At 63.9% G+C, this 55920-nt stretch carries 55 protein-coding genes and 1 pseudogene (1 of these 56 only partly in view); 22 read left to right on the top strand and 34 right to left on the bottom strand.

Annotation, left to right across the window (positions count from 1 at the left end):
- The 3 genes from plsB to N430_RS24505 all read left to right on the top strand — a co-directional run.
- Positions 1-1296, top strand: partial view of a glycerol-3-phosphate 1-O-acyltransferase PlsB gene (gene plsB / locus N430_RS24515; protein WP_110639369.1) — the 3' portion only. 1191 nt of this gene lie to the left of the window's left edge; the window shows 1296 of its 2487 coding nt (coding positions 1192-2487); its start codon lies beyond the left edge, outside the window; the stop codon is at positions 1294-1296.
- Positions 1297-1374: 78 nt separating this feature from the next.
- Positions 1375-1773: a YbaY family lipoprotein gene (locus N430_RS24510; protein WP_099815354.1), complete on the top strand. Its 399-nt coding sequence runs from the start codon at positions 1375-1377 to the stop codon at positions 1771-1773.
- Between the two features lie 32 nt (positions 1774-1805).
- Positions 1806-2492, top strand: a complete 687-nt coding sequence (locus N430_RS24505) for a DUF4197 domain-containing protein (RefSeq protein ID WP_110639370.1) — start codon at positions 1806-1808, stop codon at positions 2490-2492.
- 120 nt (positions 2493-2612) lie between these two features.
- Here the strand turns inward: N430_RS24505 and N430_RS24500 are convergent, their stop codons facing one another.
- On the bottom strand, positions 2613-5678 hold the full coding sequence (locus N430_RS24500) for an efflux RND transporter permease subunit (RefSeq protein WP_110639371.1): 3066 nt from the start codon (positions 5676-5678) through the stop codon (positions 2613-2615).
- 6 nt (positions 5679-5684) lie between these two features.
- Positions 5685-6785, bottom strand: coding sequence for an efflux RND transporter periplasmic adaptor subunit (locus tag N430_RS24495; RefSeq protein ID WP_110639372.1), 1101 nt, complete (start codon positions 6783-6785; stop codon positions 5685-5687).
- A 168-nt stretch (positions 6786-6953) separates the two neighbouring features.
- On the opposite strand from N430_RS24495, the gene N430_RS24490 reads away from it, so the two are divergent.
- Complete coding sequence (locus N430_RS24490) at positions 6954-7595, top strand: TetR/AcrR family transcriptional regulator (protein WP_110639373.1); 642 nt, start codon at positions 6954-6956, stop codon at positions 7593-7595.
- Between the two features lie 176 nt (positions 7596-7771).
- Here the strand turns inward: N430_RS24490 and N430_RS24485 are convergent, their stop codons facing one another.
- On the bottom strand, positions 7772-8548 hold the full coding sequence (locus N430_RS24485; protein WP_110639415.1) for a class I SAM-dependent methyltransferase: 777 nt from the start codon (positions 8546-8548) through the stop codon (positions 7772-7774).
- A gap of 103 nt (positions 8549-8651) precedes the next feature.
- Between N430_RS24485 and N430_RS24480 the strand changes: the two genes are divergently transcribed.
- Positions 8652-9272 carry an energy transducer TonB gene (locus N430_RS24480; RefSeq protein WP_110639374.1) on the top strand — a complete coding sequence of 207 codons (621 nt, stop codon included), beginning with the start codon at positions 8652-8654 and terminating at the stop codon, positions 9270-9272.
- Positions 9273-9274: 2 nt separating this feature from the next.
- On the opposite strand, the pseudogene N430_RS29790 reads toward N430_RS24480, so the two are convergent.
- The 7 genes and pseudogenes from N430_RS29790 to ppc all read right to left on the bottom strand — a co-directional run.
- A pseudogene (locus tag N430_RS29790) lies at positions 9275-9376 on the bottom strand (extensin family protein); the annotation flags it as partial.
- Between the two features lie 28 nt (positions 9377-9404).
- The gene (locus tag N430_RS24470; protein WP_110639376.1) at positions 9405-10235 is read right to left on the bottom strand and encodes an oxaloacetate decarboxylase; all 831 of its coding nucleotides are present in this window, start codon (positions 10233-10235) and stop codon (positions 9405-9407) included.
- A gap of 28 nt (positions 10236-10263) precedes the next feature.
- Positions 10264-11133 (bottom strand): DUF72 domain-containing protein, encoded by an 870-nt coding sequence (locus tag N430_RS24465; RefSeq protein WP_110639377.1) that lies wholly within the window; start codon positions 11131-11133, stop codon positions 10264-10266.
- Between the two features lie 3 nt (positions 11134-11136).
- Positions 11137-11424 (bottom strand): hypothetical protein, encoded by a 288-nt coding sequence (locus N430_RS24460; protein ID WP_103445424.1) that lies wholly within the window; start codon positions 11422-11424, stop codon positions 11137-11139.
- A gap of 131 nt (positions 11425-11555) precedes the next feature.
- Complete coding sequence (gene tsaB / locus N430_RS24455; protein WP_110639378.1) at positions 11556-12230, bottom strand: tRNA (adenosine(37)-N6)-threonylcarbamoyltransferase complex dimerization subunit type 1 TsaB; 675 nt, start codon at positions 12228-12230, stop codon at positions 11556-11558.
- Between the two features lie 217 nt (positions 12231-12447).
- Entirely contained in the window at positions 12448-13098 is a 651-nt protein-coding gene (gene adk / locus N430_RS24450; RefSeq protein WP_028691565.1) for an adenylate kinase, read from the bottom strand.
- 257 nt (positions 13099-13355) lie between these two features.
- On the bottom strand, positions 13356-15983 hold the full coding sequence (gene ppc, locus N430_RS24445) for a phosphoenolpyruvate carboxylase (protein ID WP_110639379.1): 2628 nt from the start codon (positions 15981-15983) through the stop codon (positions 13356-13358).
- A 169-nt stretch (positions 15984-16152) separates the two neighbouring features.
- On the opposite strand from ppc, the gene N430_RS24440 reads away from it, so the two are divergent.
- From N430_RS24440 to N430_RS24420, 5 genes are all read left to right on the top strand, one after another.
- Entirely contained in the window at positions 16153-16497 is a 345-nt protein-coding gene (locus N430_RS24440) for a pilin assembly protein (protein ID WP_110639380.1), read from the top strand.
- 268 nt (positions 16498-16765) lie between these two features.
- On the top strand, positions 16766-17179 hold the full coding sequence (locus N430_RS24435) for a DUF4398 domain-containing protein (RefSeq protein WP_110639381.1): 414 nt from the start codon (positions 16766-16768) through the stop codon (positions 17177-17179).
- A gap of 50 nt (positions 17180-17229) precedes the next feature.
- Positions 17230-18021 carry an OmpA family protein gene (locus tag N430_RS24430; protein WP_110639382.1) on the top strand — a complete coding sequence of 264 codons (792 nt, stop codon included), beginning with the start codon at positions 17230-17232 and terminating at the stop codon, positions 18019-18021.
- Between the two features lie 138 nt (positions 18022-18159).
- Entirely contained in the window at positions 18160-18444 is a 285-nt protein-coding gene (locus N430_RS24425) for a type II toxin-antitoxin system Phd/YefM family antitoxin (RefSeq protein ID WP_110639383.1), read from the top strand.
- Complete coding sequence (locus N430_RS24420; RefSeq protein WP_110639384.1) at positions 18398-18715, top strand: type II toxin-antitoxin system RelE/ParE family toxin; 318 nt, start codon at positions 18398-18400, stop codon at positions 18713-18715. The genes N430_RS24425 and N430_RS24420 overlap by 47 nt, the downstream gene beginning before the upstream one ends.
- A gap of 3 nt (positions 18716-18718) precedes the next feature.
- Here the strand turns inward: N430_RS24420 and N430_RS24415 are convergent, their stop codons facing one another.
- From N430_RS24415 to N430_RS24350, 14 genes are all read right to left on the bottom strand, one after another.
- Positions 18719-19045, bottom strand: coding sequence for a hypothetical protein (locus N430_RS24415; RefSeq protein ID WP_110639385.1), 327 nt, complete (start codon positions 19043-19045; stop codon positions 18719-18721).
- The gene (locus tag N430_RS24410) at positions 19042-19965 is read right to left on the bottom strand and encodes an alpha/beta hydrolase (protein ID WP_110639386.1); all 924 of its coding nucleotides are present in this window, start codon (positions 19963-19965) and stop codon (positions 19042-19044) included. The genes N430_RS24415 and N430_RS24410 overlap by 4 nt, the downstream gene beginning before the upstream one ends.
- Positions 19937-21214: a flavohemoglobin expression-modulating QEGLA motif protein gene (locus N430_RS24405; RefSeq protein WP_110639387.1), complete on the bottom strand. Its 1278-nt coding sequence runs from the start codon at positions 21212-21214 to the stop codon at positions 19937-19939. Before N430_RS24405 ends, N430_RS24410 begins: the two co-directional genes overlap by 29 nt.
- 135 nt (positions 21215-21349) lie before the next feature.
- A complete protein-coding gene (locus N430_RS24400) occupies positions 21350-21898 on the bottom strand; it encodes a hypothetical protein (protein WP_110639388.1) in 549 nt (182 codons plus the stop codon).
- A 29-nt stretch (positions 21899-21927) separates the two neighbouring features.
- Entirely contained in the window at positions 21928-22632 is a 705-nt protein-coding gene (locus tag N430_RS24395; RefSeq protein WP_110639389.1) for a TetR/AcrR family transcriptional regulator, read from the bottom strand.
- A 191-nt stretch (positions 22633-22823) separates the two neighbouring features.
- Positions 22824-24326, bottom strand: coding sequence for a lysine--tRNA ligase (lysS, locus tag N430_RS24390; protein ID WP_110639390.1), 1503 nt, complete (start codon positions 24324-24326; stop codon positions 22824-22826).
- Positions 24327-24419: 93 nt separating this feature from the next.
- Positions 24420-25515 (bottom strand): peptide chain release factor 2 gene (gene prfB / locus N430_RS24385; protein ID WP_103445435.1). Its coding sequence is split into 2 segments (ribosomal slippage): positions 24420-25442 and positions 25444-25515, totalling 1095 coding nucleotides; the frame shifts between segments, so codons are not numbered across the junction.
- 92 nt (positions 25516-25607) lie between these two features.
- A complete protein-coding gene (wspR, locus tag N430_RS24380) occupies positions 25608-26612 on the bottom strand; it encodes a Wsp signal transduction system regulator diguanylate cyclase WspR (RefSeq protein ID WP_110639391.1) in 1005 nt (334 codons plus the stop codon).
- A gap of 51 nt (positions 26613-26663) precedes the next feature.
- Positions 26664-27677: a chemotaxis response regulator protein-glutamate methylesterase gene (locus N430_RS24375; protein ID WP_110639392.1), complete on the bottom strand. Its 1014-nt coding sequence runs from the start codon at positions 27675-27677 to the stop codon at positions 26664-26666.
- On the bottom strand, positions 27674-29956 hold the full coding sequence (locus N430_RS24370) for a hybrid sensor histidine kinase/response regulator (RefSeq protein ID WP_110639393.1): 2283 nt from the start codon (positions 29954-29956) through the stop codon (positions 27674-27676). Before N430_RS24370 ends, N430_RS24375 begins: the two co-directional genes overlap by 4 nt.
- Positions 29953-30618 (bottom strand): chemotaxis protein CheW, encoded by a 666-nt coding sequence (locus tag N430_RS24365; protein WP_110639394.1) that lies wholly within the window; start codon positions 30616-30618, stop codon positions 29953-29955. The genes N430_RS24370 and N430_RS24365 overlap by 4 nt, the downstream gene beginning before the upstream one ends.
- Positions 30615-31862, bottom strand: a complete 1248-nt coding sequence (locus N430_RS24360; protein ID WP_110639395.1) for a protein-glutamate O-methyltransferase CheR — start codon at positions 31860-31862, stop codon at positions 30615-30617. Before N430_RS24360 ends, N430_RS24365 begins: the two co-directional genes overlap by 4 nt.
- Entirely contained in the window at positions 31859-32365 is a 507-nt protein-coding gene (locus tag N430_RS24355; RefSeq protein ID WP_110639396.1) for a chemotaxis protein CheW, read from the bottom strand. The genes N430_RS24360 and N430_RS24355 overlap by 4 nt, the downstream gene beginning before the upstream one ends.
- A 5-nt stretch (positions 32366-32370) precedes the next feature.
- Entirely contained in the window at positions 32371-33993 is a 1623-nt protein-coding gene (locus tag N430_RS24350) for a methyl-accepting chemotaxis protein (protein ID WP_110639397.1), read from the bottom strand.
- A 303-nt stretch (positions 33994-34296) separates the two neighbouring features.
- On the opposite strand from N430_RS24350, the gene ydcS reads away from it, so the two are divergent.
- From ydcS to N430_RS24325, 5 genes are all read left to right on the top strand, one after another.
- Positions 34297-35448, top strand: coding sequence for a putative ABC transporter substrate-binding protein YdcS (ydcS, locus tag N430_RS24345; RefSeq protein ID WP_110639398.1), 1152 nt, complete (start codon positions 34297-34299; stop codon positions 35446-35448).
- Positions 35449-35604: 156 nt separating this feature from the next.
- The gene (locus N430_RS24340) at positions 35605-36645 is read left to right on the top strand and encodes an ABC transporter ATP-binding protein (RefSeq protein ID WP_110639399.1); all 1041 of its coding nucleotides are present in this window, start codon (positions 35605-35607) and stop codon (positions 36643-36645) included.
- A 1-nt stretch (position 36646) separates the two neighbouring features.
- Positions 36647-37549, top strand: coding sequence for an ABC transporter permease (locus N430_RS24335; protein WP_110639400.1), 903 nt, complete (start codon positions 36647-36649; stop codon positions 37547-37549).
- Complete coding sequence (locus N430_RS24330; protein WP_110639401.1) at positions 37539-38345, top strand: ABC transporter permease; 807 nt, start codon at positions 37539-37541, stop codon at positions 38343-38345. Before N430_RS24335 ends, N430_RS24330 begins: the two co-directional genes overlap by 11 nt.
- A gap of 16 nt (positions 38346-38361) precedes the next feature.
- Positions 38362-39786 (top strand): gamma-aminobutyraldehyde dehydrogenase, encoded by a 1425-nt coding sequence (locus N430_RS24325; RefSeq protein WP_110639402.1) that lies wholly within the window; start codon positions 38362-38364, stop codon positions 39784-39786.
- A gap of 109 nt (positions 39787-39895) precedes the next feature.
- Here the strand turns inward: N430_RS24325 and N430_RS24320 are convergent, their stop codons facing one another.
- Complete coding sequence (locus N430_RS24320) at positions 39896-41002, bottom strand: NADH:flavin oxidoreductase/NADH oxidase (protein WP_110639403.1); 1107 nt, start codon at positions 41000-41002, stop codon at positions 39896-39898.
- 454 nt (positions 41003-41456) lie between these two features.
- On the opposite strand from N430_RS24320, the gene N430_RS24315 reads away from it, so the two are divergent.
- The 3 genes from N430_RS24315 to N430_RS29345 all read left to right on the top strand — a co-directional run bounded on the left by N430_RS24315 (position 41457) and on the right by N430_RS29345 (position 42968).
- Entirely contained in the window at positions 41457-41738 is a 282-nt protein-coding gene (locus N430_RS24315; protein ID WP_110639404.1) for a hypothetical protein, read from the top strand.
- Positions 41739-41819: 81 nt separating this feature from the next.
- Complete coding sequence (locus tag N430_RS24310; RefSeq protein ID WP_110639405.1) at positions 41820-42083, top strand: DUF3077 domain-containing protein; 264 nt, start codon at positions 41820-41822, stop codon at positions 42081-42083.
- Between the two features lie 324 nt (positions 42084-42407).
- Positions 42408-42968 carry a hypothetical protein gene (locus N430_RS29345; RefSeq protein ID WP_133248873.1) on the top strand — a complete coding sequence of 187 codons (561 nt, stop codon included), beginning with the start codon at positions 42408-42410 and terminating at the stop codon, positions 42966-42968.
- A gap of 73 nt (positions 42969-43041) precedes the next feature.
- Here N430_RS29345 and recJ read toward each other — a convergent pair whose 3' ends face one another.
- Both recJ and N430_RS24300 read right to left on the bottom strand, forming a co-directional pair.
- On the bottom strand, positions 43042-44751 hold the full coding sequence (gene recJ / locus N430_RS24305) for a single-stranded-DNA-specific exonuclease RecJ (protein WP_110639406.1): 1710 nt from the start codon (positions 44749-44751) through the stop codon (positions 43042-43044).
- An 8-nt stretch (positions 44752-44759) separates the two neighbouring features.
- Positions 44760-45302, bottom strand: coding sequence for a YaeQ family protein (locus N430_RS24300; RefSeq protein WP_103445451.1), 543 nt, complete (start codon positions 45300-45302; stop codon positions 44760-44762).
- Positions 45303-45435: 133 nt separating this feature from the next.
- Here N430_RS24300 and N430_RS24295 point away from each other — a divergent pair, with 133 nt between their 5' ends.
- Positions 45436-46635: a CaiB/BaiF CoA-transferase family protein gene (locus N430_RS24295; protein WP_110639407.1), complete on the top strand. Its 1200-nt coding sequence runs from the start codon at positions 45436-45438 to the stop codon at positions 46633-46635.
- Positions 46636-46646: 11 nt separating this feature from the next.
- Complete coding sequence (locus N430_RS24290) at positions 46647-47504, top strand: TIGR02285 family protein (protein ID WP_110639408.1); 858 nt, start codon at positions 46647-46649, stop codon at positions 47502-47504.
- A 137-nt stretch (positions 47505-47641) separates the two neighbouring features.
- Here N430_RS24290 and N430_RS24285 read toward each other — a convergent pair whose 3' ends face one another.
- From N430_RS24285 to xerD, 6 genes are all read right to left on the bottom strand, one after another.
- A complete protein-coding gene (locus N430_RS24285; RefSeq protein WP_110639409.1) occupies positions 47642-47923 on the bottom strand; it encodes a DUF3509 domain-containing protein in 282 nt (93 codons plus the stop codon).
- Positions 47924-48001: 78 nt separating this feature from the next.
- Positions 48002-48391: a histidine kinase gene (locus N430_RS24280; RefSeq protein ID WP_110639410.1), complete on the bottom strand. Its 390-nt coding sequence runs from the start codon at positions 48389-48391 to the stop codon at positions 48002-48004.
- Positions 48392-48562: 171 nt separating this feature from the next.
- Positions 48563-49972: a threonine synthase gene (gene thrC / locus N430_RS24275; protein WP_027920098.1), complete on the bottom strand. Its 1410-nt coding sequence runs from the start codon at positions 49970-49972 to the stop codon at positions 48563-48565.
- A gap of 49 nt (positions 49973-50021) precedes the next feature.
- Positions 50022-51326, bottom strand: a complete 1305-nt coding sequence (locus N430_RS24270; protein ID WP_099815331.1) for a homoserine dehydrogenase — start codon at positions 51324-51326, stop codon at positions 50022-50024.
- 82 nt (positions 51327-51408) lie between these two features.
- Positions 51409-52167 carry a thioredoxin fold domain-containing protein gene (locus N430_RS24265; protein ID WP_110639411.1) on the bottom strand — a complete coding sequence of 253 codons (759 nt, stop codon included), beginning with the start codon at positions 52165-52167 and terminating at the stop codon, positions 51409-51411.
- A gap of 154 nt (positions 52168-52321) precedes the next feature.
- The gene (gene xerD, locus N430_RS24260; RefSeq protein ID WP_110639412.1) at positions 52322-53218 is read right to left on the bottom strand and encodes a site-specific tyrosine recombinase XerD; all 897 of its coding nucleotides are present in this window, start codon (positions 53216-53218) and stop codon (positions 52322-52324) included.
- A 68-nt stretch (positions 53219-53286) separates the two neighbouring features.
- On the opposite strand from xerD, the gene N430_RS24255 reads away from it, so the two are divergent.
- Positions 53287-55122, top strand: a complete 1836-nt coding sequence (locus tag N430_RS24255) for a sodium:proton antiporter (protein ID WP_110639413.1) — start codon at positions 53287-53289, stop codon at positions 55120-55122.
- Positions 55123-55125: 3 nt separating this feature from the next.
- Here the strand turns inward: N430_RS24255 and N430_RS24250 are convergent, their stop codons facing one another.
- Positions 55126-55533: an acyl-CoA thioesterase gene (locus N430_RS24250; RefSeq protein WP_110639414.1), complete on the bottom strand. Its 408-nt coding sequence runs from the start codon at positions 55531-55533 to the stop codon at positions 55126-55128.
- A 135-nt stretch (positions 55534-55668) separates the two neighbouring features.
- Here N430_RS24250 and N430_RS24245 point away from each other — a divergent pair.
- Positions 55669-55920, top strand: a 252-nt coding sequence (locus N430_RS24245; protein WP_178083406.1) for a transposase domain-containing protein, incomplete at its 3' end; no start/stop codon positions are given.

The following is a 55920-nucleotide window of genomic DNA, read 5'->3' as shown; positions in this document are numbered from 1 at the left end:
ATGCTGCAACCGCGCACCGGGATGCTGGCGATTACCCTGCGCAGCTTCCTGCGCTCGTCGCGCACACCGATCGTGTTCGTGCCGGTGTACATCGGCTACGAGCGCGTGCTGGAAGGCCGTACCTACCTCGGCGAACTGCGCGGGGCGAGCAAGAAGAAGGAGTCGATCTTCGACATCTTCAAGGTCTTCGGTGCACTGAAGCAGCGCTTCGGCCAGGTGTACGTCAACTTCGGCGAGCCGATCCGCCTGGCCGGCTTTCTCGATGAGCAGCAACCCGGCTGGCGCGAGCAGGAACTGGGCCCGCAATTCCGCCCGGCCTGGCTCAACGAGACCACCACCCGCCTGGGCGAAACCGTGGCCCGCCACCTGAACGAGGCGGCGGCGGTCAACCCGGTCAACCTGGTGGCCCTGGCACTGCTCTCTACCAGCCGCCTGGCGCTGGACGAGCGCGCCCTGACCCGCGTGCTGGACCTGTACCTGGCCCTGCTGCGCCAGGTGCCTTACTCCGCGCACACCACCCTGCCCGAAGGCGACGGCCAGGCGCTGATCGAGCATGTCCGCGGCATGGACCTGCTGGCCGAACAAAAGGACGCACTGGGTCGCATCCTTTATCTGGATGAAGCCAACGCGGTACTGATGACTTATTACCGCAACAACGTCCTGCACATCTTCGCCCTGCCTGCGCTGCTGGCAAGCTTCTTCCTCAGCAGCTCGCGGATGAGCCGCGAACTGCTCGGGCAGTATGTGCATGCGCTGTATCCGTACCTGCAGGCCGAACTGTTCCTGCGCTGGACGCCAGAGCAACTGGACGAAGTAATCGACCAGTGGCTGGCCGCACTGGTCGAGCAAGGCCTGCTGCGCCACGAGAACGATTTGTACATGCGCCCGGCGCCCAGCTCACGCCAGTTCGTGCTGCTGACCCTGCTCGCCCGCACCATCACCCAGACCTTGCAGCGCTTCTACATGGCCACGTCACTGCTGCTCAACAGCGGTCAGAACACCCTGAGCGCCGAAGCGCTGGAAGACCTGTGCGTGATGATGGCCCAGCGCCTGTCGATCCTGCATGGCCTCAACGCCCCGGAGTTTTTCGACAAGACCTTGTTCCGCCATTTCATCCAGACCCTGATCGAACAAGGCGTGCTGCGCCCGGATGGCAATGGCAAGCTGGGTTATCACGACAAACTCGGCGATTTGGCCGAGGGCGTGGCCAAGCGTGTACTGTCGGCCGAACTGCGCCTGTCGATCCGCCAGGTGGCATTGCACCGCGAGGACTCACTGGCCACTGCCGCCATTTGAGGTCACATCTGCCGGGAAAATCCGCTAAAGTCCCTGGGGTTGGCCACAAGCCAGCTCCAAGGACACACCGGAGATTCCATGAAAAAGCTCTTTATGCTGTGTTGCGCATCCCTGCTCGCAGCCTGTTCCAGCCACACACCGTCCACCCAGGCCAGCCTGGATGGCGAAGTCTTCTACCTGCAGCGCATCGCCCTGCCACCTGCCGCCACCTTGAGCGTCGAGTTGCAGGATGTCTCGCTGATGGACGCCCCCGCCGTGACCCTGGCCCGCCAGGCCGGCCCGGTCAAAGGCAACGTGCCGCTGCCGTTCCACCTCACCTATGACCCTGCCCAGGTCAAGCCCGGCCACCGCTATGCGGTCAGCGCGCGGATCGAGCTGGATGGCAAGCTGCTGTTCATCAACACCGAACACCACGGCGTCGCACTCGACGGTAGCGACCAGCAGCCGGTACGGGTCAAAGTCGACCCGGTGCGCTGAGCCCGCCCCCCTTCTTCGATAAGGAAATACCCATGATTCGCGCCTCCCTGCGCTTCTCTACCCTGTGCGCCGGTCTGCTGCTGTCGGCCAGCGCCCTGGCCCTGTCGCTTGGCGACCTGAGCCAGACCGACGCCACCGGCGGCCTGAAAGACGCCCTCACCCAAGGCGCGCAGGTTGCCGTCAAACAGTTGAGCACTCCGGGCGGCTTCAGCAACAACCCTGACGTGCGCATCGAGCTGCCGGGCAACCTCGGCAAGGCTGCCAAGGCCATGAAGATGTTCGGCAAGGGCGACCAGGTCGAAGCCCTGGAAACCAGCATGAACAAGGCCGCCGAAGCTGCCGTGCCGCAGGCCCAGGCGATTCTGGTGGATGCCGTGAAGAAGATGACCGTGACCGATGCCAAGGGCATCCTCAGCGGTGGTCAGGATTCTGCAACCCAGTACCTGAACAAGAGCAGCCGCGAGCAGATCCGCGCCAAGTTCCTGCCAATCGTCAAGCAGGCCACCGACAAGGTTGGCGTCGCCCAGCAGTACAACGCCTTTGCCGGTCAGGCCAAGGGCCTGGGGCTGATCAAGGATGACGCCAACATCGAGAACTACGTGACCGAGAAGGCGCTGGATGGCCTGTTCGAGATGATTGCCAAGCAGGAAGAGAGCATTCGCCAGAACCCGGCGCAGGCGGCTACCAGCCTGGCCAAGAAAGTCTTCGGCGCCCTCTGAAACCTCTGGGGCTGCTTTGCAGCCCTTTCGCGACACAAGGCCGCTCCTACAGGGAAACGCGATCGCCTGTAGGAGCGGCCTTGTGTCGCGAAAGGAGGGCGAAGCCCTCCCCTGCAATCTTCAGCCCTTCTTGACCCTGAACCACGCCGCATACAACGCCGGCAGGAACAACAAGGTCAACGCCGTGGCCACGATCAACCCGCCCATGATCGCCACCGCCATCGGCCCGTAGAACACGCTCCGCGACAACGGAATCATCGCCAGCACCGCCGCCAGCGCGGTCAGCACGATCGGCCGGAAGCGCCGCACCGTGGCCTCGATGATCGCCTGCCAGCGGTCCAGCCCGGAAGCGATGTCCTGCTCGATCTGGTCCACCAGAATCACCGAGTTGCGCATGATCATCCCCGCCAGGGCAATGGTGCCGAGCATGGCAACAAAGCCGAACGGCTGGCGGAACACCAGCAGGAACAAGGTCACGCCGATCAGCCCCAACGGCGCGGTGAGGAACACCATCACCGTGCGCGAGAAGCTGCGCAGCTGGATCATCAGCAGGCTCAGCACCACCACGATGAACAGCGGCATGCCGGCGTTCACCGACTTCTGTCCGCGCTCCGAGTCTTCCACCGTGCCGCCGACTTCCAGCAGGTAGCCATCCGGCAGCTTGGCCTTGATCTCCTGCAAGGTCGGCAGGATCTGCTTCACCAGGGTCGCCGGCTGCTCCTTGTCATAGATATCGGCACGTACGGTTACCGTCGGCAGGCGGTTGCGATGCCAGATGATGCCTTCCTCGAAGCCGTACTCCAGCGTGGCCACCTGCGACAGTGCCACACTCTGGCCGTTGTTGGTGGGCAGCGCCAGGCTGCCGAGGTTGCCCAGCTCGCCACGCTCCTGCTGGGTGCCGCGCAAGAGGATCTCGATCAGCTCGTTGTCTTCGCGGTACTGGCTGACCGTGGTGCCGGTCAGCGAGCTCTGCAGGAAGCTCGACAGCTGCGCAGTGCTCACGCCCAGGGCGCGGGCGCGGTCCTGGTCGATCTCCAGGAACACCGCCTTGCTCGGCTCTTCCCAGTCCAGGTGCACGTTGACCACATGCGGGTTCTCACGCACCTTGTCCGCCACTTCGCGGGCCAGGGCACGGGCCTTTTCGATATGTTCGCCGGTGACCCGGAACTGCACCGGGTAACCCACGGGCGGGCCGTTCTCCAGGCGCGTGACGCGGGCGCGAAGGTCGGGGAACTGCTGGTCGACAGTGCTGATCAACCAGCTGCGCAGGCGCTCGCGGTCTTCCATCGACTTGGCCAGCACCACGAACTGGGCAAAGCTGGCGGCCGGCAGCTGCTGGTCCAGCGGCAGGTAGAAGCGCGGCGATCCGGTACCGACGTAGGCTACGTAGTTGTCGATGCCGTCCTGCTGCTTGAGCAGTGCTTCCAGTTGCTTGACCCGCTCGGCGGTATTGGCCAGCGAGGCGCCTTCGGCAAGCTTGAGGTCGACCATCAGCTCCGGGCGCCCCGAGGCCGGGAAGAACTGCTGGGGCACGAAGCGGAACAGCAGGATGCTGCCGACAAAAGCGGCAATGGTCAGCAGGATCACCGTCTTGCGCCGCCGCACGCACCACTCCACCACACGCCGTACGCGCTGGTAGAACGGCGTGCCGTACGGATCGGGGGCATGCCCGTCCTTGCCATGGCGGGCGGCATGCAGCTTGGCCAGGTCCGGCAGCAGCCGTTCGCCCAGGTAAGGCACGAAGACCACCGCCGCGACCCACGAGGTCAGCAGCGCGATGGTCACCACCTGGAAGATCGAGCGGGTATATTCGCCGGTGCTCGACGCCGCCGTGGCGATCGGCAGGAAGCCCGCCGCCGTGATCAGGGTACCGGTGAGCATCGGGAACGCCGTGCTGGTCCAGGCGTAGCTGGCGGCCTTGAGGCGGTCGTAGCCCTGCTCCATCTTGATCGCCATCATCTCCACGGCAATGATCGCGTCGTCCACCAGCAGGCCCAGCGCCAGCACCAGCGCGCCGAGCGAGATCTTGTGCAGGCCGATGCCGAAGTAGTGCATGCTGGCGAAGGTCATCGCCAGCACCAGCGGGATGGCCAACGCCACCACCAGGCCGGTGCGCAGGCCGAGGGAGAAGAAGCTCACCAGCAACACGATCACCAGCGCCTCGACCAGCACCTGGACGAACTCGCCAACCCCGGCCTTGACCGCCGCCGGCTGGTCGGAGACCTTGCGCAGCTCCATGCCGGCAGGCAGGTTGCGCGCCAGGCGTTCGAACTCGCCTTCAAGGGCTTTGCCGAGTACCAGGATGTCGCCGCCATACTTCATCGATACCGCCAGGCCGATGGCGTCCTCACCCATGAAGCGCATGCGCGGCGCGGGCGGGTCGTTGAAGCCACGGTGCACGTCGGCCACATCGCCGATGCGGAAGGTGCGGTCGCCTACCCGGATGGGGAACTGGCGGATCTCATCCACGCTGTCGAAGCGCCCGCTCACCCGCAGTTGCAGGCGCTCGCTGGGGGTTTCGAAGAAGCCGGCGGTGCTGACCGCGTTCTGCTCACGCAACGCCTGCTGCACCGCCTCCAGCGGCACGCCGAGGGTGGCCAGCTTGAGGTTGGACAGCTCGATCCAGATCTTCTCGTCCTGCAGGCCGACCAGTTCGACCTTGCCCACGTCCTTGACCCGCTGCAACTGGATCTGGATACGGTCGGCGTAGTCCTTGAGCACCGCATAGTCGAAGCCGGCGCCGGTCAGTGCGTAGATATTGCCGAAGGTGGTGCCGAACTCGTCGTTGAAAAACGGCCCCTGAATCTCCGGCGGTAAGGTGTGGCGAATGTCCGCGACCTTCTTGCGGATCTGGTACCACAGCTCGGGAATGTCCTTGGAGTGCAGCGAGTCGCGAGCCATGAAGGTCACCTGCGACTCGCCCGGGCGCGAGAACGAGACGATCCTCTCGTACTCACCGGTCTCCATCAGCTTCTTTTCGATGCGCTCGGTCACCTGGCGCGACACTTCCTCAGCCGTGGCCCCTGGCCACAGGGTACGGATGACCATGGCCTTGAAGGTGAACGGTGGGTCTTCACTCTGCCCCAGCTTGGTGTAGGACATGGCGCCGATGGCAGCCAGCAGAATCATCAGGAACAGCACGATCTGGCGGTTACGCAGCGCCCATGCGGAAAGGTTGAAACCCATCGGGACTTACTCCTTGGCCGTCAGGTTCACCACGCGGTTGGTGCGATCTACCGGCCGCACCTCCTGCCCCTCGCGCAGCACATGGCCACCGGCGGCGACTACCCAATCGCCCGGCGCCAGGCCTTCGAGCACCGGCACGGTTTCGCTGCCATAAGGCCCCAGGCGCACCACGGCGCGCTCCAGGCGGCTGTCCTTGTTGACCCGCCAGACGTAGGCCTGGCCGTTTTCTGCGGTGACGGCCGACAACGGCACCGCCAGCGGAATCAGCCCATCATGGGCAATGAATACCCTTGCACTCTGGCCGAGCTCGGCAGGTGCCTTGGCCGAGGTGAAGGCAATACGAGCGGCGAACGTGCGTGAACGCGGGTCGGCAGCAGGTGACAGCTCGCGAATGCGCCCAGGGAAACGCTCGTTGGGGTACGACCACAATTCGACGCTGACATCCTGGCCCACGGCAAAGCGTGCGAACTGCTGTTCCGGCAGGCCGATGGCCACTTCACGCTCACCGTCGGCGGCCAGTGTGAAAACGGTTTGCCCGGCGGCGACCACCTGGCCGACTTCAACCTGACGCTTGGCGATGACGCCTGCCTGCGGCGCACGCAACACGGCGTATTCGGCCTGGTTGCCGGCCACGTCGAACTCGGCCTTGGCCTGTTTCAGCCGAGCGAGGCCTGCACGGTAGAGGTTTTCCGCGTTGTCATACTGCGAGTGGCTGACCATCTGCCGATCCAGCAGCTTCTGATAGCGGTCGCGCTCGGTGCGCACCAGCGACAGATTGGCCTCGGCCGCCGCCAGCTGGGCGCGGTTGGCCTCCAGCTGCAGGCGCACGTCTTGCGGGTCGAGCTCAGCCAGCGGCTGCTCGGCCTTGACCCGCTGCCCTTCCTCCACCAGGCGCTTGCTGACCTTGCCGCCGATGCGGAAGGCCAGCTCGGGTTCGAAGCGCGCACGCACTTCGCCGGGGTAACTGTCGGCAGCGGCTTCGGCCGGCTGTGGCTGCACCACCAAGGCCGGGCGTGGTGCGGCAGGGGCCGCGGCTTCCTGGCCGCAGGCGGCCAGCAATAGCACGGCAGCGGCAGGCAGAGCGAGGGACAAGGCATGGCGCAACATGATGAATCCTTTCGCGAAGAGCACATCGAATATTTATACTGGCGAGTATATTAAGTCAGGGAACCGAGGCCGGGAAGCCAGCGTCGGAAAGAAAATCAACATTAACGATGGTCGCGACCTGCAGCCGGAAGCGGTTCGAGCCGGTAAGATGGGCGCCCCTTCAACCAGATGCGGATTCCAATGTCCAACGACGCACCCATCGGCCCGGGCCGGCCCAAGGACCTGGCCAAGCGCGAGGCCATCCTCGAAGCCGCCAAGGCCCTGTTCCTCAGCCTTGGCTACGCCAACACCAGCATGGATGCGGTCGCTGCGGCGGCAGGTGTTTCAAAGCTCACGGTCTACAGCCACTTCACCGACAAGCAGACGCTGTTCGGCTCGGCGGTCATGGCGACCTGCCAGAACCAGTTGCCTGACCTGATGTTCGAGTATCCCGAAGGGGCGGCGGTGGAAGAGGTGCTGTTGAACATCGGCCGCAGCTTCCAGGCGCTGATCAGCAGCGACGAGGCGGTGAAGTTGAGCCGCCTGATCATGGCGCTGGGCAGCCAGGACCCGGGGTTTGGCGAGTTCTTCTATGAAGCCGGGCCCAAGCGAGTGCTGGCGGGGATGGAAGCGTTGCTGCGCGGGATCGACGAGCGGGGAATGCTGCGGATTGCAAATCCGTTGCAGGCGGCGGAGCATTTCTTCTGCCTGATCAAGGGTGCGCCGGATTACCGGCTGTTGCTGGGGTGTGCCGGGCCGCTGGAGGGGGATGAGGCCGAGGCCCATGTGCGCGAGGTGGTTGGCGTGTTCATCCGGGCATTCCAACGCTGAAGTTGGCCGGCGCACGCCCTGTAGGAGCGGCCTTGCCGGGGCGCCGGACCGGTCGGAAAGGGGCGCGAAGCGGCCCCACACTTTTCAGCTTCGCAGCGAAGATGGCCGGGGCCGCTATGCGGCCCTTTCGCGACACAAGGCCGCTCCTACAAAGGCCACACATACTTCACAGGCGATCAAGCCTTCAATGCTTTCTTCGGATAGATGTCATACCGGCTCGACTTGCCTTCCAGGCTGTGGCTCGGCTTCGGCCCATCGATGATCGGTGCCTTGCGCGGCCGCTTCACCACCACTCGGTGACTGGCCAGCGCCAGCGCAGCTTCGAGCAGCGCCGGGGCGTCCAGGTCATCACCGACCAAGGGCCGGAACACGCGCATTTCCTTCTTCACCAAGGCGCTCTTGTCACGGTGCGGGAACATTGGGTCGAGGTAGATCACCTGCGGCGGCTCGCCTTCCCAACTGCGCATACGCTCGATGGCGTTACCCGTCAGCAGGCGCATGCGCCCGACTATCGGCCCCACCTCTTCATCCAGGCGGGCCCGCGCCAAGCCATCTTCCAGCAATGCGGCAATCAGCGGCTGGCGTTCGATCAAGGTCATCTGGCAGCCCAGGCTGGCCAACACGAACGCATCCTTGCCAAGGCCTGCCGTGGCATCCAGCACCTGAGGCCGCACGCCCTGGGCGATACCGACCGCCTTGGCAATCATCTGCCCGTTGCCACCGCCAAACTGGCGCCGATGGGCAGCCTGGCCGTCGACAAAGTCCACCCGCACCGGCCCCGGTGCCTGCGGGCCCAACTGCTGGATCTGCAGGCCATCAACGCCCAGCTGCACGGCAAAACCGGCAGCATCGTCCTGCAGTGGCAGCGCCAGGCGCTCGGCCCATGCGGCAGCCTGCGCCTCGAATTCAGCCGACAGCGCCTCGACGCGGATACCTGTGCCCTGCTCTTCCATCATTCACACCTAGAAATTGAACCCTGCCCCTCATGTATCGGCCGCCACGGCCGATACAGGCAATATCCCGCTATTCTGCCAGAGCACAGCGCGCACGACTGCCATGACAGATACTCTTCCCATCGGTTTGACCTACTTGTCGCCTGTCGGCAACTACGGTCGGCAGAATACCCAGGCACTCGGGGGCGTCAGCCACCTGTGGCAGGATTTCTTCGCCCGCGCGATGGCCGAGCAGCAGGCAGAAGAGCCGGACAGCGTCAGCCAGGCGATGGTGCAGTACGATCAGGACAGCGGCGAGCCGATCGGCGGGGCCAAGGCCCTGGCCATGATCGAAACCCAGCGCGCCTGCCCGGTGCAAGACACCATCGTCGCACCGCCCGAGCCCCTGTTCCTGCCCAAGGCGGAGCTCGAGGCCAACCTGCTGGAGCCGGCGCCAGAGCCGTTCAGCGTCGCCGAGATGATCCAGCAGCAGCGCCAGCTCGACATCAGCAACAACTGGCTGCGCCCGGTGGTGATGAGCCAAGGCCACCCGCTCCCCGAGCCAGGCCCAGGCCCTTCGCCACGCCCGCTGCACCTGCCGATCGCCGAATTCGAGATGAACTTGCTCGATCCCGCGCCCGAGCCGTTTGACGAGGCGACCCTGGCCAAGCAGCAGAACGCCCTTGAGTTCGACATGCACTGGGCGCGCCCAGTGGTGCTGAACAACGTTCGCGTCCACGCCTGAGATCAGCGGCAGACCAGCCAACGCCCCACGCCCAGGTGAACGTGATTGTGGTCGGCAGTGTTGTAGTCCGGCCCCAGCACCGTGCTCAAACTGTCGCAGCCCGCATAGCAGCATCCCTGCGCGCATGGCGCATCAACGGCGGAACAGGTCGTTGAGTTGGGCGAACGGCAAAGCCTGTTCGCCATAACTGAATGTGCCCTGATCTCGAATCTCCAGAGCCGCTCGCTGGAACGCGCCCAGCGCTGCCCGGGCCAACGATGAACCGACACTGATCCGACGCACGCCCAGGTCCTGCAACTGGTTGACGCTCAATGGCACACCCGCCAGGCCCATCAGCACATTGACTGGCTTCGGCGCCACGGCCTGCACCACGGCTCGCACCTCATCGACACTGCGCAGCCCCGGTGCATAGAGCACGTCGGCACCGGCCTCGGCAAAGGCCTGCAGCCGCAGGATGGTGTCATCCAGATCCATGCGCCCGTGCAGCAGGTTTTCCGCGCGGGCACACAGGGTGAACGGGAATGGCAGGCTGCGGGCGGCCTGCACTGCGGCCCGCACCCGCGCCACGGCCAGTTCGAAGTCATAGATCGGCGCATCGGCACGGCCACTGGCATCCTCGATCGACCCGCCGACCAGCCCTACTTCAGCGGCACGCAGGATGGTCTGCGCACAGTCCTCGGGCAAGTCGCCAAAGCCGTTTTCAAGGTCGGCGGCTACCGGCAAAGCGGTGGCATCGACGATCACGCCGGCATTGTCCAGAGTATCGTCCAGGCTCAAGGCGCCTTCGGCATCCGGTCGCCCGAGGCTGAAGGCCAGGCCTGCGCTGGTGGTGGCCAATGCTTCGAAGCCGAGGCTGGCCAGCAGCTTGGCGGAGCCGGCATCCCAGGGGTTGGGAATGACGAAGGCGCCATCACGCTCATGCAGTGCCTTGAAGGCTTGGGCTCGCAGGGTCTGTACATCCATGGTCACAACCTCCGGGGTCTGGGAATGGTCAGAGTAGTCCCAGTTGTTCGACCTCGGGGGCGCGCGGCAATTCAGGCAAAGGTGCCAGGCCAGGCAGGCGGGCCATCAGCCGTTGGTGGAAACGCTGTGCCAGGGCCGCGGCCAGGCGGTTGTCGGACGTGTGCAGGAACACATAGGGGTTGCGCCCCTCCTCGATCCAGGCGGCGACCTTGTCCACCCAAGGGGTGAGGAAGGTCTCGTTGGCCTCAAGCTGCGGATGGCCGATAAAGCGCACCTGCGGGTGCTGGCTGAAAGCCGCGGGGCGCGGAGGCACCTTGGGCTTTTTCGACTGCGCGTGCAGCACGGCGGGGTCGCGTGAGGTGCAGCTGAACAGGGCACGGGGGTCGAGGCAGATGCGCTCCACGCCGCGCTCATGCAGCAGGCGGTTGAGCAGCCGCTCTTCCTCGCCCTTGGCGAAGAACGCCTGGTTGCGCACCTCCACGGCCACCGGCACGCCGATTTCGTCGAGAAAATGGCACAGCTCGCCCAGCCGTGCGGGGCTGAACTGGGCCGAGAGTTGCAGCCAGTACGGCGATACACGCTGGCCCAGCGGAGCCATCAGGCGGGTGAAGTCGAAGGCAGGCTCCAGCTGATCGCGCAGGTCGCCTTCGTGGCTGATATCCCTGGGAAATTTGGCAGTGAAGCGGAAGTGCGCGGGCATGACCTGCGCCCATCGGGCGACAGTGCCGGGTGCGGGGCGCGCATAGAACGTGGTGTTGCCCTCGACGGCGTTGAATACCTGGCTGTAGTAGCCAAGCATTTCATTGGTATTGGCGTCGGCGGGATACAGGTAGTCGCGCCAGGCGTTCTCGCTCCAGGACGGGCAACCTACAAAATAAGGCAGGGGTGATGGATTCATCCATCAAATGTACAGGTCGAGCCCCAGTACTTCCATGTCCCAGTCGGTAAAACCGGCCGTGCTGAGGTAGCTGGCCAGCGCAGTGGCAGTGCGCCGGTCACGGGCGCGGGGGAATACCATGTCCTGCTGGCGAGCCGGCAGGCCCGACGGGCGACGACGTGCAGAAGCCTCTTGGGTGACTTCGCTCTCTTCGATCAGCTCGGCATCGTCAACGTTCTCGTCGCGCACCGCACCTTTGCGCGGGGTGCGCTTGATCGGGTAGGACTGCGATGAGAAACCGTCGATACGCATGGTGTGAGCACTCAGGACCAATGATGGCAATTTAGCAGCATCAGAGTTCCGTCGCTAATGCTCGAGTGATAACTGGACCACAGTTTGCGCCGAAGGTTTTATCGTCAACCGCGATAACCGACGAACAGCACTCAGCGCGCCTTGGGTGTAGCTACATTATCGCGCAAGTAAACCGGTTGCGCCTGTTCGGCGACGATTGCCTCGCCACGGGCCCAGGCGAAATTGGCCAGGCTGAGGATGTCCAGCGCATTGGGCAGTGCCGCGGGGTTGCTGGCACTGGCCTGCACTGCCAGGCGCTCGGCATAGCCCCAGCCGGTACCGGCACCGTACCAGTCACCGCTGCTGCCTTCAGGCAAGGCTACGCGCTCTGGCGGCAGTACGGCTTCCAGGCCCTGCAGGTGCATTTCGCCGGCTTCGGCCTTGTAGCACCCCCAGTACACTTCATCCATGCGCGCATCGATGGCTGCGGCCACCTGCTGCACGCCGTGCTCGCGCAATGCGCCCTGGGCCAGCGCGGCCAGGTTGGACACCGGCAGTACCGGGCGCTCCAGCGCAAACGCCAGGCCCTGCACCACACCGATGGCGATGCGCACCCCGGTGAACGCGCCCGGGCCACGGCCGAAGGCGATGGCATCCAGTGCATTCAGTGCCACGCCGGAGTCCGCCAGCAGCTGCTTGATCATCGGCAGCAGCTTCTGCGCATGCATGCGCGGGATCACCTCGTAATGGCTGGTTACCTTGCCGTCATGCAACAGCGCAACGGAACAGGCTTCGGTGGCGGTATCCAGGGCCAGCAGGGTGGTCATCGAACGGGTATCCAGGTGCTAGGGGAAAAGAGCGGCATTATAGAGCAGCTGCGGCCCCTGTGGGAGCGGCCTTGTCGGAACGCCGCACCGGTCGGAAAGGGCTGCGAAGCAGCCCCAGGATGTCAGCGACACGGCAAAAATCGAGGGGCTGCTCTGCAGCCCTTTCGCGACGCAAGGCCGCTCCCACAAAAAAGCGGCCGTTGCGTCAGGCGTTGGATCAGCTCAGGGCTGCCAGCACCTTGGCGGTGATCGACTCGACCGAGCCGACGCCTTCGATGTGGCTGTACTTCGGCTTGCCGGCGTTGGCGGCCGACAGCTTCTGGTAGAAGTCCACCAGTGGCTTGGTCTGGCTGTGGTAGACCGACAGGCGGTGACGCACGGTTTCTTCCTTGTCGTCGTCGCGCTGGATCAGGTCTTCGCCGGTGACGTCGTCCTTGCCTTCCACTTTCGGCGGGTTGTACTGAATGTGGTAGGTGCGGCCCGAGGCCAGGTGCACACGGCGGCCAGCCATACGGCCGACGATTTCTTCGTCGTCGACGGCGATTTCGACCACGGCGTCGATGTCCACGCCGGCAGCAACCATGGCTTCAGCCTGTGGAATGGTGCGCGGGAAGCCGTCGAACAGGCAGCCATTGGCGCAATCCGGCTGGGCGATGCGCTCCTTGACCAGGCTGATGATCAGCTCGTCGGAAACCAGCTGGCCGGCATCCATGACTTTCTTCAGTTCCAGGCCCAGTGGGGTACCGGCCTTGACGGCGGCACGCAGCATGTCGCCGGTGGAGATCTGTGGAATACCGAACTTCTCGGTGATGAACTTTGCCTGAGTACCTTTACCGGCCCCGGGAGCTCCCAGCAGAATTACGCGCATCTCGTGCTCCTCAAATTTTTTTATGAAATTCAATGGATTCGGCAATCGAGGCCAAGTCCGGAAAATCGGGTATGACCATAAATCGGTCAGAAGGCTGCTCAAGATACACAGCGCCCGGCAGCCAGACAAGCGTCCCAAAGTTGCAGCATTGCGTCATTTGTATGCAAAACCGAAGGGGGTTGCGCCCGGCGCAACCACCCTCCTCGCCCCGTTTCGGCCGATTCCCTGTCAACAGGAAAGGGCCGCAACGGCAGGCCTCAACCGGTGTTGCGCAGGCCCGCGGCAATCCCTGCCACGGTCACCAGCAAGGCCTGCTCCAACGGGCTGTCCAGAGCGGCTTCGCGGCTGCGCGAACGGGCCAGCAGCTCGGCCTGCAGGCGGTGCAGCGGGTCCAGGTAGGTATTGCGCAGGCTGATGAATTCCAGGGTCTCGGGGCTGTGCGCCAGTAGCACCGGCTGCCCGGTCAGGCCCAGCACCACCTGGCACGACTGCGACAATAGGTCGCGCAGGTGCGCACCTAAAGGAAGCAAGCCCGGTTGCACCAGACGTTGGTCGTAGGCCTCGGCGATTTGTGCATCGGCCTTGGCCAGGACCATTTCCAGCATGTCGATGCGGGTGCGGAAGAATGGCCACTGCTCGCGCATCTGCGCCAACAGCTCGCCCTGGCCTCGCGCCAGGGCATTGCTCAGGGCGGTTTCCCAGCCCAGCCAGGCCGGCAGCATCAGGCGTGTCTGGGTCCAGCCGAAGATCCACGGAATTGCTCGCAGGCTTTCGATGCCTCCGGCACGACGCTTGGCCGGGCGGCTGCCCAGCGGCAGACGGCCCAGCTCCTGCTCGGGGGTGGACTGCCGGAAGTATTCGACGAAGTCAGGGTTCTCCCGCACCACGCCCCGATAGGCCTTGAGGCCATCGGCCGCCAGCTGGTCCATCAGTGCGCGCCAGGCGGGTTCTGGAGGTGGCGGCGGCAGCAAGGTGGCCTCAAGCACGGCGGCCAGGTAAAGGTTGAGGTTCTGCTCGGCAATGCCCGGCAAGCCGAACTTGAAGCGGATCATCTCGCCCTGTTCGGTGGTGCGGAAGCGCCCTGCCACCGACCCTGGTGGCTGCGACAGGATCGCCGCATGGGCCGGGCCGCCGCCACGGCCGACCGTACCACCGCGGCCATGGAACAGCAGCAGCTCGACCTGATGCTCGCGGCAGATGCGCACCAGGTTTTCCTGGGCGCGGTACTGGGCCCAGGCCGCGGCCGTGGTGCCCGCATCCTTGGCCGAGTCGGAATAGCCGATCATCACTTCCTGCGGCCCGCGCAAGCTGGCACGGTAGCCCGGCAGGCCAAGCAGGCGCTCCATCACCGGTCCGGCGTTGTCCAGGTCGGCCAGGGTTTCGAACAGTGGCACCACGCGCATTGGCCGGGTCAGGCCGGCTTCCTTGAGCAGCAGTTGCACGGCCAGCACATCGGAGGCTGCACCCGCCATCGAGATCACGTAGGAGCCCAGCGAGGCGCCCGGCGCCGCAGCGATCTCGCGGCAGGTGGCCAGCACTTCCGCGGTCTCTGCCTGGGGTTTGAAGTGCGCCGGCAGCAGCGGCCGACGGTTCTTCAGTTCAGCCTGGAGGAAGGCGATGCGCTGTTCTTCGTCCCAGTCGGCATAACTGCCCAGGCCCAGGTAATCGGTGATCTCCGCCAGCGCATCACGATGCCGGGCGGCGTCCTGGCGCACATCCAGGCGACCGAGGAACAGGCCGAAGGTGACCGCCCGGCGCAGGCTGTCGAGCAGCGGGCCATCGGCAATCACACCCATGCCGCACTCATGCAGCGACTGATAGCACAGTTCCAGCGGCGCGATCAGGTCGCGGTTGTCCACCAACACCTCGGCACTGGCCGGCTGGTTGCTGGTCAAGGCGAGCTGGGCCCAGGCGCGGGTCGCCCGCAGGCGGTCACGCAACTGCTTGAGCAACGCCCGGTACGGCTCCGCACTGTCGCCAACGCGTTCACGCAAGGCACTGCTGGCCTGCTGCATGGACAACTCGGCCGCCAGCGCATCGACATCGCGCAGGAACAGGTCGGCGGCCATCCAGCGGGCCAGCAGCAGCACCTCACGGGTCACGGCGGCAGTGACATTGGGGTTGCCGTCACGGTCGCCGCCCATCCACGAGGCGAAGCGAATGGGTGCGGCTTCCAGCGGCAGGCGCAGGCCGGTGGCGTCGAACAGCGCCTTGTCGACCTTGCGCAGGTGGTTGGGAATGGCATGCCACAGCGAATGTTCGATCACCGCGAAGCCCCATTTGGCCTCGTCCACCGGGGTTGGCCGGGTGCGGCGGATTTCTTCGGTGTGCCAGGCTTCGGCGATCAGCCGGCGCAGGCGCTCACGCACCTGCTCGCGCTCGGCGGACGTCAGATCGCGATGGTCCTGCACGGCCAGCTGGCCGGCGATGGCATCGTATTTCTGGATCAACGTACGCCGCGCCACTTCGGTCGGGTGCGCGGTCAGCACCAGCTGGATATCGAGCTTGGCCAACTGCCGGGCCAGGGCGTCATCCTTGTGCCCGGCCTGTTTCAGGCGCGCCAGCAGTTCGGGCAAGACCCGCGCCTCGAACGGCTCTGGCTGGCCGGCATCGCGACGGCGGATCAGCTGGTACTGCTCGGCCATGTTGGCCAGGTTGAGGAACTGGTTGAAGGCTCGCGCCACCGGCAGCAGGTCTTCTTCGGCAAGGTCGGCCAGGGTCGAGCTCAACTGCTCGCCAGCACTGCGGCGGTCGGCCTTGGCACTGTGGCGGATGTCCTCGATCTTCTGCAGGAACGCATCACCGTACTGCTGGCTAATGGTCTCGCCGAGCAACTCCCCCAACACATGGACATCTTCACGCAGGCGCACATCGATATCAGTCATTGGCCCTCTCTTCGGCGCGGCTCGCCGCACTCTGCTCAGGAAACAGCACTGGCCCAAGAGTGCCCACTGCCGGGGCGCGATGGCAAGCCGCGATCGCGCAAAGCAAACTAAAGTTAAGGCAGCGCAGTCCGATGCACTGCAGCCTTTACTGGCGATCACAGAGGTCATCATGAAAATCCGCGAACTCGCCCAGCACTGGGAACAGAATGCCGCTGGCACCCTGAGCCCCACCGGCCACGCCTTGCACCTGGACCTTGAGTCCGAGGCACGCCTGGCCGCCCTGATCGACATGTACCCCAAGCGCACCGCCGAGGAATTGCTCGGCGAACTGGTCGCCGCCGCGCTGGAAGAGATAGAAGCCAGCTTCCCTTACGTGCAGGGCCACAAGGTCATCGCCACTGACGAGGAAGGCGACCCGCTGTTCGAAGACGTCGGCCCCACCCCGCGCTTTCTGGCGCTGTCACGGCGCCATCTGCATGACCTCAGCAACACCGGCGACGACAGCGGTAACTGAACGCGCAACACGATATTCCGGGCCTGCAACAGGCCCGGAACCACTCCAGGCATCGAAAGTTCCGGGCAAAACTCGCTGACCGATCAGTCAGAAAAAAATAGCCGAAATGAGCATTTTTTCTGAACCATTCAAAAAACGCTCAAGTCCCAGCCAATAGCCATCACGCTAAAACCCTGCACTCCTGCCATGTGCATCGTTGAGCGCAAGCGCAATGTCAGGGATTGAGCGATGGACTGCTACGGACATCGTCGTAATCAGGAGTGATCCAATGGAACTGACCACCATCAACACCCGCACCGCAAAACCCACATCCAGCCACGTGCGCGGGTTGAAGCTGGCTGCGCTGGCCCTGGGCAGTAGCCTGGTCCTGGCCGGCTGTGCTGGCAACCCGCCTACCGAGCAGTACGCCGTTACCCAGTCCGCGGTGAATTCCGCCGTCAGTGCCGGTGGCACCGAGTTCGCTGCCGTGGAAATGAAAGCGGCCCAGGACAAGTTCAAGCAGGCGGAAATCGCCATGCACGACAAGAAGTATGACGAGGCCAAACGCCTGGCCGAGCAGGCCGAGTGGGACGCCCGCGTTGCCGAGCGCAAGGCCCAGGCAGCCAAGGCCCAGAAGGCCGTGCAGGATGCCCGCCAGGGCGTTCAGGACGTGCGTCAGGAAGGCCTGCGCAGCGCTCAGTGAGCGCCGCCACGCCAACCCTAGCCTTCGCAACTGATCAAAGGATGAACACTATGCGCAATTACGTCATGATTCCCGCCCTCCTGGCCCTGAGCGTCGGCCTCGCTGCCTGCTCCCACGACCCTAACCCCAACCTGGAGTCGGCCCGCACCAACTTCTCGGCGCTGCAGAGCGACCCGCAGTCGAGCAAGGTTGCCGCACTCGAGACCAAGGATGCCCAGGACTGGCTGAACAAGGCCGACAAGGCCTTCATGGACCGTGAAAACACCCAGAAGGTCGACCAGCTGGCCTACCTGACCAACCAGCGTGTCGAAGTGGCCAAGGAAACCATCGCCCTGCGTACCGCCGAAAACGAGCTGAAGAACGCCTCGGCCCAGCGCGCCCAGGCCAAGCTCGATGCCCGCGACGCGCAGATCGCCAAGCTGCAGGAAAGCCTCAACGCCAAGCAGACCGACCGCGGTACCTTGGTGACCTTCGGTGACGTGCTGTTCGACTTCAACAAGGCCACCCTCAAGAGCAACGCCTACCCGAACATCACCAAGCTGGCCCAGTTCCTTCAGGAGAACCCTGAGCGCAAGGTGATCGTCGAGGGTTACACCGACAGCGTCGGCTCGGCCAACTACAACCAGGGCCTGTCCGAACGCCGTGCCGCCAGCGTGCGTGCGGCGCTGGTACGTGCAGGCGTAGACCCGGCACGCGTCGTCGCCCAGGGCTATGGCAAGGAATACCCGGTGGCGGACAACGGCAGCAACTCGGGCCGTGCGCAGAACCGTCGGGTGGAGGTGACCATTTCCAATGACAACCAGCCGGTGGCACCGCGTTCGGTGAGCCAGATTCAGCAGTAAGGCTGCCGAAGAAACTGGAACCCCGCCTCAATGGCGGGGTTTTTCGTACATGTACGCTGACAAAAGCACCTTTAAAAGCACTCTTGCAAGCACTAGACTTGCAGCTGCCAATAACCGAATTAATGGGTTGATACAACTGTGACCTACCCCGTCCTCGCCGATCTGGCAGCATCGATCACCGACCTTAAGAAAGACCCCATGGGCACCATCCGCGAGGCTGCCGGTGAAACCGTGGTCATCCTCAATCGCAACGAACCAGCGTTCTATGCCGTACCACCCGAGCGCTACGAAGCGATGATGGAGCTGATCGACGACATGCATCTGGCTGAGCTTGTCCGCCAACGACGTGGAGGGCCCACCGTAAGAGTGGATATCGATGAGCTCATTGCCGAAGCCGAAGGCAGCAAAAAGCTACGACCTTGAATTCGATGTGAGGGCAAGGAAGGAGTTCGGAAAGCTGGATGGCTCGTTGCAGCTCCAGTTTGCAAGAAAACTGAAGGAGCGGCTTGCACAGCCGAGGGTGGAGAAAGACAAACTCTCCGGTATGGCTGATTGCTACAAGATCAAACTGAGGTCTGCCGGCTATCGACTGGTTTACCGTGTAGTCGATCACCGTGTGGTTGTGATTGTCATAGCCGTAGGCAAGCGAGAACGAAGCGCAGCCTATGATGCAGCCCGCTCCCGCCTGATTTGAACTTCACTGCACCTGCTGCGGCGTCTCCTGCCCCATGCAGCGCACCGCGCGCTTGCGGTTGTCCACCAGCACACCGGTCAGGCCTTTCTGCTCGGTATCGAACAACACCAGCACGCCATCCACACACTGCGCCACCTGCGGCGCCGGGTCGAGGGAGACCTTGTAGTCCTCGCCAGGAATCGTCTTGAGCATGGTGAAGTCCTGCAGCAGCAGCGCATCCTCGGGTTTGGCGAAATGCAGGTAGCCGTAGTACCAGAGGGCTCCCACCGTCACGATGATGCTGCCGACACCGGTCAGGATCAGCGGGATGGCGTTGCGTTCTTCACTCATTGCTTGTTCTTCTCGTCAGGGTAGTTGGGCACTTCGGCAAGCCGCCGCAGGCCGTTGAAATGGCTGGGGTCATCGAGGAAGCGCAGCATCACCTGGCGCCACACCGGGTCGGCGAAGGTCTGCACGTGCCCCCCACGGGTCAGCTGCAGCACCCGCGGTGGCGGTGCGTGCTGGTACAGGCGAATGCCGTTGTCCATCGGCACCAGCTGGTCGTCGATGCTGTGGAAGAACAGCTTCGGCGGGCTGCTCAGCTGTTCGATCGAATGGATTGCACTGTCGCCGTCCGGCACCAGCCAGGACAGCGGCACCTGCAGCGGCCAGGTCATCCACGAGGTACTCAGGGCGTAACGGCCGACCGCACGGTAACTCGCTGGCACACCGTCGAACACCAGGGCGCTGAAGCGCTGGCGCTGCTCGGGGTGCTGCGCCAGGTAGTGGATCGCCATCGCCCCGCCGAGGCTCTGGCCAAGCAGCACCAGGGGCTTGCCCTTGACCTCGGGGGCCTGGGCCAGCCACGCCATGGCTGCGTCGATGTCCTGATAGACCTCGGGCAAGCTTGGCGTGCCCTCGGACAGGCCATAGCCGCGGTAATCGATCATCAGCACCTGATAGCCCTGCTCCGGCAGCCAGTAGCTGCCGCCAAGATGCCCCGGCAGATTGCCGCCGTTGCCATGCAGGTGCAGCACCGTCCCCTTGACCTCGACACCCGCCTTGGCCGGCAACCACCATCCGTGCAGGCGCAGGCCATCTGCGGTGGTGAGGCTGATATCGCGGTATTCCAGCTTGGCCCTTGCGGGGGTGAACGGCTCGCCGGGTTCCGGGTAGAACAACAGGCTGCTGCAACCGCCCAACCCGAGCAGGAGCATGCCCAGGACCAGCAGGCGGCAGCGCTCAGAGAATGTTCGCGTAGTCGGCTTCAATGCGATCCAGGCTCAAGTGGTTGAGGAAGTTGGAGAAGCACATCCAGGCCGACAGCGCGTTGAGGTCGCGGAACTGCTCCGGCAGGTACTTGGGCGGCTCCACCAGCCCCTCCTCGACCAGCTGGCGCAGGGTGCGCATGTCTTCCAGGGTGGTCTTGCCGCAGAACAGCAGCGGAATCTGTTCGAGCTTGCCCTTCTTCACGGCCAACTGAATGTAGTTGTAAACCATGATGAAACCCTTGAGGTAGGACAAGTCCTTGGTGAATGGCAGGCCATTGGGCACCGAGCCACGGAACACCCGGCTGGCGTTGCTGTAGCTCTGCGCCATCTCGAAGCCCTGCTCGCGGAAGAAGTCGAACACCTGCAGGAAATCGGCACCCTCCTCGACCATGTGGATGGCGCGGGTGCGGTTGGTCAGCTTGCGCAGGCGGCTGGGGTAGGAGGCGAAGGCGATCACTTCCATGAGGATCGCCAGGCCTTCCTGGGTCACTGTCGACGAGGGCGGGCCCTTGGCCAGGAAGGTGCAGATCGGCTGGTTCAGGCCGTTTAGCGTGGTCCCCACGTGCACCAGGCCTTCATGCACCTCCAGCGCACGCACGTCGCGGTTGTTGAACATGGCATCGGCGCGCACCTTGATGTAGTCGGCACCGGCGGCGGCGTCGGCGACGATACCGTCCGACTCGAACACGCGGATGGTTTCCTCGGCCTCGCCGAACACCTTGTTCAGGCGGCGCTGGAGGATGTCCACGGCCTCCTTGGCGGTGAGGTTCTTCGGCTCGTCCTTGAGGTCGCCGCGCCCGTCGATGTTGTTCAGGTAGTCCGAGAGCATCAGCCCCAGGTCGGCCAGGGTCGGGTCACCGGCGTGGAAGGCATCGGAGGCCGCGCCGTACAGCTCCTGGGAGATCAGCCCGAAGTCTTCGGTACCGCGGGCTTCGAGCATGCGCACGACCATGCGGTACTCACGGCACATGCGCTTCATGATCTGCCCGACCGGGTTGAACTGGCCGAGCTGGCGAATGATGTCGCGCTCGATGGCCTGGAACTCGGCCTTCACCGCGCTGGAGTCGAACGCCAGGGGGCGGGCCAGGTAGTACTCGCGGTCAACGGCAGGCGGCTCCTTGCCCTTGGCCTTGAGAAAGCCCTGGCGAATGTTGTCGTCCCATTTCACCGCGTCCAGGACCCGGATCGGGGTCTGCGCCGCGACGATGCGATCGGACAGGGCGCGGATGGTTTGCTGGTATTCGTCCACCGGGGACTCCTTTCTAGAACAAGATACCTGTGCTGGCCTCTTCGCGGCTAAAGCCGCTCCCACAGGGATACCACAAGCTTCAGGCCTGGCGCTGTACCTGTGGGAGCGGCTTTAGCCGCGAAGAAGCCGACACGGTCATTTGCCAGAGCGCTGGAAGCGCGCCACTTCGACGAACAGGTCGGAGTTGGCCGGGTCATCCAGATAGGCGAGCACGCGCGGCGACGGGCTGTCGATCAGCACGCCCTGTTCGTTTTCTTGCGCAACCTCGGTACTGCGCCCGCTCAGTTCCTTCTTCTCGACCGCCTGCTGCACCTGCTCGACGTCGAGGTTGTAGACCACCAATTCCTTGCCATCGACGATGTCGAAGCCGCCAATCAGGAAGTTGCCGCCCAGGCGCTTGGGCACGCCGGCCGACAGGTACCAGCGGTTGCCATGACGCGAGACGGTGAAGGTGTATTCCTCCGGCGCCTTGCCTTTGGCCGTGGCTACCGCCTTGTAGGCATCACCGCCACTGCGGCTGATGGTCAGCTTCAGCGGTTCGCCCCACGCGTCCTTGCTGCTCCATTTGCCGAGCAATGCCTTGGGCGCCGCCTGGTTGCTCGGCAGCGGCTCATGAAAGGTCACCAGACAACCGCCCAGCAGGAGGAATGACAACGTCAACAACACCACACGCCAGGCTTTCATCAGGTTCTCCTTGAAAGTTCGGTCTCAGCTCAGGCCGATGCCAGCACCAAGTGCAGGTAACGGGTAAGCATAGCGAGCATCTGCCCATCGGCTTGCGCATCGGCATCCTTGAGCAGGCCCTGATATTCCATCTGCTCGATAATCGCCGTCAACATTTGGGCGTCCTGTTCCGGTTGCTGCGAGCCGACCACCTGCAGCAGCTGACGGGCACCATGCAGCAGAATCTGCTCATGCGCGCACACAAGCTCCGCCAGGCGCGGGCACAGCAGGGCCTCCTGGCGGAAGGCCTGCTCGGCCATCATGAAATCGCGGCGATTGAGCAACTGGCGCTGGACATAGTCGGCGGTCATACGGGCGATTTCGTCGGCCAGTCGCGCCCGCGACTGCACGCTGCCATCACCCTGGGCCAGCAGCTGGCGCAGGACCACCTCGGTGTTGGCCCAAAGCTTGGCCATGTAGGCAGCGCTGCGCTCGACATACTGGGCGAAGGTATCGGTGAGCAGGTCTTCGATGTCCTTGAAGTAGTAAGTGGTGGCCGACAGCGGCACACCCGCCTCGGCGGCCACCGCACGGTGGCGCACGCCACGCACGCCATCGCGCACGACGATGCGCATGGCGGCGTCGAGGATCAGCTGGCGGCGCTGTTCGCTGCCTTGACGGGCGGTCTTGCGACCCTGGTACTGCACGCTCTCGGCGACGGCGGTGGCAATGCCGGCGGCGCCTTGTTGGGCCATTGCGGGTGTCACAGTGGTTACCTCATGGTTCGAGTCATCTGTTGCCTGTACCGGCCCTATCGCGGCTGAAGCCGCTCCTACAGGACATCGGATGCCTGTAGGAGCGGCTTCAGCCGCGATAGGGCCGGTACAGACAACATAAAGCTTCAGGCAAGAAAAAGCCGCCCCGAAAGGCGGCTTGTTCAGTTCACTCAGGCCTGTGGGCGCATGTGCGGGAACAGGATCACGTCGCGAATGGACGGCGAGTTGGTCAGCAGCATCACCAGGCGGTCGATGCCGATGCCTTCACCGGCAGTCGGCGGCATGCCGTACTCCAGGGCGCGAACGAAGTCGGCGTCGTAGTGCATGGCTTCGTCGTCACCGGCGTCCTTCTCGGCCACCTGGGCCAGGAAGCGCTCGGCCTGGTCTTCGGCATCGTTGAGCTCGGAGTAGGCGTTGGCGATCTCGCGGCCACCGATGAACAGCTCGAAGCGGTCGGTCACGGCCGGGTTTTCGTCGTTACGACGGGCCAGCGGCGATACTTCGAACGGGTACTCGGTGATGAAGTGCGGCTGCTCCAGCTTGTGCTCGACCAGCTCTTCGAAAATCATAACCTGCAGCTTGCCCAGGCCTTCGTGGCCCAGCACCTTGGCGCCGGCCTTCTTGGCGATGTCGCGGGCACGGTCGACGTCCTGCAGGTCGGCAGCAGTCAGCTCCGGGTTGTACTTGAGGATCGAGTCGAATACCGACAGGCGCGCGAACGGCTCGCCGAAGTGGAACACCTTGTCGCCATACGGGACATCGGTGGTGCCCAGTACCAGCAGCGCCAGCTCGCGGAACAGTTCCTCGGTGAGGTCCATGTTGTCGCGGTAGTCGGCGTAGGCCTGGTAGAACTCGAGCATGGTGAATTCAGGGTTGTGACGAGTCGAAACGCCTTCGTTACGGAAGTTGCGGTTGATCTCGAACACTTTTTCAAAGCCACCGACCACCAGGCGCTTGAGGTACAGCTCCGGCGCGATACGCAGGAACATGGCCATGTCCAGGGCATTGTGGTGGGTTTCGAACGGCTTGGCCGCGGCGCCGCCAGGGATGGTCTGCAGCATCGGCGTCTCGACTTCGAGGAAGTCGCGCTCGATGAGGAACTTGCGGATGTGCGAGATCACCTGCGAACGCACACGGAAGGTGTGGCGGGTTTCTTCGTTGACCATCAGGTCGACGTAGCGCTGGCGGTAGCGCTGTTCGGTGTCGGTCAGGCCGTGGTGCTTGTCCGGCAGCGGGCGCAGCGACTTGGTCAGCAGGCGCACGTTGGTCATCTCGACGTACAGGTCACCCTTGCCGGAACGGGCCAGGGTGCCTTCGGCGCTGATGATGTCGCCCAGGTCCCAGGTCTTGACCGCGGCCAGGGTTTCTTCCGGCAGGGTCTTGCGGTTGACGTAGACCTGGATACGGCCGGTCATGTCCTGGATGACCATGAACGAGCCACGGTTGAGCATGATGCGGCCGGCAACCTTGACCGGGATCGCGGCTGCTTCCAGCTCTTCCTTGGTCTTGTCCGCGTACTGTTTCTGCAGGTCGTTGCAGTAGCTGTCGCGACGGAAGTCGTTGGGGAAGGCGTTGCCCTTGGCGCGTTCTGCGGCAAGTTTTTCCTTGCGCAGGGCGATCAGGGCGTTTTCTTCCTGTTGCAGGTCTTGCGATTCGGTCTTGAGGTCGCTCATGTCGTCATTCTTTCCATCAGGTATTCGTTGCCCTTTTCGGGCAGGGCACGCGCTACCGGCGGGTAGCCAGGCAGCGCGGCGGTGGTGTGCGGCTTACAGGCCCTGCTTGAGGCTCGCTTCCAGGTACTGGTCGATGTCGCCGTCCAGCACCTTGTTGCAGTCGCTGCGCTCGACGCCGGTCCGCAGGTCCTTGATGCGCGAGTCATCCAGCACGTAGGAACGGATCTGGTGGCCCCAGCCGATGTCCGACTTGCTGTCTTCCAGCGCCTGGGAGGCGGCGTTGCGCTTCTGCATTTCCAGCTCGTACAACTTGGCCCGCAGCATTTTCATGGCGGTGTCCTTGTTGGCGTGCTGGGAGCGTTCGTTCTGGCAAGCCACCACGGTGTTGGTCGGTACGTGGGTGATACGCACCGCCGAGTCGGTGGTGTTCACGTGCTGACCACCGGCACCGGAGGAGCGGTAGGTGTCGATGCGCAAGTCGGACGGGTTGATCTCGATCTCGACCTTGTCGTCGATCTCGGGGGACACGAACACCGCCGAGAACGAGGTGTGGCGACGCGCGCCGGAGTCGAACGGGCTCTTGCGCACCAGGCGGTGCACGCCGATCTCGGTGCGCAGCCAGCCGAAGGCGTACTCGCCCTTGATGTGCACGGTGGCGCCTTTGATACCGGCGACTTCACCTTCGGACAGTTCGATGATGGTGGCGTCGAAGCCACGCTTGTCGGCCCAGCGCAGGTACATGCGCAGCAGGATGTTGGCCCAGTCCTGCGCCTCGGTACCGCCGGAGCCGGCCTGGATGTCCAGATAGGCGTTGTTCATGTCCATCTCGCCGCTGAACATGCGACGGAACTCAAGCTGGGCCAGGGATTCTTCCAAGGCCTGCAGCTCGGTCTCGACATCGCTCACAGCGCCTTCGTCACCTTCCTCGACAGCCATGTCGAGCAGGTCCTTGCAGTCGGCAAGGCCGTTGGCCATCTTGTCCAGGGTCTCTACGACCTGCGCCAGCATGGCACGCTCGCGGCCCAGGGCCTGGGCGTACTCGGGCTTGTTCCAGACGGCAGCGTCTTCCAGCTCGCGGTTGACTTCGATCAGGCGGTCATGCTTGTGATCGTAGTCAAAGATACCCCCGAATGGACAGGGAACGCTCGGTGAGGTCCTTGATGGTGTTCAGGATTGGTTGGATTTCCATGGGCGGCTGGCTCTCGTGCGAATTCGGTGAAAAGCCCGCGAGTATAACCCATCCAAAGAACGGCGGCAGCCCGTTGGGCAGCCGCATCGGCCTCAGGCAATCCCGACCTGGTTGCGCCCGTTGTTCTTGGCCAGGTACAGCCCCTTGTCCGCCGCCGAAATCAGCTGCCGGCAATGGCTGCCGATGGCCGGCGTCAGGGTCGCCAGGCCGATGCTCACGGTCAGGTGCGAGTCGGCAGTTGGCGCGCTGTGCGCGATGTTCAGGCCGAGCACGGTCTGGCGCAGTTTTTCTGCGACCAGGCGTGCGCCGCCGGGCGAGGTGTTGGGCAGCACCAGGGCGAACTCCTCGCCACCGTAGCGGGCCGGCAGGTCGGTCGGCCGCGAGCAGGAACCGCGAATGGCTTCGGCCACCTGGCGCAACGCCTCGTCGCCGGCCAGGTGGCCGAAGCTGTCGTTGAACACCTTGAAGTAATCGACATCGATCATCAGCAACGACAATTGCTGCTGCTCACGCATGGCCCGGCGCCATTCCAGCTCCAGGTACTCGTCGAAGTGACGGCGGTTGGACAAGCCGGTGAGGCCATCGGAGTTCATCAGCCGCTGCAGCATCAGGTTGCTGTCGAGCAGCTGCTGCTGGCTCACGCGCAAGGCGCGGTAGGCTTCGTCGCGCTGCAGCAGGGTCAGGTAGGAGCGCGAGTGGTAGCGGATACGCGCCACCAGCTCGATGGAGTCCGGCAGCTTGACCAGGTAATCGTTGGCCCCGGCGGCGAAGGCCGCGCTCTTGACCAGCGGGTCTTCCTTGGTCGACAGGACGATGATCGGGATGTCCTGGGTGGCCGGGTTGTTGCGGTATTCGCGCACCAGGGTCAGGCCGTCGAGGCCGGGCATGATCAGGTCCTGGAGGATGACCGTGGGCTTGAGGCGCATGGCCTGGGCCACCGCCTGGTGCGGGTCGGCACAGAAGTGGAAATCGATGTTCTCTTCGTGGGCCAGGCCACGTCGCACCGCTTCGCCGATCATCGCCTGATCATCGACCAACAGGACCATTGCCGAATTCTCGTTGGGCGTCGCGAAGCCTTCGATCGGTAGATCAGTCATTCGAATTCACCTGATCACGGCCGTCCATGCGGCGCGATTCTATAAATGTCGTCATTTTGCAAAGATTTCCATCAAGCGCCCGGCAATTCGCTCAAGCGGGCGGATTTCAACCGCTGCATCGATTGCCGCAGCGGCCTTGGGCATGCCGTACACCGCACTGCTGGACTGGTCCTGGGCAATCGTCAGATAGCCCCGCTGGCGCATCAGCTTCAGGCCTTGGGCGCCATCGCGCCCCATGCCGGTGAGCAGCACGCCCACCGCGTCGCCGTTCCAGTAACGCGCCACGCTCTCGAAGAACACGTCGATCGAGGGCCGGTAGATTTCGTTGACGGGTTCGGCAGTGTAGGCCAACTGGCCACCTTGCAGCAGGCGGATGTGGTGATTGGTACCGGCCAGCAACACCTGCCCGGGTTGTGGCGGCTCGCCTTCGCGAGCCAGGCGCACCGGCAGGCCGCAGGCGCTGGCGAGCCACTCGGCCATGCCGGCGGCAAACACCTGGTCAACATGCTGGACCAGCACGATCGAGGCTGAAAAGCCGCGCGGCAGGCCTTTGAGCAGGACTTCGAGCGCGGCAGGGCCGCCAGCGGACGAGCCTATGGCTACCAGGCCACTGCGCTGCGAGGCCTCGCGCAGGGGCGCGGCGAGCGGCTTGCTCGCACCGGGCCGCTGCTGGCCGATCAACCAGCCGATGTTGAGGATCTTGCGCAGCAGCGGCGCCGCTGCCTCACGGGCGTCCCCAGCGCCCAGCGCGGGGGTGTCGACCACATCCAGGGCGCCATGCCCCATGGCCTCGAACACCCGGTGCACGTTCTGCTTGCGGTCGACCGTGACGATGACGATGGCACAAGGCGTTTCGGCCATGATCCGCCGGGTCGCCTCGACGCCATCCATCACCGGCATGATCAGGTCCATGAGAATCAGGTCGGGGGTGTCCTCGGCGCACATGCGCACGGCTTCGGCGCCATTGCTGGCCACCCAGATCACCTGGTGCGCGGGCTCGAAGGCCAGGGCCCGGCGCAACGCCTCTACCGCCATGGGCATATCGTTGACGATGGCGACCTTCATCCCTGAGCACCTCCGATCAATTCCACCACGGCATCCAGCAACGCATCATCGTGGAAGCTGGCCTTTGCCAAATAGTAGTCGGCTCCAGCGTCGAGGCCACGTCGGCGATCTTCTTCACGGTCCTTGTACGACACCACCATCACCGGCAGCGACTGCAACCGTTGGTCGCGGCGCACCAGGGTGACCAGTTCGATGCCATCCATGCGCGGCATGTCGATGTCGGTGATCAGCAGGTCGAACGCTTCGCTGCGCAGGGCGTTCCAGCCGTCCATGCCGTCCACCGCCACCGCCACGTCGTAGCCACGGTTGCTCAGCAGCTTGCGTTGCAGCTCGCGCACGGTGAGCGAATCGTCGACCACCAGGACGCGCTTGCGGCTGGCACCTCGCGCCCCTTGCACGCCGCGCTCGATGCGTTCCAGGCGGCCCGTGCTGAGCAGTTTTTCGACCGAGCGCAGCAAGTCTTCGACATCGATGATCAGCACCACCGAGCCATCGTCCAGCAACGCCCCGGCGGAAATGTCCTGGACCTTGCCCAGGCGCGGGTCGAGCGGCATCACCACCAGCACCCGCTCGCCGACCAGGCGCTCCACGGCCACCCCATAAAGTTGCTCACGCTCGCGGATCACCACCACCCGCAGGCTGTTGGCCTCACCCTGCCCTGCCGGGCGGTTGAGCAACTGGCTGGCAGCCACCAGGCCGATATGCCGACCTTCATGCCAGAAGTGCTGGCGGCCCTCGATCTGCACGATGTCATCGGCCATTACCTCGAGGGTGCGCTCGATATGCGCCAGCGGGAACGCATAAGCCTCACCGCCCACTTCCACCACCAGGCTGCGTACCACCGACAGGGTCAGCGGCACTTCCAGGTTGAAACGACAGCCCTGGCCGGGCAACTGGGTCAGCTCGATCGAACCGCGCAGGTCGCGGACCATGTGCTGCACCGCATCCAGGCCAACACCACGGCCAGACACCTCGGTGACCTTGTCGCGCAGGCTGAAGCCCGGCAGGAACAGGAAGGTCAGCAGCTCGGCCTCGCTCATCTGCGCCACGGTGTCGGCCGGTGACAGGCCGCGCTCGACGATGTTGCGCTTGAGGCGCTCAAGGTCGATGCCAGCGCCGTCATCGCTCAGTTCAAGCATCAGCAGCCCGGCCTGGTGCGAGGCGCGCAGGCGAATTGTGCCTTCCTCCGGCTTGCCTGCCAGCAAGCGCCGCTCGGGCAGTTCGATGCCATGGTCGACAGCATTGCGCAGCAAGTGGGTCAACGGCGCTTCGAGCTTTTCCAGCACGTCGCGATCGACCTGGGTCTTCTCGCCTTCGATCTGCAATTGCACCTGCTTGCCAAGCGAACGCCCGAGGTCACGAACCATGCGGCTCTGGCCGGTGAGCACGTCGGCAAACGGGCGCATGCGGCAGGCCAGTGCCGTGTCGTACAGCAACTGGGCTCGCTGGCTGGCCTGCCAGCCAAATTCGTCGAGATCGGCGGCCTGCTGCTGCAGGATCTGCTGGGTTTCCAGCAACAGGCGCTGGGTCTGGGCCAGGGCGTCGAGCACTTCGGGGCTCTGGCCACTGTCTTCGAGCTGCGTTTTCAGGCCGTCGAGGGCGCGCATGCCCTGGCCATGCATGCGCTTGAGGCGCTGCAGGGTGGCCAGGTAAGGCTTGAGGCGCTGGGTCTCGACCAATGACTTGCTCGACAGGTCGAGCAGGCTGTTCAGGCGGTCGGCGGTGACCCGCAAAACCCGCTCACCGCCCTCAACTGGGCGTTTGCCGGCCTTGCGCGGTGCAGCGGGCTCCACGTCAGCTTCAACAGCCGGCAACACCGGTTCAGGCTGGGGCGGTGGGGCCTCGGGCAACGGTGCTTCGACGGCAACCGATGCCGCCGCCGGCGCCGCAGTCGGGTCGAGCAAGCTGGCCATTTGCACCAGAAACGCCGGCACCAACGCCTCGCCATTCGGGTCGCCGGGGGTGGCGATGTGCATCAGCAAGTCAGTGCCGCGCAGCAGTGCATCAATGTGCTCGGCGCGCAACAGCAACCGCCCTTCCTGGGCCGCCACCAAGCAGTCTTCCATGACGTGGGCGACGCTGACCCCGGCATCGATGCCGACGATGCGCGCCGCACCTTTCAATGAATGTGCCGCACGCATGCAGGCTTCCAGCTGGTCAGCCTGGGTCGGATTGCGTTCCAGTGCCATCAGCCCGGTACTGAGCACCTGGGTCTGCGCCTCGGCCTCCAGGCTGAACAGTTCGAGCAGCGATGCGTCGCGCATTTGCTCTGGGGTCATGACAGGCTCCGCTGCACGGCAGACAGTAAGTGTTGATCGTCCAGCACCCGCACACTGCGCCCTCGCCATTGCAAGACCGCAGCGGTGAACGGTGCGGCATGCTCGCCAGCACCCTGCAATGGGGCATCGAGGCGGTGAATGCCATCGATCTCGTCCACCGCCATGACCACTGGCCCGCCCGACGCTGCCAGGATCAGCATGCGTGGCATGGCCCGACCGCTGCGCGCCTGCTCGGACAAGCGCTCCACGCCCAGCAGGTCGCCCAGTGACAGGCACGGCACCAGCGCGCCGCGCACATTGGCGACCCCTTGCAGTACCCGGGAGCGTTGATGCGGTAAAGAATGCACCGCTTGCAGGGGGGCGATCTCGGCCAGGCAGGCAGTGGCCAGGGCCAGCCACTCTTCGCCCAGGCGGAACAGCAGCAGCGAGCGCCCGGCCGAGGTTTCGACGGGGGCGGTTTCGTACGCCAGGTCCGTTTCGATCAGCGCGTAGCGGTCGAGCAGGCGCGTGGCCGCCGCCGCGTAGACTTCGCAGTTGCGACAATGGATATGCCGCTCCAGCAACGGGCAGTCCTTGCTGCCGTGTACACCCATACGGTTCCAGCAGTCGTCAATGCGCTCATCGTCATTGGCCAGCAGCTCGATCGCGTGTTCAGCTTTCATCGTTCAGACTCCCGACCAGCACGTGCCGCACGTTCCTGCATTCGACGGGCACCGGCTTCGTCACCCTGGGCAGCGAGCAACGTGGCCAGGTGCAACAATGCCTCAGGATGCTGCGGCTCCAGGTACAGTGCCTTGCGGTACAGGCTCAACGCCTGCTGTGCGTCACCTTCCGTATCGCTCAGCAGCCCCAGCCAGTAGTAGACCTGGGCCTTGGGTGCGAACTGGCGCAGGTAGCGCTGGCAACTGGCACGGGCCTGGGCGCTGTCGCCGGCATTGGCCTGGCGCGCGATGCTGGCCAGCAACTCGCTTTCGCTCTCGCGCGGTTCAGTTGCCGAAGGCACAGGCGCAACCGTGCGCAGCGGCCGCGAAGGCGGCACCGGCCTTGGACGGCTTGGGGCAACGTGCGGCGCCACGCGGCTGGGTGGCAGGACTGGCACTGCGGGTATATCCGCCGGTTGCCGCACATAGGCAAACGACTGGGCAATGCCCAATGGCCGCATCCCCAACCGTGCCAGCAGGCTGCCCTCGGCAGGGCCGATGAACAGCACGCCCTGCGGCTGCGCCAGGCGCTTGAGTACTTCGAACACCCGCTGCTGGGTCGGCACATCGAAATAGATCAGCAAGTTGCGGCAGAACACGAAGTCATACTGGCCATTGCGGCCGGCCAGCGTCGGGTCGAGCACATTGCCCACTTCCAGGTTCACCTGCCGGCGTACCCGTTCATCCAGCGTGTGGCCGTCATCGCACTCACGGAAATGCCGCTCGCGAAAGGCCAGGTCGCTGCCGCGGAACGAGTTGCGCCCATAGACGCCCTGTATGCCTTTGGCCACCGAACTAGGGCTGATATCGATAGCGTCGATGCGGAAATCGGCCGGGTTCATACCCGCATCGAGCAAGGCCATGGCCAGCGAATAAGGCTCCTCACCTGTGGAGCACGGCAGGCTGAGCAGGCGCAATGGCCGCTCGCCGGCCAACTCGGCCAGGCGTTTCTGGGCCAGACCGACCAGCGCGGTGAACGACTCCGGGTAGCGGAAGAACCAGGTTTCCGGGACGATCACCGCCTCGATCAGAGCCAATTGCTCGTCCGCCGATTGCTGCAGGCGGACCCAGTAATCGTCCAGGTCGGCGGCATTCAGCGCGACACAGCGCTGGCGCAGGGCCCGCTCCACCATCGGCACGCCAACCGACTCGACATCCAGGCCGATACGCTCCTGCAGGAAGCGGAAGAAACGTTGCTCGCTCATGGCGTCACCTGCCCTGGCGCGTGCGGGAACAACAGCTCGCGCACGCTATCTGGCAGCAGGTCATCCACCTCGATGCGCTGCAGCAGGCCTTGGGCGTCCTGGCGGACCGGGCCCAGGTAAGGCGCTTCGCCGTTGTCCAGGCCATAGGGCTGGAACTCGTCCGGCATACAGCGCAGGGTTTCGGTGGCCTGCTCGAGGATCAGCCCCAGCACCTGTTCGCGACGGTAACGCACCAGCACCAGGCGCGTGCTGGTGCGCTCGGCGGCCGGCTGGGCAAAGCTCAGCGCGCTGAGGTCGACCACCGGCACCAGCACACCGCGATGCGCCAGGATGCCGGCCACCCAGGCCGGCGCCTGGGCAATCGGCTTGAGTGGCCGGCGCGGTAGCACCTCGATCACTTCGCGCACATCCAGGGCAAAGCGCTGCTGGTTGAGGCGAAACTGCAGGTACAGCGTGCCCTTGGCGCGAGCCAGCGCTGCCGGGGAGGAATGCAGGTCGGTCATGCTGGTCAGACTTTGAAGCGCGATACACCACCGCGCAGGCCGGCGGCCACCTGGCTCAGCTCATCGATGGCAAAGCTGGCCTGGCGCAGTGACTCCACCGTCTGGGTGCTGGCATCGCTGAGCTGGGCCAGGGCCTGGTTGATCTGCTCGGCACCGGTGGCCTGGGCCTGCATGCCCTCGTTGACCATCAGCACCCGCGGCGCCAGGGCCTGGACCTGGTGAATGATCTGGCTCAGCTGCTCGCCCACCTGCTGCACCTCGAACATGCCGCGGCGCACTTCTTCAGAGAACTTGTCCATGCCCATCACCCCAGCCGACACCGCCGACTGGATCTCGCGCACCATCTGCTCGATGTCGTAGGTGGCCACGGCCGTCTGGTCGGCCAGGCGCCGCACCTCGGTGGCGACCACGGCAAAACCGCGGCCATATTCGCCAGCCTTTTCCGCTTCGATGGCGGCATTGAGCGAGAGCAGGTTGGTCTGGTCGGCCACCTTGACGATGGTCACCACCATTTGCGTGATGTTGCTGGCCTTCTCGTTGAGGATGCCCAGCTTGGCGTTGACCAAGTCGGCGGCGCCCATCACCTGGTGCATGGTCTCTTCCATGCGCGCCAGGCCCTGCTGGCCGGAACCTGCCAGGCTCGATGCCTGGTCGGCGGCGGAAGTGACCTCGGTCATGGTGCGCACCAGGTCACGCGAGGTGGCGGCGATTTCACGCGAGGTGGCACCGATCTCGGTGGTGGTGGCGGCCGTTTCGGTGGCGGTGGCCTGCTGCTGCTTGGAGGTGGCGGCAATCTCGGTGACCGAGGTGGTCACCTGCACCGACGAGCGCTGCGCCTGGGCCACCAAGTTGGCCAGGGCCTCGGCCATTTCGTTGAAGCCGCTTTCAATGGCGCCGAACTCGTCCTTGCGGTCCAGGCTCAGGCGCATGCTGAGGTCGCCCGAACGCAGTTTGTCGAGGGCATGCACCACGCGTTGTACCGGTGCGGTGATGGCGCGCATCAGCAGCAAACCGCAGATGCCGGCGGCCACGATCGCCAGCAGCAGCGAAACCATCATGCTGCCCTTGGCAGTGCTCACGGCACTGACAATTTCACGGGTCGCGGCATCCGCAGACTCGCGGTTGTGCTCGATGACCGTGTTGAGGTGCTTGCGCCCTTCTACCCAGGCAGGAGTCAGCACATCGCCGATCAGCCGCTCGGCTTCGGCGTAGTTGTGCTGGCGGTAGGCTTCAAGCACCTGGCCGACGATCTTGAGGTAGCTTTCCTCAAGCTTGACGAAGACATCGAAACGTTCCTGGTCATCGGTGTCCTGAATAGTGCCCTGGTAGCTGGCCATGTACTGCTTCAGGCGATCATCGAAGCTCTTGAACAGCTCCATGTCGGCCGGGGTTATCTCACGGTGGTTCGACAGGCCCACCAGCTGCTGGCTGGTGACGTAGCTGTCGACCCAGGCGCTGCGGATCATCGAGCTGTAGTAGACACCCGGAATACTGTCTGTCCCCACGGCCTCCTCGGCACTTTCGATCGTCACCAGCCGCGAGTAGGCGGCTACGATCATCAGCAGCATGATGGCGATGATCACGGCGAAACTTGCCAGGATCCGTTGGCGCAAGGTCCAGTTCTTCACATTCAGCCCTCAGGAATTCACAACGAGCGGGAAAAATCGCCGAAGTATAGCCCAGGCTTCCTACGCTTTTGCGGCTGAAATGCGAGGTATTCAGGCCTCTATCCCTGACGGACAGGCCATTTGCACGTTCATTGACCTGCGAAAAGCCGTACACGATTTGCTTCCGGATCTTGCATTAGCTGGCAAAAAGCCAACTAGACTCGTCATCGCCAACCACTTGCACAGGCGACTACGCTTATAACCATCGCTTCACTGCTTGCTTGACGACTGCCCCGACCAAGATCTCCAAGAAGAGGGAACACCATGTCAGTGCACAAGACCGCATTGCTCGGCGCCGTGACCGGCGCGCTGCTGGCCAGCGCCGGCCTGCAGGCCGCCGAGTTGCCCAAGGCCCTGGGCGCCGGCGAAGGCCGGCTGGATATCGTCGCCTGGCCCGGCTATATCGAGCGCGGTGAAAGCGACAAGGCCTACGACTGGGTCACGGGCTTCGAGAAGGAAACCGGCTGCAAGGTCAGCGTCAAGACCGCTGCCACCTCCGATGAAATGGTCAGCCTGATGACCAAGGGCGGCTACGACCTGGTCACCGCGTCCGGTGACGCCTCGCTGCGCCTGATCGTCGGCAAGCGCGTGCAGCCCATCAACACGGCGCTGATCCCCAACTGGAAGAACATCGACCCGCGCCTGCAGAACGGCGGCTGGTACGTGGTCGACAAGCAGGTGTACGGCACGCCGTACCAGTGGGGCCCGAACGTGCTGCTGTACAACACCAATACCTTCAAGCAGGCACCGACCAGCTGGAATGTGGTGTTCGAGCCGCAGGACCTGCCCGATGGCAAGCCGAACAAGGGCCGCGTGCAGGCGTATGACGGGCCGATCTACATCGCCGACGCGGCGCTGTATCTGAAGTCGGCCAAACCCGAGTTGGGCATCAAGGACCCGTACGAGCTCAATGAAGCACAGTACAAGGCCGTACTCGAACTGCTGCGCCAGCAGCAACCGCTGATCCACCGTTACTGGCACGACGCCACGGTGCAGATGAGCGACGTGAAGAACGAAGGCGTGGTCGCCTCCAGTTCGTGGGGCTACATGGTCAACGGCCTGAAGGCCGAGAACCAGCCGGTGGCCTCGACCATTCCCAAGGAAGGCGCCACCGGCTGGGCCGACACCACCATGCTGCACAGCGAGGCCAAGCACCCCAACTGCGCCTACAAGTGGATGGACTGGTCGCTGCAACCCAAGGTGCAGGGCGATGTCGCGGCCTGGTTCGGCTCGTTGCCGGCCGTGCCGGCAGCCTGTACCGGCAGTGAACTGCTGGGGGCTGAAGGGTGCAAGACCAACGGCTTCGACAACTTCGACAAGATCGCCTTCTGGAAAACCCCACAGGCCCAGGGCGGCAAGTTCGTGCCCTATAGCCGCTGGACCCAGGATTACATTGCGATCATGGGCGGGCGCTAGCGCAGGCCTGTAGAAGATGTGTTGCCTGACTTGGGGCTGCTGCGCAGCCCTTTCGCGACACAAGGCCGCTCCTACAGGAAACGCGGGCTCCTGTAGGAGCGGCCTTGTGTCGCGAAAGGGGCGCAGAGCGCACCCAGTTCTACCTTGGAGTTATCCATGCCCCTAGCCGTCCAGTTCACCCAGGTTTCCCGCACCTTCGGCGAGGTCAAAGCCGTCGACCAGGTCAGCATCGACATCGATGACGGCGAATTCTTCTCCATGCTCGGCCCCTCCGGCTCGGGCAAGACCACCTGCCTGCGCCTGATCGCCGGCTTCGAGCAACCGAACAGCGGCTCGATCCGCATCCACGGCGTCGAAGCCGCTGGCGTGCCGCCCTACCAACGCGACGTCAACACCGTGTTCCAGGACTACGCGCTGTTCCCGCACATGAACGTGCGCGACAACATCGCCTACGGCCTCAAGGTGAAAGGTGTGGCCAAGGCCGAGCGCCATGCCCGCGCCGAAGAAGCGCTGGCCATGGTCGCCCTGGCCGGTTACGGCGAACGCAAACCGGCGCAACTCTCCGGCGGCCAGCGCCAGCGCGTGGCCCTGGCCCGCGCCCTGGTCAACCGGCCAAGGGTGCTGCTGCTCGACGAACCACTGGGCGCACTCGACCTGAAGCTGCGCGAACAGATGCAGGGCGAATTGAAGAAGCTGCAACGCCAGCTGGGCATCACCTTCATCTTCGTCACCCACGACCAGACCGAAGCACTGTCGATGTCGGACCGGGTGGCGGTGTTCAACCGTGGGCGCATCGAACAGGTCGACACGCCACGCAACCTGTACATGAAGCCCGCGACCACCTTCGTCGCCGAATTCGTTGGCACCTCCAACGTCATCCGCGGTGACCTCGCCGAACAGCTCAGCGGCAGTCGCTCGCCGTTTTCCATTCGCCCCGAGCATATTCGCCTGGTGAATGAAGCCGGCCAGACGCAAGACGTCCAGGTCAGCGGCCTGTTGCGCGACATCCAGTACCAGGGCAGCGCCACCCGCTATGAGGTGCAGCTGGACAGCGGCCACCTGCTGGCCGTGAGCCACGCCAATGACCGTTGGCAGGATCAGCCGCAGCCCTGGCTAGCCGGCCAGCAGGTGCAGGTGCGTTGGCCACGCGAGGCGATGACCGCGCTGCAGGAAACCGTCCTGGCCGAGGCCCGCTGACATGCGCCGCGTATCCGACCTGCTGTACCGGCGCCCCAACCTCTACCTGGCACTGCTGCTGGTACCCCCGCTGACCTGGTTCGGCGCCATCTACCTGGGCTCGTTGCTCAGCCTGCTGTGGCAAGGCTTCTACACCTTCGACGACTTCACCATGGCGGTCACCCCGGAGCTGACCCTGGGCAACTTCGCCGCGCTGTTCAACCCGTCCAACTTCGACATCATCCTGCGCACCCTGGCCATGGCCGTGGCGGTCTCGCTGGCCAGTGCGGTGCTGGCCTTCCCGATCGCCTACTACATGGCGCGCTACACCAGCGGCAAGACCAAGGCGTTCTTCTACATCGCAGTGATGATGCCCATGTGGGCCAGTTACATCGTCAAGACCTACGCCTGGACCCTGCTGCTGGCCAAGGGCGGCGTGGCCCAATGGTTCGTCCAGCAGCTGCACCTGGATGCCTTGCTGCAGGCCGTGCTGGCCGTGCCCGGCGTAGGCGGTAGCACGTTGTCGACCTCACACCTGGGGCGCTTCATGGTGTTCGTGTACATCTGGCTGCCGTTCATGATCTTGCCGATACAGGCCTCGCTGGAGCGCCTGCCGCCATCGTTGCTGCAGGCTTCGGCAGACCTGGGGGCAAGGCCTGGGCAAACGTTCTGGCAGGTGATCCTGCCGCTGTCGATCCCCGGCATTGCCGCCGGCTCGATCTTCACCTTCTCGCTGACCCTCGGCGACTTCATCGTGCCGCAGCTGGTCGGCCCGCCGGGCTATTTCATCGGCAGCATGGTCTATGCCCAGCAAGGGGCGATCGGCAACATGCCGATGGCGGCGGCGTTCACCCTGGTGCCGATCGTGCTGATCGCGGTGTACCTGTCCATCGTCAAGCGACTGGGAGCCTTCGATGCACTCTGAAAAAGCGTCTGTCGGCCTGCGCCTGGCAGCCTGGGGCGGGTTACTGTTCCTGCACTTCCCGATCCTGATCATCTTCCTGTACGCCTTCAACACCGAAGACGCGGCGTTCAGCTTCCCACCCAAGGGTTTCACCCTCAACTGGTTCACTGTGGCCTTCGCCCGCCCCGACGTGCTCGAAGCCATCAAGCTGTCGCTGCAGGTGGCCTGCCTGGCTACGCTGATCGCGCTGGTGCTCGGTACCCTGGCATCGGCGGCGCTGTACCGGCGGAGCTTCTTCGGCAAGGAGAGCATCTCGCTGATGCTGATCCTGCCGATCGCCCTGCCCGGCATCATCACCGGCATCGCCCTGCTCTCGGCGTTCAAGAGCCTGGGCATAGAGCCCGGCGTGTTCACCATCGTGATAGGCCACGCCACGTTCTGCGTGGTGATCGTCTACAACAACGTGATCGCCCGCCTGCGGCGTACCTCGCAGAGCCTGATCGAGGCGTCCATGGACCTCGGTGCCGACGGCTGGCAGACCTTCCGCTACATCATCCTGCCCAACCTCGGCTCGGCGCTGCTGGCCGGCGGCATGCTGGCGTTCGCCCTGTCGTTCGACGAGATCATCGTCACCACCTTCACCGCCGGCCACGAGCGCACCCTGCCGATCTGGCTGCTCAACCAGCTCAGCCGCCCGCGCGACGTGCCGGTGACCAATGTGGTCGCCATGCTGGTGATGCTGGTGACCATGCTGCCGATCCTCGGCGCCTATTACCTGACCCGTGGCGGCGAAAGCGTTGCGGGCAGCGGCAAATGACCCTCAAGGAGCCCCCATGCAAAGCAAAATGCTGATCAACGGTAAGCTGGTCGCGGGCGATGGCCCGACCTGGACCGTGCTCAACCCGGCCGAAGGCAGCGCTCTGGCGCAGATCAACGAAGCCACAGAGGCCCAGGTCGATACCGCCGTGCGTGCCGCCGACCAGGCCTTCGACAGCTGGTCCCAGACCAGCCCCAAGGAGCGCTCGCTGGCGCTGCTGGCCCTGGCCGATGTCATCGAAGCCCATGGCGATGAACTCGCCCGGCTGGAGTCGCAGAACTGCGGCAAGCCGTTCGCCGCTGCCCTGAACGACGAAATCCCGGCCATCGCCGACGTGTTCCGTTACTTCGCCGGGGCCGCCCGCTGCCTCGGTGGTTCGGCGGCGGGTGAATACCTGCCGGGTCACACCTCGATGATCCGCCGCGACCCGCTGGGCGTGGTGGCCTCGATCGCGCCGTGGAACTACCCGCTGATGATGCTGGCGTGGAAGATCGCTCCCGCCCTGGCAGCCGGCAACACCGTGGTCATCAAGCCTTCCGAGCTGACCCCGCTGACCGCCCTGCGCCTGGGCGAACTGACCAAGGACCTGTTGCCGCCTGGCGTACTCAACATTCTGTTCGGCCGCGGGCAGACGGTGGGCAACCCACTGGTCACCCACCCCAAGGTGCGCATGGTCTCGCTGACCGGTTCCATTCCCACTGGCGCGCACATCATTGGCGCCACCGCCAGCAGCGTGAAGCGCATGCACATGGAGCTGGGCGGCAAGGCGCCAGTGCTGGTGTTCGATGACGCCGATATCGACGCGGCCATCGACGGCATCCGCACGTTCGGCTTCTACAACGCGGGCCAGGACTGCACTGCAGCCTGTCGCCTGTATGTGCAAGCGGGTATCTACGACCGCTTCGTCGAGCGCCTGGGCAAGGCCGTTTCCAGCCTCAAGGCCGGCCTGCAGGATGCCGAGGACACCGAGCTTGGCCCGCTGATCAGCGCCCAGCACCGCGACAAGGTGGCCGGCCTGGTCCAGCGCGCCATCGCCCAGCCGCACATCCGCCTGGTGACGGGCGGCAAGGTGATTGCGGGGGATGGCTTCTTCTTCGAGCCGACCGTGCTGGCCGATGCCTTGCAGGATGACGAGATCGTTCGCAACGAGGTGTTCGGCCCGGTGGTGTCGGTAACCCGCTTCAACACCGAAGAGCAGGCGCTGGAATGGGCCAACGATTCCGAGTACGGCCTGGCATCATCGGTCTGGACCCGCGACACCGGCCGCGCCCACCGCCTGGCAGCGCGGTTGCAGTACGGCTGCACCTGGGTGAATACCCACTTCATGCTGGTCAGCGAAATGCCCCATGGCGGGCAGAAGCATTCGGGGTATGGGAAGGATATGTCGATGTATGGGCTGGAGGATTACACCTGTGTGCGGCATGTGATGATCAAGCATTGATACATCTGCCAGGCTCATGGCCTCTTCGCGGGGCAAGCCCGCTCCCACAGGACGGTGCTAAACCTGTGGGAGCGGGCTTGCCCCGCGAAGAGGCCATTGCAGGTAGCAGCTAGTCTCGCAAATCGGACTCGTGAATCGGATTGGCCCGGCTGGTCGCCCTTTGGTACTGCGCCGGCCAAGTAGCCTTGTTGCCACCCAGATCATCATCGGCATGCAGCGGCCAGTAAGGATCGCGCAGCAACTCCCGAGCCAGGAAGATCACGTCGGCCTGCCCGGTGCGCAGAATGTGCTCGGCCTGGGCCGGTTCAGTGATCATGCCGACGGTGCCGGTGGCGATCTCTGCTTCCTTGCGCACGCGCTCTGCAAAGCGTGTCTGATAGCCAGGGCCTGTAGGAATTTCGGCGTTGACCGAAGTACCACCGGAGGACACATCGATCAGGTCGACACCCAGCACCCGCAGGCGACGAGCCAGTTCGACGGTTTCATCCGGGTTCCAGCCATCCTCCACCCAGTCAGTTGCCGATACCCGCACGAACAGCGGCAATTCGGCCGGCCAGACCTTGCGCACGGCCTCCACCACCTGCAGGGTCAGGCGGATTCGATTCTCGAAGCAACTGCCGTATTCGTCACGGCGCTGGTTGCTCAGCGGTGAAAGAAACTGGTGCAGCAGATAACCATGGGCGGCGTGGATCTCGACCACCTTGAAGCCGGCCTTGAGCGCCCGCTCGGTCGAGGCGACGAAGGCGTCGATCACGTCCTGGATTTCGTCCTTGCTCAACTCGCGTGGCGGTGTGTGCTGCGGGTCGAAGGCGATTTTCGACGGGCCCACGGGCTGCCAGCCGCCGTCTTCGAGCTTCACACTGCCCTGCTTGCCCAGCCATGGCCGGTAGGTACTGGCCTTGCGCCCGGCGTGGGCCAACTGGATACCCGGCACGGCACCTTGCGCGGTAATGAAACGGGTGATGCGCTGCAACGGGACGATCTGGTCGTCGTTCCACAAGCCGAGGTCTTCGGCGGTGATGCGGCCATCGGCAGTCACCGCGACGGCTTCGCTGATGACCAGGCCAGCGCCACCCACGGCGCGGCTGCCCAAGTGAACAAGGTGCCAATCGTTGGCCAGGCCATCAATGGCGGAATACTGGCACATCGGCGAGACCGCGATGCGGTTGGGCAGCGTCAGCTGACGCAGGGTGTAAGGCTCGAGCAGCAGGCTCATGAGGGCACCTCCCAAGGACTCCAATGGTGATCCGGTCCGGACACTCAAGTGCACATCCCTGGCCCGGTGCCGGTCATTAATCAGACTAGACCAGATTGATGGGGGGGAAGGTTCTGTGGGATTGCTGACTGGTCCGACGCATGTATCAGACGTTTCCTACGCATTTGAGCTGGCGGTGCCTAGCTGAGGAAAATATCCTACAAGGCCTGTCGACTCGCGTCTGATTGTCCCTGGAAACACCGCCCTTTAGGCTCTTTCGGGTCGCTGATGTTTAGCGTCCGGGGGTGGAATCCTGGTCAATTACTGAGTTACTGCCGTCATGGCAGTTGTGCGCGGGAGGCCGCAAAGCCTACCGGGTTTACTCGTAGCCTGGATTCCACACCGCGTACAACTGCCACCCATCCGTGTGGAATCGGACAGGTCGGTCAATCAGTAACCCTACGAGTCGTTCCATATGAAGAAAATAGTCCCTGACCCACCCCATCATTTCGACCTTCCCTCCGACAAGACCCTCACCAACGCCGTCAGCGAGGGCATCGTGCCCATCGATCACGTGGTGATGAACGTCACCCATTACCTGATGCTTGCCTACAACCATTGCCACCGAACCCTCGATGCCATCGAAGATGACCACACCCGGGAATCGCTGGTGAACGGGCTGCGTGCCATGCAGATTGCCTGGGGCCAGGCGGATGCACTGTCGCTGGCTCTGGAGCGGAGTAGCAGCCTGCATTGAGGTTGGATTTGCGGGCCTCTTCGCGGGCTCGCCCGCGAAGAGGCCAGAACAGGCAATCAAGATGTTTCAGGAGGGCATTCGATGACCACAGACGACACTCAATTCACCGTCGGCAAAACCACCTTCTTCCAAGGCGAACACCAGACCCATCCCCTGTTCCGTATCGAACCAGGCATTCCCTGCCGCGATGCCCGCGAGCAGGCCTCGGAATTGATGGGCTATGTAAGAGAGCTGACCATCATCGGCCTGATGGATGAGAAACCAATGATGATCTGGGCATCCCATTACCTGAGTGCCATGGCCAAGGCTCTCTTGGATGATGCCGAGTTAGGCACGACGCATTAACCGCAGATCGAATAAAGCTGACGTTTTCCACACACCAAGGGTTGTAGCACCCTCTACAACCCTTTTGACCCGATCTGCCGGGCTATCTAGAAATTTCCTACAGCTCGTTACACATAGCACTACGTTTACTTGGGAAATCCTTCTCAAGAGGCATCTCCCTCCTCCTATCGCTCCCCTGACTTCAAAACACTATCTTCAATCACGTCACGGTGAGCATCAAAGCTCATACGCGCCGCGCTAAACACCCTAATTTCACGCTCACGATTAGAAATTAACAGGACCAATATTTCTAGCTAACCCGCAAACACTAAATGCCGAGCCAACATGAATATCTGGCAATACTCGCTAAAACTCATGTGTGAGCTTCCCCCTCACAAACAAGCTAAAGCCCTATTAATAAGCGGGATTTTAAATCTCATCTTAAGTGCTAGCTTTACATTTATGTGGCGCGAGCACAAAAACACCAGCGAAGAGTCATGGTCGCGAGCCCCGGCTTCTCTCACCTCTGTGCCTGAAACTTGGGATAGTGACAAATCCCTTTACACCTTCTCCATAAAGTTTAAATCCCCCAATGGAAAACACTACAGCGCCCAACTTTATGCGAATAAGATTTACTATGATGCAGCAGATCTGAACCCCAGCACCCCACTCTTTGTCGACGTAGTAGTCCTTGAAAACGCGGCAACAGTCCAGCGACTAATTGCCCCTAACGGTATGTTCCTATACGACTCTTCACTGGCAGCACATGTAACAAATGTAAACAACAAGGAGACCACACTGGCCGTTATTGTTTTTTCAGTTGTCGGCATTAGCACCTTGATTGCGGCAGCGGCGATCTACTTCCGTCCAGATAGGAATACAACTGAACCTGAGCAGCGCCTGTGAGATCGAGCGCCGGCCGGCCGGGGCTCGATTTCGACACAACAGAAAAAACCGAGGTGTGCAGCTGGCGGTAAACTCAGCGCGGCTCCATATGCGCAATCATCAACTGCACACTCTCATTCCCGCGAAACTCGTTCACATCCAGCTTGTACGCCAGTTCGACCCAACGCACCGTCGGGTTCGGCCATACATCCCGGTCAATGCCAAAGGCAATACCATCCAGCCGCACCGACCCGCACTCACTCTTGAGCACCACCTTCAAGTGCCGCTCACCGACCACACGCTGCTCCACCAACTGGAACACCCCATGGAACAGCGGCTCGGGGAAGTGCTGCCCCCAAGGCCCGGCATTGCGCAGGGCCTTGGCCAGGTCGAGGTGGAATTCCTCCACGGCCAGGCTGCCGTCCGAGAGCAGACGACCGGTCAGGTCCTCTTCTCGAAGCTGGCGCCGGACTTCTTCATCGAAGGCTTCGGCAAAGGCCGGGAAGTTGCTTTCTGGCAGGGACAGCCCCGCCGCCATCGCATGCCCGCCGAACTTGCTGATCAGCTGTGGCTGGCGCGCTGCCACCGCATCCAGTGCGTCGCGAATATGGAAGCCCGGTACCGAACGCGCCGAGCCCTTGAGCATACCGTCGCCGGCATCGGCGAAGGCGATGGTCGGCCGGTGGTAACGCTCCTTCAGGCGCGAAGCAAGAATTCCGATCACACCCTGGTGCCAATCGGCATCGAACAGGCACAGGCCATAAGGCATGGACTCGACCGGCAGGTCCTTGAGCTGGGCCAAGGCTTCGCGCTGCATGCCCTGCTCGATCGACTTGCGGTCCTGGTTCAGGTCATCCAGTTGCTGGGCCATGTCCTGGGCCAGGGCTTCGTCTTCGCACAGCAGGCATTCGATGCCCAGGCTCATGTCGTCCAGGCGCCCGGCGGCATTGAGCCGTGGGCCGAGGATGAAGCCGAGGTCGGTGGAGGTGATGCGCCGATGATCGCGCCGCGCCACTTCCAGGATGGCCTTCAGGCCAGGCCGCGCGCGGCCGGCGCGGATACGCTCCAGGCCCTGGTGCACGAGGATGCGGTTGTTGGCATCCAGCGGCACCACGTCGGCGACGCTGCCCAGGGCGACCAGGTCGAGCAGCTCGCCGATATTCGGCTGCGGCTGCGTTTCGTAGCGCCCCAGGCTGCGCAAGCGTGCACGCAGGGCCATGAGCACGTAGAAGATCACCCCGACGCCGGCCAGCGACTTGCTCGGGAAATCGCAGCCAGGCTGGTTCGGATTGACGATGGCGTCAGCATCCGGCAACTGCTGGCCCGGCAGGTGGTGGTCGGTGACCAGCACCTTGAGCCCGGCCGCCTTGGCCGCTGCCACGCCTTCGACGCTGGAGATGCCGTTATCGACGGTCACCAGCAGGTCTGGCTGGCGCTCGAGCGCCACCTGGACGATCTCCGGGGTCAGGCCGTAGCCGTATTCGAAGCGGTTGGGCACCAGGTAATCGACATGGGCCGCACCCAGCAGGCGCAGGCCGAGCATGCCGACGGTGCTGGCGGTGGCGCCGTCGGCATCGAAATCGCCGACGATAAGGATGCGCTGGCGCTGGTCGAGGGCTTCGACCAGCAGGTCCACTGCCGCCTCGATGCCCTTGAGCTGCTGGTACGGCAGCAGGCGCGCCAGGCTCTTGTCCAGCTCGGCCTCGGATTGCACGCCGCGGGCGGCATACAGACGGGTCAGCAAGGGTGGAAGGTTACCCAGAAATGGCAGGGTCGGCGGCAGCGGGCGAGGTTCGATACGCATGGGGGGCTTCAGCCGCGCTCACCGAGCAGCCACTGCAGCTGCACTTCGTGCTGGCCACGGTCATCGGTGACGAACACAGTGCCTTCGCTGATCATCACATCCCACTTGATGGTGCGCGGCATGTCGGTGGCCAGCACCTCCAGCACTTCCTGTGGCACGGCAGCAATGCTCAGGTTCTTCAGGCCTTTGACCGCGCTCACGACCTTGCCTTCCCACACGCGCAGGCTGCCGTAGGCGAGCAGGCTGGTGCGCTCGGTGCGGCGCGAGCACCAGGTCAGGCGGTCGGCGTCCGGCTGGCCGACTTCGATCCAGTGCAGGATGCGGTCGTCCAGGCTCTTTTCCCACAGCGCCGCTTCGTCGACATCGGACAGGCCACGGCCGAACGACAGGTTCTCGTTGTACCACAGGGCATAGGCCAGCAGGCGCACGGCCATGCGCTCTTCGGTTTCCGAAGGGTGACGGGCGATGGTCTGGCGGACGTTTTCGTACACGCCACGATCAAGATCGGTCAGGTTCAGTTCGAATTTGTAGGTGGTGGACGGCTGGGCCATGGTCGAGTGGGCTTCGTGCGTAGAGAAAAGTCACCTAGTTTAACCGATCCCGCCTTTGCTTGCGCCGGAGCAGTATCGGCCGCCCCGCACCTATGCTAAAACCACGGCTCTGACCAGTTGCCACGGATGCCTCATGTCTACGCCCAGCAAACCCCTCGCCGGCCTGAAAGTCATCGAGCTCGGCACCCTGATCGCCGGGCCGTTCGCCTCGCGGATCTGCGCCGAATTCGGCGCCGAAGTGATCAAGGTCGAGTCGCCGGACGGCGGTGACCCGCTGCGCAAATGGCGCAAGCTGTACGAGGGCACGTCACTGTGGTGGTTCGTGCAGGCGCGCAACAAGCAGTCGCTGACGCTCAACCTCAAGCACCCCGAAGGCCGTGAAGTGCTCAAGCGCCTGCTGGGCGAGGCCGACATCCTGATCGAAAACTTCCGCCCCGGCGTGCTGGAGAAACTCGGCCTGGGCTGGGACGTGCTGCACGCCCTCAACCCGCGCCTGGTGATGGTGCGCCTGTCCGGCTTTGGCCAGACCGGGCCGATGAAGGACCAGCCGGGCTTCGGTGCAGTCGGTGAATCGATGGGCGGGCTGCGCTACATCACCGGGTTCGACGACCGCCCGCCGGTACGCACCGGGATTTCCATCGGTGATTCGATCGCTGCGCTATGGGGGGTGATTGGCGCGCTGATGGCACTGCGTCATCGCGAAGTCAACGGCGGCCAGGGCCAGGTGGTGGACGTGGCGCTGTACGAGGCGATCTTCGCCATGATGGAAAGCATGGTCCCGGAGTTCGACGTGTTCGGTTTCATCCGCGAGCGTACCGGCAACATCATGCCGGGCATCACCCCCTCCTCCATCCACGCCAGCGCCGACGGCAAGCATGTGCAGATCGGCGCCAACGGTGACGCCATCTTCAAGCGTTTCATGAAGGCCATCGGCCGCACCGACCTGGCCGACGACCCGAGCCTGGCCAGCAACGATGGCCGCGATGCCCGCCGCGACGAGCTGTACGGGGTGATCGATCGCTGGGCCAACAGCCTGCCGCTGGACCAGCTGATGCAGGTGCTCACCGACGCCGAAGTACCGGCCAGCCGGATCTACTCGGCCGAAGACATGTTCAGCGACCCGCAGTACCTGGCCCGTGAGATGTTCCTGCAGGCGCGCCTGCCGGACGGCAAGCCGTTCAAGATGCCGGGCATCGTCCCCAAGCTCTCGGAAACCCCAGGCTCTGCCGAATGGGTTGGGCCGACGCTGGGTGAACACACCGAGAGCGTGCTCACGGCCCTGGGCTACGACCAGGCGGCAATTGCCAGCCTGCGCCAGGCAGGCACGGTCTGAGGCTGCTGCCGATGCGTTGGCTGGCCCTGTGCTGCGCGCTGCTGCCTGGCCTGCTGGTAGCACCGGCGCAGGCCAAGGAACGCCTGCTGTGGCTGGTGCGCGACCTGCCGCCGTTCACCGTGTACGAAGGCACGGACAAAGGCCAGGGGGTGATCGACCAGATGCTGCCGCTGCTGATCGAGCAAATGCCCGAGTACGAGCACAGCATTGTCCGGGTCAACCGTGCGCGCGGCCTGCAGATGCTTCAGGACCCTTCCACCTTTACCTGCGACCCGACCCTGCTGTGGACTGCGGAGCGGGCGAAATTCGTGCACTTCTCGCAACCGACGCTCGGTGTGCTCAGCAGCGGTGTGGTGGTGCGCAAGACCGGGCAGGCGCTGCTGGCCCCCTACCTCGACGGCCAGCAACTCGACCTCAAGGGCCTGCTCGGCAATACCCGGCTGAAGCTGGGCATCGTCGCCGAACGAAGCTACAGCAGCCAGGTCGACGAGATCCTGCGCCAGCTGCCCGACTCGGCGTTCAGCCGCCATTACGGCAACGATGCCACCGCCAACCTGCTGCAGATGCAACAGCTCGGGCGCCTGCAACTGGTACTGGGCTACTGGCCGGAGGTGCGCTACCTGATTCAGCAGCATGGCGGCTCGCCGGCGGACTATCAGTTCCATCCGATCCAGGGCGTGAACCGCTACCAGTTCCTGCACGTAGGCTGCTCGGACACGCCACTGGGGCGCGCAGCCATCAGCCACATCGACCAGTTGCTACCGGCCCTGCGCCTGAATACCCTGCCCGCCCTCTACGCACACTGGCTTGACCCCGAGCTGCGCGCCACTTACCTGGAAGAGAGCAAGCACTTCTTCGAAGAGCGCTGAAACGCGGGCAAAAGAAACCCCGGACGCTGGGGAGGACGCCCGGGGCCAATCGAAAGTCCTCATGGACTTCCCGTGACAACCTGCCAGTACCGGAGCTGTGCACTGGCCGGCTGCCCTTGATGTTTATGATAGGCCGTTCAGGCAAAGGTTCCCTGTGGCTGCTGGCGCTGTTGCAATGCCGCGATCACACAGGGCTGCAAGCGCCCCTCGACTATCTGCAGGTCACGGTGCAAGCCGTCTACCAGGTCGATCAGCAGGCTTTGTTCCTGCAACTGGCGCTGGCTGACCGTACGTCGCAACGCGGTGCCGCCGAGGCTGTCGTAGACGGTCAATTGGCGGTTGCCGCTGGTATCCGTGGCGCCCAAGCTGGCCTGGTAAGGGGTAAGGGCGTCGTTGAGCAGTCTGCAGATTCTTTCCATCCGGATCACTCGCTTGTAATGGGACATGAAGGAACTGACCAGCAAGCGTGGCGGAAAGTTCGTTGCGCCACGGCTGTGCTAGTGAGCATGCGTGGGCGACGTGACAGTTTGAATACGTTGCAGGGCCTGTTGCCAGCGCCCGACCGGCAGGGGCCAAGGGAGGTCGGCAAGGACCCACAGGCCTTGGCGCCGGGCTTCCTGGGCGAGGTTCGGGCTGCCTGTGCTGGCATGGCCGACGAACAGCACGGCACGGGTGCAAGAGGCCCGTTCGAGCAGGGCCAGGCCATCGCTCACGGCGTGGTCGAGGATCAGCAGGTCCGCGCGCGGTTGACGGGCCAGGCAGGTGTCGAGGTCGGCCAGGTCATGGGTGATGCGCACGTTGAACAGACCTTGGGCATTGCAGGCCTGGTGCAGGACGATCTGGTGGGATGGGCGTGCCGGGTAAATCAGCACGTAGGGCTGTCGCATGTGCCGCTCCTTGGGGGAAGGACCGGTCACTCTAGGCAAGGCTTTCACAGCCTTACATAGGGCAATGCCGCAAAAAGTATAGGAAGTTTCTGAAATCCGGGGCTGCGCGATCCTTGTGGGAGCCGCGCTTGCCGGCGATGGGCCGCAAAGCGGCCCCCGATGTCAATGCGATTACAAAGGCTTGCCGCGATTACCATGCTGGCTGACAAAGGCTTGAACAGCCTTCAGGTCATTGGCCAGCACCGTGCAACGCTCTTCACGGCTGAACAGGTCGCTCAGGTGCGCTGGCAGCTCCAGCGCCTTGCCGACACCGGCCTTCTCCACCGCTTCCGGGAACTTGACCGGGTGCGCAGTACCCAGCACCACCATCGGCGTGTCCAGGCTGCGGCGGCACTCGCGGGCGGCCTTGACGCCGATCGCGGTGTGCGGGTCGAGCACTTCACCGGTGGCGGCAAACACTTCGGCGATGGTCTCGCAGGTCTGCTCGTCGCTGACCGCCAGCGAATCGAACAACTTGCGCGCTTCGGTCCAGCGGTCCTGCTCGACGCTGAAGCCGCCACCCTGCTTGAAGGTCGCCATCAGCTCGGCCAGCGCGGCGCCATTGCGACCGTGCAGGTCGAACAGCAGGCGCTCGAAGTTGGACGACACCATGATGTCCATGGACGGCGACAGGGTCGCGTGCAGGGTTTCCTTGACGTACTGGTTGCCGCTCATGAAGCGGTGCAGGATGTCGTTGCGGTTGGTGGCGACGATCAGCTGGCTGACCGGCAGGCCCATGTTGCGCGCCAGGTAACCGGCGAAGATGTCGCCGAAGTTGCCGGTCGGTACCGAGAACGCCACCGAACGGGCCGGGCCGCCCAGCTGCAAGGCCGCGTGGAAGTAGTAGACGATCTGGGCCATGATCCGCGCCCAGTTGATCGAGTTGACCGCGACCAGGCGGGTGCCCTTGAGGAACGACTGGTCGGCGAAGCTGGCCTTGACCATTTCCTGGCAGTCGTCGAAGTTGCCTTCGATGGCGATGTTGTGGACGTTGTCGCCAAACAGGGTGGTCATCTGGCGGCGCTGCACTTCCGACACACGCTGGTGCGGGTGCAGGATGAAGATGTCGACGTTCTCGCAGCTGCGGCAGCCTTCGATGGCCGCCGAGCCGGTGTCACCGCTGGTGGCGCCGATGATCACCACGCGCTCATTGCGCTTGGCCAGCACGTGGTCGAGCAGGCGGCCGAGCAGTTGCAGGGCGAAGTCCTTGAACGCCAGGGTCGGGCCGTGGAACAGCTCCAGCACCCACTCGTTGCTGTTCAGCTGACGCAGCGGGGCGACCGCGGCGTGGGCGAACTCGCCGTAGGTTTCTTCGAGGATCTTCTTGAAGTCGGCGTCGGCGATACTGCCTTCGACGAACGGGCGCATCACCCGGAAGGCCAGCTCGTGGTACGGCAGGCCGGCCCAGGAGGCGATTTCTTCCTGGGTGAAGCGAGGCAGGTTCTCAGGGACGTACAGGCCGCCGTCGCTGGCCAGGCCAGCCAGCAGCACGTCTTCGAAATTCAGGGCCGGAGCCTGGCCGCGGGTACTGATATAGCGCATGGGTGCAAACCTTCAATGCTAGGGCCGCGCGAGCGGCCCGATTGGCAAATTAATTCAGCTGTTCGACGCGGATGCGCACGACCTTGCCGACCACGTCCTGCAGGGCTTCCAGGGCGACGATGGCATCGTTGATGCGCTGCTCGACCACACCGTGGGTCAGCAGGATCATCGGCACCAGGCCGTCCTGCTCCTCGGCTTCCTTCTGCATGATCGACTCGATGTTGATGCCGCGCTCCGAGAGGATGCTCGCCACCTGGGCCAGCACGCCCGGGTGGTCCTTGGCCTGGATGCGCAGGTAGTAGGCGCTTTCGCAGGCTTCGATCGGCAGGATCGGGTGAGCCGACAGCGAGTCCGGCTGGAAGGCCAGGTGCGGTACACGGTTTTCCGGGTCGGAGGTCATGGCACGGACCACGTCGACCAGGTCACCCACCACCGACGACGCAGTTGGCTCCATGCCGGCGCCAGCACCGTAGTACAGGGTGGAACCGGCGGCGTCGCCGTTGACCATGACCGCGTTCATCACGCCATTGACGTTGGCGATCAGGCGGTCGGCCGGGATCAGCGTCGGGTGCACGCGCAGCTCGATGCCTTCGGCGGTGCGGCGGGCCACGCCCAGGTGTTTGATACGGTAGCCCAGTGCTTCGGCATAGTTCACGTCAGCAGTGGTCAGCTGGGTGATGCCTTCGGTGTAGGCCTTGTCGAACTGCAGCGGAATACCAAAGGCGATGGACGCCAGGATGGTCAGCTTGTGCGCGGCATCGATGCCTTCGACGTCGAAGGTCGGGTCGGCTTCGGCATAGCCCAGCGCCTGGGCTTCGGCCAGCACGTCGGGGAAGGCGCGGCCTTTCTCACGCATTTCGGTGAGGATGAAGTTGCCGGTGCCGTTGATGATGCCGGCCAGCCAGTTGATGCGGTTGGCCGACAGGCCTTCGCGGATCGCCTTGATCACCGGGATGCCGCCGGCCACGGCGGCTTCGAAGGCAACGATGACGCCCTTCTCGCGCGCCTTGGCGAAGATCTCGTTACCGTGCACGGCGATCAGCGCCTTGTTGGCGGTGACCACGTGCTTGCCGTTCTCGATGGCCTTGAGCACCAGGTCACGGGCCACGGTGTAGCCACCGATCAGCTCGATGACAATGTCGATTTCCGGGTTGCTCGCAACGTCGAACACATCAGCGGTAATGGGGGTACCGGTAATCTGGCAGTTCGGGTTCTGCGAGCGCATGGCAATCTGTGCCACTTCAATACCGCGCCCGGCACGGCGGGCAATCTCCTCGGCGTTGCGCTGAAGTACATTGAAGGTTCCGCCACCGACGGTCCCCAACCCACAGATGCCTACTTTGACCGGTTTCACTGTGAACTCCCCATTGAACGGCCGGCGCCTTCACCGACCGTGAAACATGCCGTCACCCCATGACGACGGCGTATTGAATTAATTACTTGGCGGCCTGCTGTTGGCCGTCCAGAGCCAGTTTGGCCACTTGCGGTGCCGGCTGGTAGCCCGGGATCACGTGGCCGTTCTCGAGCACGATGGCCGGCGTGCCGTTGACGCCGATCTGCTGGCCCAGCTGGAACTGCTTGCTGACCGGGTTGGCGCACTTGGCAGCCTTGATTTCCTTGCCTTCGACCATCTTGTCCATCGCCGCGCGGCGGTCGCTGGAGCACCACACGGCCTGCAGCTGCTCATCACCTGGCGAACCGAGGCCCTGGCGCGGGAAGGCGACATAGCGCACTTCGATACCGCGGCGGTTGAGCTCAGGCACTTCGGCGTGCAGCTTGTGGCAGTACGGGCAGGTGGTGTCGGTGAAGACGGTGATGTGCGACTTGGTCTCGCCCTTGGCAGGGTAAACCACGGTCTCGGCGGCCGGAATGCCGTTGATGAGCTTCGCGACGCCCTGACGCTCAGTCTTCTCGGTCAGGTTGACCGGCTTGCCGTCCTGCAGCTGGTACAGGTAGCCCTGCATGACGTATTGGCCATCGGCGCTGGCATACAGCACGCGGCCGCCCTGCAGCTTGACTTCATAGAGGCCATTGAGCGGGCTGCTGCCAACGCTTTCTACCGGTACTTCGAGTTCGAGGTTCTGCAACGACTTGCGGATGGCCTGCTCGGCACTGGCATTGCTGTCGGCCGCGGCAACGGCAAAGGTACTGGCCAGCGCCAACACGGCGGCGGCGAAAATCTGGGTCACGCGCATGGGGAACTCCTGGAGGCGGACAGGGGCCGGAGGGCGTCACCTGCAAAAAAATCGCGGCGACCGTGCGGCCCTTGATGCAAACCGCCCAAGCCTACCACATCACGCTGCAGATGAAGGGGCCTGCAAGGACCAGTCGGCGGAACATGAAAAACATTCATCCACGCGGATGGTGCTGGGCGTGCAATTGCTGCAGGCGCGCCTTGGCCACGTGGGTGTATATCTGCGTGGTGGACAGGTCGCTGTGGCCCAACAGCATCTGCACCACACGCAGGTCGGCGCCGTGGTTGAGCAGGTGCGTGGCGAAGGCGTGGCGCAGGGTATGCGGCGACAGCGGCTTGTCGATGCAGGCCACCCGCGCCTGGTGCTTGATGCGGTGCCAGAAGGTCTGGCGGGTCATCTGCTCGCCGCGCTGGCTGGGGAACAACACATCGCTGGGGCGGCCGTTGAGCAGTTCGGCGCGGCCGTCACGCAGGTAGCGTTCCAGCCACACCACCGCCTCCTCGCCCATCGGCACCAGACGCTCCTTGCTGCCCTTGCCCATCACCCGCAGCACGCCTTGGCGCAGGTTGACCTGGTCGAGGGTCAGGCTGACCAGTTCGGTGACGCGCAGGCCGCAGGCGTAAAGGACTTCAAGCATGGCGCGGTCGCGCTGGCCGATGGCTTCGCCCAGGTCCGGGGCCTGCAGCAGGGCTTCAACGTCGGCTTCCGACAGGGATTTGGGCAATGGCCGACCCAGTTGCGGCATATCGACCTGCAGGGTCGGGTCGACGGCAACCAGTTTTTCCCGCAGCAGGTAGCGGAAGAAGCCGCGCAGGCCGGAAAGAAAGCGCGCAGTGGAGCGTGGCTTGTAGCCTTGGTCGAGACGCCAGGCCAGGTGATCCAGGATCAGTTCGCGACCGGCGTCCGGCAAACTCACCGAATGTTCCTGCAACCAGCCATTGAACAGCGCGAGGTCACTGCGATAGGAGACACGGGTATTGTCGGACAGGCCTTTTTCAAGCCACAGGGCATCGAGGAACTGGTCGATCAGGGGGTGGTCGAGGGCAGGCATGAAAACTCGGTGGCAAACGACGAAATGGCGCTTAGTCTTTCATAACAGCGCTGGCATAGGGAGCCCACATGAACGAACAGCAGATCCTTCTGAGCGTGGGCGGCATCGGCGCGGCTGCGCTGGCCTGCCAGTGGCTGGCGTGGCGCCTGAAACTGCCCGCCATCCTGTTCCTGCTGCTGTGCGGGATCGTCGCTGGCCCCGTGCTGGGCTGGCTGTCGCCTGAAGCGCTGTTCGGCCCGCTGCTGATGCCCCTGGTATCGCTGGCCGTGGCACTGATCCTGTTCGAGGGCAGCCTGACACTGCATATCTCGCAGTGGCGGGAGATCGGCAGCGTGGTGCATCGCCTGGTCACGCTTGGGGCGTTGACCACCTGGCTGGTGATCGCCTTGGCCACCCACTGGCTGCTGGCGTTCGAATGGCCCCTGGCGATCCTGTTCGGTGCCCTGACCCTGGTGACCGGGCCCACGGTGATCGTGCCCATGCTGCGCGTGGTACGGCCGAACGCGACGATCGCCAACATCCTGCGCTGGGAAGGCATCGTCATCGACCCGATCGGCGCACTGCTGGCCGTGGTGGTCTACAGCTTCATCATCGCCAGCGGCGACGGCCTGAGCCAGAGCCTGATCACCTTCGCCGCGGTGATCCTCTGCGGCAGCGCCCTGGGTGCAGCCGGTGGCTGGCTGTTGGGGCAGGTGATGCGCGAGCAGTGGCTCCCGGAATACCTGCACAACCTGGCGTCCCTGGCTGCGGTGCTGGGCATCTTCATAGCTGCCAACCTGATCGTCCACGAGTCCGGCCTGCTGGCGGTGACGGTGATGGGCATGTGGCTGGCCAACATGCGCGGGGTCGATGTACGGCAGATCCTGCACTTCAAGGAAAACCTCAGCGTCCTGCTGATTTCCGGGCTGTTCATCCTGCTCGCCGCCCGCCTCGACCTGCATGCCCTGTTGTCCCTGGGCCCGGCGGTGCTCGCCTTGCTGTTGGTGATCCAGTTGCTGGCCAGACCGCTGAATGTGCTGGTGTCCACTGCCGGGTCGGCGCTGAACTGGCGCGAGCGCGCCCTGCTGGCCTGGATAGCACCTCGCGGCATCGTCGCCGCTGCGGTTTCGGCCGTGTTTGCCATCCGCCTGGACCAGGCAGGTCACTCTTCGGCCTTGTTGCTGGTGCCGCTGACCTTCGCCGTGATCATCGGTACGGTCGTACTGCAGAGCGCTACTGCCCGCCCACTGGCGCGGCTGCTCAAGGTTGCAGAGCCCGCGCCCAGCGGCTTTCTGCTGGTGGGCGCCAACCCGCCAGCGCGCACGCTGGCCAAAGCCTTGCAACAGCTCGGCTGCCGCGTCCTGCTGACCGATTCAAGCTGGGAAAACATACGGGCGGCGCGCATGGATGGCCTGCCAACCTACTTTGGCAACCCGGCCTCGCAGCACGCCGACGCGCATCTGGACCTGGTGGGCCTCGGCCACCTTCTGGGGCTGTCGCCGGCTGGCGAACTCAACGCACTGGCGTGTGCACGGTTCCGCCATGACTTCGGCCACAAGCAGCTGTTCGTGCTGGCCAGCGGGCTGGAGAACCGGCGCAGTGACAAGCATCGGGCCAGCGAAGAACACCGGGGGCAGTTGCTCGGTTCAAGCCCCATGACCTACCTGCAACTGGCCAACCGCCTGCTCGCGGGGGGCGAACTGTTCAGCACCACGCTCACCGAAGCCTTCGGCTGGCAGCAGTATCTGGCGCTGCATGGCGACCGTGCGACCTTGCTGTTCGCCCGCGATCCCCACGGCTGGGTGCATGTTGCCTGCCCGGACGCCGCGCTCACGCCACAGGCAGGCTGGACGCTGGTGTCGCTGATCGACCCGGAGCCGCAAACGCCGCAGGCAGCAACCGACAAGGCGCTGGCTGACCCGTGAGGCTCAGTTGCCGGGCAGTACCGGCACCGGGCGCTTGTCCTCGTCGATGGCGACAAAGCTGAATATCCCGTGGATCGCCCGCTCGCGGCCATCCAGGTACATGTTCTCGACGAACACATCCACCTGCACCTGCAGGCTGGTGTTGCCGACCTTGACCACCGTACCCACCAGTTCGACGATCGAGCCCGCCGGGATCGGGTGCTTGAAGTCGATGCGGTCGGTGGACACGGTCACCAAGGGCAGCCGGCAGAAACGCGTGGCGGCAATGAACGACACTTCGTCCATCCAGGCCAGCGCGGTGCCGCCGAACAGGGTGTTGTGATGGTTGGTGGTGTTGGGGAACACCGCTTTGGTCACGCGAGTCACCGACAGCTCGGTGCGGCGCTGGATTTCCTGGTCTCGGCTGGTCATATCCGTCACTTTTCACAGGTTTCAGAAAGCAAAAAAGCAGCCCGAAGGCTAATGCCAGTCAGTTAAGACTGACACTTTAAGCTTTAGCCCGTAGGCCGCAAAATCCGATGCTTGGAAACGAGCATCGGATTTTTTATGCGCCTAGCAAAAGCACTGTCCCTCACTCACGAAATGGCCTCAAGGCCAAATGCCCTTGAAGGACTAGGTGCTTTGCTTGATCCGGACATTGTGAAGCAGGCTTTTGAAGCCGCAGGTGTCTCGACCATCCGCAAGCGCCGCCTCCCGCTTGAAAGCCTGGTGTGGTGCATCATCGGCATGGCGCTGTTCCGCCGAATGTCGGCGTGGGACGTCGTTAACCACATGGACATCATGCTGCCCGGCAAACGG

Source organism: Pseudomonas sp. CC120222-01a, from assembly GCF_003097235.1.
Lineage (GTDB): Bacteria > Pseudomonadota > Gammaproteobacteria > Pseudomonadales > Pseudomonadaceae > Aquipseudomonas.
The sequence above is the reverse complement of the archived record's forward strand: the minus strand, read 5'-3'. Positions and strand labels throughout refer to the sequence as shown.

What these genes read in the sequence shown, in the direction of transcription:
- N430_RS24510 (WP_099815354.1), top strand. Translation starts at nt 1,375, where the DNA reads ATGAAAAAGCTCTTTATGCTGTGTTGCGCATCCCTGCTCGCAGCCTGT.
- N430_RS24505 (WP_110639370.1), top strand. Translation starts at nt 1,806, where the DNA reads ATGATTCGCGCCTCCCTGCGCTTCTCTACCCTGTGCGCCGGTCTGCTG.
- N430_RS24500 (WP_110639371.1), bottom strand. Translation starts at nt 5,678, where the DNA reads ATGGGTTTCAACCTTTCCGCATGGGCGCTGCGTAACCGCCAGATCGTG.
- N430_RS24495 (WP_110639372.1), bottom strand. Translation starts at nt 6,785, where the DNA reads ATGTTGCGCCATGCCTTGTCCCTCGCTCTGCCTGCCGCTGCCGTGCTA.
- N430_RS24490 (WP_110639373.1), top strand. Translation starts at nt 6,954, where the DNA reads ATGCGGATTCCAATGTCCAACGACGCACCCATCGGCCCGGGCCGGCCC.
- N430_RS24485 (WP_110639415.1), bottom strand. Translation starts at nt 8,548, where the DNA reads ATGGAAGAGCAGGGCACAGGTATCCGCGTCGAGGCGCTGTCGGCTGAA.
- N430_RS24480 (WP_110639374.1), top strand. Translation starts at nt 8,652, where the DNA reads ATGACAGATACTCTTCCCATCGGTTTGACCTACTTGTCGCCTGTCGGC.
- N430_RS24470 (WP_110639376.1), bottom strand. Translation starts at nt 10,235, where the DNA reads ATGGATGTACAGACCCTGCGAGCCCAAGCCTTCAAGGCACTGCATGAG.
- N430_RS24465 (WP_110639377.1), bottom strand. Translation starts at nt 11,133, where the DNA reads ATGAATCCATCACCCCTGCCTTATTTTGTAGGTTGCCCGTCCTGGAGC.
- N430_RS24460 (WP_103445424.1), bottom strand. Translation starts at nt 11,424, where the DNA reads ATGCGTATCGACGGTTTCTCATCGCAGTCCTACCCGATCAAGCGCACC.
- tsaB (WP_110639378.1), bottom strand. Translation starts at nt 12,230, where the DNA reads ATGACCACCCTGCTGGCCCTGGATACCGCCACCGAAGCCTGTTCCGTT.
- adk (WP_028691565.1), bottom strand. Translation starts at nt 13,098, where the DNA reads ATGCGCGTAATTCTGCTGGGAGCTCCCGGGGCCGGTAAAGGTACTCAG.
- ppc (WP_110639379.1), bottom strand. Translation starts at nt 15,983, where the DNA reads ATGACTGATATCGATGTGCGCCTGCGTGAAGATGTCCATGTGTTGGGG.
- N430_RS24440 (WP_110639380.1), top strand. Translation starts at nt 16,153, where the DNA reads ATGAAAATCCGCGAACTCGCCCAGCACTGGGAACAGAATGCCGCTGGC.
- N430_RS24435 (WP_110639381.1), top strand. Translation starts at nt 16,766, where the DNA reads ATGGAACTGACCACCATCAACACCCGCACCGCAAAACCCACATCCAGC.
- N430_RS24430 (WP_110639382.1), top strand. Translation starts at nt 17,230, where the DNA reads ATGCGCAATTACGTCATGATTCCCGCCCTCCTGGCCCTGAGCGTCGGC.
- N430_RS24420 (WP_110639384.1), top strand. Translation starts at nt 18,398, where the DNA reads ATGAGCTCATTGCCGAAGCCGAAGGCAGCAAAAAGCTACGACCTTGAA.
- N430_RS24415 (WP_110639385.1), bottom strand. Translation starts at nt 19,045, where the DNA reads ATGAGTGAAGAACGCAACGCCATCCCGCTGATCCTGACCGGTGTCGGC.
- N430_RS24400 (WP_110639388.1), bottom strand. Translation starts at nt 21,898, where the DNA reads ATGAAAGCCTGGCGTGTGGTGTTGTTGACGTTGTCATTCCTCCTGCTG.
- N430_RS24395 (WP_110639389.1), bottom strand. Translation starts at nt 22,632, where the DNA reads ATGGCCCAACAAGGCGCCGCCGGCATTGCCACCGCCGTCGCCGAGAGC.
- lysS (WP_110639390.1), bottom strand. Translation starts at nt 24,326, where the DNA reads ATGAGCGACCTCAAGACCGAATCGCAAGACCTGCAACAGGAAGAAAAC.
- wspR (WP_110639391.1), bottom strand. Translation starts at nt 26,612, where the DNA reads ATGACTGATCTACCGATCGAAGGCTTCGCGACGCCCAACGAGAATTCG.
- N430_RS24375 (WP_110639392.1), bottom strand. Translation starts at nt 27,677, where the DNA reads ATGAAGGTCGCCATCGTCAACGATATGCCCATGGCGGTAGAGGCGTTG.
- N430_RS24370 (WP_110639393.1), bottom strand. Translation starts at nt 29,956, where the DNA reads ATGACCCCAGAGCAAATGCGCGACGCATCGCTGCTCGAACTGTTCAGC.
- N430_RS24365 (WP_110639394.1), bottom strand. Translation starts at nt 30,618, where the DNA reads ATGAAAGCTGAACACGCGATCGAGCTGCTGGCCAATGACGATGAGCGC.
- N430_RS24360 (WP_110639395.1), bottom strand. Translation starts at nt 31,862, where the DNA reads ATGAGCGAGCAACGTTTCTTCCGCTTCCTGCAGGAGCGTATCGGCCTG.
- N430_RS24355 (WP_110639396.1), bottom strand. Translation starts at nt 32,365, where the DNA reads ATGACCGACCTGCATTCCTCCCCGGCAGCGCTGGCTCGCGCCAAGGGC.
- ydcS (WP_110639398.1), top strand. Translation starts at nt 34,297, where the DNA reads ATGTCAGTGCACAAGACCGCATTGCTCGGCGCCGTGACCGGCGCGCTG.
- N430_RS24340 (WP_110639399.1), top strand. Translation starts at nt 35,605, where the DNA reads ATGCCCCTAGCCGTCCAGTTCACCCAGGTTTCCCGCACCTTCGGCGAG.
- N430_RS24335 (WP_110639400.1), top strand. Translation starts at nt 36,647, where the DNA reads ATGCGCCGCGTATCCGACCTGCTGTACCGGCGCCCCAACCTCTACCTG.
- N430_RS24330 (WP_110639401.1), top strand. Translation starts at nt 37,539, where the DNA reads ATGCACTCTGAAAAAGCGTCTGTCGGCCTGCGCCTGGCAGCCTGGGGC.
- N430_RS24325 (WP_110639402.1), top strand. Translation starts at nt 38,362, where the DNA reads ATGCAAAGCAAAATGCTGATCAACGGTAAGCTGGTCGCGGGCGATGGC.
- N430_RS24320 (WP_110639403.1), bottom strand. Translation starts at nt 41,002, where the DNA reads ATGAGCCTGCTGCTCGAGCCTTACACCCTGCGTCAGCTGACGCTGCCC.
- N430_RS24315 (WP_110639404.1), top strand. Translation starts at nt 41,457, where the DNA reads ATGAAGAAAATAGTCCCTGACCCACCCCATCATTTCGACCTTCCCTCC.
- N430_RS24310 (WP_110639405.1), top strand. Translation starts at nt 41,820, where the DNA reads ATGACCACAGACGACACTCAATTCACCGTCGGCAAAACCACCTTCTTC.
- N430_RS29345 (WP_133248873.1), top strand. Translation starts at nt 42,408, where the DNA reads ATGAATATCTGGCAATACTCGCTAAAACTCATGTGTGAGCTTCCCCCT.
- recJ (WP_110639406.1), bottom strand. Translation starts at nt 44,751, where the DNA reads ATGCGTATCGAACCTCGCCCGCTGCCGCCGACCCTGCCATTTCTGGGT.
- N430_RS24300 (WP_103445451.1), bottom strand. Translation starts at nt 45,302, where the DNA reads ATGGCCCAGCCGTCCACCACCTACAAATTCGAACTGAACCTGACCGAT.
- N430_RS24295 (WP_110639407.1), top strand. Translation starts at nt 45,436, where the DNA reads ATGTCTACGCCCAGCAAACCCCTCGCCGGCCTGAAAGTCATCGAGCTC.
- N430_RS24290 (WP_110639408.1), top strand. Translation starts at nt 46,647, where the DNA reads ATGCGTTGGCTGGCCCTGTGCTGCGCGCTGCTGCCTGGCCTGCTGGTA.
- N430_RS24285 (WP_110639409.1), bottom strand. Translation starts at nt 47,923, where the DNA reads ATGGAAAGAATCTGCAGACTGCTCAACGACGCCCTTACCCCTTACCAG.
- N430_RS24280 (WP_110639410.1), bottom strand. Translation starts at nt 48,391, where the DNA reads ATGCGACAGCCCTACGTGCTGATTTACCCGGCACGCCCATCCCACCAG.
- thrC (WP_027920098.1), bottom strand. Translation starts at nt 49,972, where the DNA reads ATGCGCTATATCAGTACCCGCGGCCAGGCTCCGGCCCTGAATTTCGAA.
- N430_RS24265 (WP_110639411.1), bottom strand. Translation starts at nt 52,167, where the DNA reads ATGCGCGTGACCCAGATTTTCGCCGCCGCCGTGTTGGCGCTGGCCAGT.
- xerD (WP_110639412.1), bottom strand. Translation starts at nt 53,218, where the DNA reads ATGCCTGCCCTCGACCACCCCCTGATCGACCAGTTCCTCGATGCCCTG.
- N430_RS24255 (WP_110639413.1), top strand. Translation starts at nt 53,287, where the DNA reads ATGAACGAACAGCAGATCCTTCTGAGCGTGGGCGGCATCGGCGCGGCT.
- N430_RS24250 (WP_110639414.1), bottom strand. Translation starts at nt 55,533, where the DNA reads ATGACCAGCCGAGACCAGGAAATCCAGCGCCGCACCGAGCTGTCGGTG.